This is a genomic window from Caballeronia sp. GAWG2-1 (assembly GCF_023631405.1).
In the GTDB taxonomy this organism is placed as follows: Bacteria; Pseudomonadota; Gammaproteobacteria; order Burkholderiales; family Burkholderiaceae; genus Caballeronia.
Genome location: NZ_JALQDD010000045.1, coordinates 57,672 through 111,920 on the forward strand (window position 1 = coordinate 57,672; position 54,249 = coordinate 111,920).

A 54,249-nucleotide genomic window follows, 5' to 3' on the forward strand; every position below is an offset into this window, starting at 1 on the left:
TCTTCCTTCGTTGCCCACTGCTTGAGGATCGCGACGGGATTGAAGGCCGCGACCTTGTAGAAGCCGCGAATTTTTTTGATGTACGCGCTCGCCCGCGACGTGTCGAGGAACCGGAACATCACGCAGACATCCAGCTCCGCGTCCACCTGCGAGAGCACGTCGAGCGCCGCCTCCTGAAAGCCCATCCATTCCTTGATGCCGATGATGCGCGCGTACACCTTGCCGTGCGCCGATTCGAACATCAATTCGGTCGCGCCGATCGTGACTTCCGATTCGGTCAGGTGGGTGTCGAGCATCGTGACCGGATAACGTACGCGGCGTTTTGGCGACGATGGGTTCGCGCGTTGGTGCAGGAACGACAACGCGTTCTGGAGTTGCAGCCGCTTCATCTTCAGGCGCGTGACGCCGCCGACGAATCCGTCGATCACCGACTCGAACCGCTTGATCTCGTTCTGGATCTTGGTCAGGTCGAACGCGAAGGCACTGCGTGCGAGGATCGTGTCTTTCGCCGCTTCGAACATCGCGACAGCCAAATTCTTGCCGCCGACCGTCATGTGATAGCTGATCTTGTCGAAGATCCGCGAGATGCCGGTTTCAGGCGTGAACGCCAGCGCGAGCGAGTGCGAGTTTTTGAAGTACTTGCCGCTGCCAATGATCGCTTGATTGATCGCGTCGACGCGCGCATCGGCTTCGGACGCGAACGTGCCGTCCATGCCTCCGCGCACGCGCCGGTGCGACATGCGCCACCACGCGGTCACGCGGTGATCGAAGTTGCGGCATGCGTGGTCGAGATTGTCGCGGGCGGCCGTGATGTCGCCCGGATTAGGCGAATCGGCGTCGATGCCTTCAAACTCGAACACAGTCAGCAACGACCCGTCCTTATTGAGCACCAGTTCGGGCGTGACCATCGTCGCCCACGGCGCGATTTCCTGCACCGCGCGCTTGGTGAACATCGATTTCAGCATGGCAAGTCCTGGTCAAAACCGTAGGGTCGCTTGAAGCGTGCGCTAAAACGGCTGCTCGGCCCCGGCTCATAGACGTCCGGGTAGCGGTTGTACACCAGCATCACGATTCGCCACCACGGGTCAGTCGAGCTTTTCCAGCGCAAGAACACGTGCACCACCACGCCGACAATGAGAAATCCTGGGGTCCAGCTCGTGTAGGTGAGCAGCGCCGTCATCGTCCCGTTGAAAATGGCGAGTCCCCGGTCTGCGCCGCCCATTTGGCGCGGCAACGACAGGCCTCGACTAACCTTGTGCTGGCGCATATCAGCAGGCGTTAGCCATGTGAAAGTGGCTCTGCATGATCGGCACGGCGACCGACGCAATACCGAGGCCGACCAGTACCACCGAAAACGTCTTGGCGATATTGCTTTCCGAGTTCGCGACTGCGACACCGCCGAGCGTGATCAGCACGATGCCGATGCCGTACAGGTACGGGCCGCTGATCAAGTTGCTGATCGTGCAGATGATGTCCGTCAGGCCCGTCAGGTTGGAAAAATCCCCCGCTGCCATCGCGGCGACCGACACGACGCTTAGCAGCGCGCCGACCAACATCGACTTGCCCGGGCGCAGATGCTTCGCGACCGTGGCGGCTCTATTCATTACCTTCTTGCCCTTCATTTGATGCTCCCGTTAAAAAACGCGTTGTAGGTCGTAATCGTTGTTTTTGAATCCCCGGATTTCGAGGATTTCGGAGACGTGCCGCATCTCGCCGGTGCGCTTGAAATGCACGACGTAGTTGAAACAGTCAGCGATGTTTTTGCGCATGTCTTCCAGCTCCCACCGCGATCCGGTCGGGATGCCGAGCATGGCGAGCGATTCCAGGCGGCTCAACGCAGTGCGCCCGTTGTTCGCGTGAATGGAGGCGAGACCGCCGTCGTGGCCGGTGTTGAGCGCCTGCAGCAGGTCATACGCTTCGCCACCGCGCACTTCACCAACGATGATGCGGTCGGGGCGAAAGCGCAGGCACAGCACGACGAGCAGTTGCGTCGTCACGTTGGTGTCGGCGTTTGAGAGCAGCCGCACGCGGTTGGGCACGTGCAGCTTCAGTTCCATCGTGTCCTCGATGGAGATGACCCGCTGGTCGGACGGAATCTGTTCGATCAGTGCATTGAGGAACGTCGTCTTACCCGCCGACGTGCCGCCGGCGACGAGCACGTTCTTGCGCGACTGAACGAGCGCGACGAGCGCGCGCATGAGCGCTTCATCCTCAATGCCTTCCTCGAAGTGAATGGCTTCCGCGTGTTCCGGTCGCGCGTTGGCTGCCGAGAACGCCCCCAAGTTCACGTAGTCCGACAGCGTCAGCTTCGATTCGCGGTGCTTCCGGATGCTCAGCGCGTGCCCGTCGATCGACGTCGGGCTCATGACCGCTGCGATACGCAAGTTCTGATGACCGGCATTGATGATGCCCTTGTCGCTGCCCGCTTTCGCCGACTTCTCAACGGACGATGCGAGCGAGTGGATTGCGCCCTCGAGTTGTTCGGGGCGCAGGTCGATGTTCTCGCGCGTCATCACGCCGCGACGCTCCACCCAGACGTTGCGGTAATCGTTGATCATGATTTCCGCCAGGTCGGGGGAGTCGAGCAATTCGCGCAGCGGCGAAAGCGCATGGAAGAACATGCGCACGGCTTCAGCTTCAAGGGGGCGCAGCTTTAGGATGTGATTGTCGGCAGACTCGGACATGCGATGCTTTGCGGGCGATCTAACATGTCGGCTATTGTTGGCGTTGGCAAACGTGCGCAGGCAGCGAAAGAGGCGTCAAATTGAGCAGCTTTGCGGCGACTGCGGCGATATCTCCGCGACTGTAACGGAGGAAATCGGGCGCTACTTTTCACGAGGCAGGTGACCAACGCTCTCCGGAGAGTGTCCCGTCTCGGTTGGTCTTTTTCCTAGGTTACTGAAATCAAAGGAAAAAATCTCTGTTACAAAACGTGCCGAATATGCACATCCCCCCCTATTCGGCACGCTTTTTAGATTATGAAACGCCGTGGCTGCATGGCAGTGCATGCCGACTTGCTAATATCTAAGATTCCCGCCCGGAGTTCTCGGCGATGCGCGTCGGAAAACCAGTCAAACCGCTTCCCCACCCCAATTGCGACTACTGCGGCACGCCCGCGACGCTCGTGCGCGCCGGTGACGACGCCTACCCTTACCGCGACGATCACAGCTCATTGTGGCTTTGCGCGGACTGCCAGGCGTGGGTCGGCGTGTTTCCGCGCAGCACCCGCCACGTACCGCTCGGCCGTCTCGCCGACGCCCCCCTGCGCGACCTAAAGGCGAAGCTCCACGCGGCGCTCGAGCCGCTGATTGCGGCGAAGGTCCGGCGCGATGGGTGCAACGTATTTGAGGCGCGCGCCAAAGCGATGAAATGGCTGGCGGCCGAGATCGGGGCGGATGCGGAGAAATGCTCAATCCATACGCTCGACGCGGATCAATGCGAGCGCGCGATCGCTTTTGTCGAGCGTTTCCAGCGCGCGCGCACCGTTAGCCCTTCAGAACCGGCGTGGGAAGATCGTTAATACGGGCAGTCAATCAAACGTTTGCTATGTCTCGCACCCTTCCCTTCCAACGCTCCGCTCAAGCGGCTCGTGCGCGCCTCACCAAGGCGCAACTGCTTCCGATCCCGCGTGCCGTCGCCGATGACCTTGCGCTGCGTGCCCACCTATCGTTGGAAGCGATCCGCGGCGCCTGCGACCACATTGGCCCCGCGCAGCACATCACCGAAGTCGTGTTGCTCGGCAAGTTTCTCAGCGAGGCGGGCCACGGCGAGTTTTCGCACGAATCGCTGCTGGCGGCAGACCGAGCAATGGCTGAAGTGTTTGACGGTGGCCGGCGCACAGGAACGTGGGGTGTGTCGTCCGAGTCAGCCTTCGCGCTGCTGGCTGTGATCGTCACCATGTACGACCGGCAACTGCATAGCGCGACGCTCGGCGCGCTGACCACGGCGAGCGACCGTCTAGAGCGGTTCAAGGGCGGCGAGGCGTACCAGCCGCTGCAGAAACGCCCGGCCTAAGCATGCGCGCAGTCGAAAAAAAGCCCGGCAAAATCGCCGGGCTTTTTTTCAAGGGATGTCCGGCTTAGCCGGGTTCTAGCAGATCACCTCCATCGTCTCGCCAAACGGTGCCTTGCGGGCGCGCGTCAGTGGCGTGGTCGATGCCCACAGCACCGGGTAGTGCGGCGCGACAGTCGGGAAGCGCCCAACCATATCTGTCAGATAGACCAGAAAGGCAGGGTTCATACCGTCTTCCGCGACTCGATTGAACGGGTCGACGAACGCCGTCCCGCCGCCACCACGCACGGGCTTGATCTCCGGTGAGTCGCCTCGCTCGAAGATCTGCACCTGCGTCACGCGCGTGTCGCAATCCATCACGATCAAGCGCGCGGGCTTCAACGAATGGAAGACCGCGAGGATCTCCGCGTCAAACTGCGCCTGCGTCTCGTCGAACACCGAACCGCTCGAGTCACGCACGAAGACCGCGTCGCCGACCGCCGGTGTATGCAGCGCGGGCAGATAGAACCCGAGATGCAGATACCGGCGGTTAGGCGTTGCGAAGCTGTAGTCCGACGGCGACGACTGCTGCGCGAAGCGATACAGCACCGCGCGCCAGTCAACGACAGGCCGCACTGCCTCGCCCGCCATCGCCTGCAGATCGCCGGGAAGCTTGCCGCGCATAGCGGCGGCTTTCGCGGCTTGCGTGACGGCAACCTTCCACTCCGCTTCCTTTACCGGCTTGTCCGGACCGTTGAAGGGCCGCACTTCGCCAAAGGAGCCAGGTTTCGCTGGCTGGTCGGCGGGCGACTGTCCCGGCGCGGTGCTGTTCTCGCCACCAAGCTTCGGAGCCTGTCCGCCGTTCGGCTGCTGCTGGTCTTGCGGACCCGGCTGCGGCTGCAGCGGCGGCTGTTGCTGCTTTTCTTTCGCCTCCTGCGTCAGCAAACCGTAGATCTCCTCGGCCGACTTGCCCGTATAGCGCGGATCGACGAGCGCCCCTTTCGGCAGAACCATGCCCGACGACAAGACGATCGGGTTGATCGCGTAGTCACAGGCATCGTTCCATCGGTCGGGGTCGCGCGCGCCTTGACGCCAGCAGTGGCCATTGGCCACGTGGAGCACCTCGTGCGCGACGACACCCCTGACTTCAAGGTCGCTAAGCGATTCCATGTACTTCGGGTTGTAGCCTAGCGTTTCGCCGTCCACCCAAAACGTCTTGGTCGACGGATCCTCGCGAACGCTCAATCGGAGCGCGAGCGCCCCGAAGAAGGGTTGCGAGAGGACGAGCTCGGTCCGCTGCCGGGCAATGCGCGGATGGACCGCGCTACTGCCCAGTACGACATCGGTGCGGTCCATAACGCCCCCTTACGCGACGAGGCGCAGTTGGCTTGCACCCGCCGATTCAACCTCCGTCGGCTCCGGCTGCATGCCCATGAACGCGGCCATCAGCCCTTCGATCTCCTGTGCCTTGCTGGCCACCTGAGAACGAAGCACGCGTGAGTCCTTCAGCTCCGCCCCCGTGTGCACGGCCAGATGCGTCTTGGCCTGCTCGAGGATGTGCGTGAGCTGCGGGTCGTTCGCGAAGTTGAGCTTCGGCAGCAACGCGCAGAGTTCCCGCACGTTGTTGGCGACGTCCAATCGGACGTTGCCAGTCGCATACAGCCGGTTAGCCATCTGCGACACGGCTTCGTACAGACGCCGAACCAGGTCCTCGTTCGCGGTCGTGATCGAGGCCAGAACGTGCTGGTCCAGTTCGCTCTTGAGCGTGTTGAGCACATTCGCCGGAAGCTCGACGCCGAACTGGCTCGCGTCGGGAAACGGCAGAACGGCCATCTTCACGCCGAACTTCGTGGACAGCTCAGCGAGGGTCGGATAGTCCGCCTCGTTGAAAAGTCCGTTCAGTTCTTCGCGAGCCGCCTCCTTCAAGTTCAGGTAGTCGGTCAGGAACACGGAGACCGCCAAGTCGAACTCGTCTTTCAACGAGCGCATCTTTTCGGCGAAGTTCATGTAGACCATCGTCGGCAGCAGCCGCACGCCCAACTGGTCGTACTTCAGGGTGTGGTCGTAGAAGTACGAGCGGATGCGGCCGGCGAGCGTCACGACTTCTGCGAAGCTCGGCGCGTGCTCGGGCAACAGGCGTTTGTTGAATCTGCCGATGCCCTTCGCGTGGTGCTTGCTCTCGACTTCCTGCGTCACCTTGCCGTCGAAACGGCGGGCGACCCAGGTAGAAATCGTGACGGAGCAAAGCATGACCTTCGATTGAATGGAAGTGATGTCCATGAGAAAACCTCGTAGAAATGGATTGGATGAAGCCAAGAAAAAAGGCCCTGTGCGTCCGAAGACGCGACAGGGCCAACATGGGTGATGCTGAGAAAGGGGTATTGCGTGATTACTCGCCGCGGATGATCTTGCCGATCTCTCCGCCTTGCGCGCCAATGAAGGCATACGAGTTCTGGATCTGCGGCGTGCGCTGAACTGCATCGCGCACCAGCAGCGCCGCGAACTCCCGGTGCCCTTCACCGATCAGACGCTCGGTGTAGCGCACGACGCGATCGAAGTTGTTTTCGTTCGCGCGTGCGGCAAGCGCGGCCGCGATCGCGTACAACGCCGAAGGCGTCGTCGGAATCATGGCCGTGTCGGGCGCGAGAAGAATCGCGTCCGGATTCGGCAGCTCGCGGAAGATCTGGAGGAACGCGACCAGTTCCGTCGCGGCACCCTCTCCCACCGAACCGGCGTAGGAGATGTGCTCCAGGTGCTTGGGGACTACTTCCATGGTTCTCGCCACGAACCCCCAGCTACGCGGGCTCGGTGCATTCTCGATATCGCGCGACGTCTTCTGCACGGACAGCAAGTCCGGACGGAAGCGCAGGAACGCGATGAGTGCCGGCGGGATGTTTTCGCGCACGGCCCACTGCGTCCAGTCGTCGATGGTCGGTTCCAGCTCTACCACCGTGGCGAAACGCGAGATCACCGGATCGAGAATCCCGGAGACACCGGCGTTGTCCGTGCGGCGGTTCGTGGCCGCGAGGAACGTGACCTGCGGCGGCAGAACGTGCTCGCCGACGCGCCGCGCGAGCAGCAACTGCATCTTCGCGGCTTGCACGGCGGGCGAGGCCTGCCCAAGGTCGTCCAGGAACCAGATGAGCGGTCGTCTGGCAGTCATCGCTCGTTCCAAATCCCCGAACGGCAGGAACTTGGCGGTCGCGCCATCGGGCGAGGGAAACGGCAACCCTTTCGAGTCGGTTGGATCCTCGACAACCGGGTGACTGATGAGCAGTTCGTGATCAGTCGCATGCGCGGTCTGTTCGACGATATCGCTCTTGCCGATGCCGGGGCGGCCAGTGATGAGCACCGGCAGACGCTTCGGCACGTACAGCGAGAGGAGTTCGGTGAGTTGAGCGGGCGTGACTTTCATGATGGCTTCCAAAGAGAAGCCCCATAAAGACTACGCCCGTAGGGACGTGGTCCCTGTGGGGCAAGATATGAAAAAGCCGGCTCGTGGCCGGCTGGGTCGATGCGTCAGTGACGCGGGTGATAGATGCAGTGTAGGGGTCGTGGGATCAGTCAATCCGTGGAAAGGTCACTATTTCATAGCGCCTTAAGCCGCCGTGTCTGCGCGAGCGGTGAAAAAAAACCCGGCACGATGGCCGGGTTGGTCGAAAGAGAATCAGCTTGCGCGCTGTTCAAGCGACACGCGCGCGTAGGCGAGCGTATCGTCGTTTGCGCGAAGCGATACCTGCAAATGCCGAACCGGGTCAGCGAGCGCATAACGCACGCTAGTGCCCTGCCGCACGCTCACGATCTCGGAGAAGCCTTCTGCGATCGTCCTGTCCACCCATTGCGCACCGGTCACGACTGCACCGTCTTGCATGCGGATGCGCGACATTTCGGCCGCCTCGCGAGCGCGTGCAACCTCGCGGGCGACGCGCCTTGCCTCGCGTTGCGAGACCGACAGCGCTTCCCACTCTGCCTGCTGCGTGGCGTCCATCCCCGCCAGTTGGAAGATGGCGCGACACCGAGCCGCGGCGCGAACGCCGATGAGCTTGATGCCGAACACCTCGCGGACCGCTTGCTTGGTCGCGCGGTTGGCGTCGTCTGGCCGGTCCAGAATGCTGAGCAGATAGGACATGTCGGCCGTCTGCACTGCTTTCGCAAACTCGTTGGCGAACGTGTGCGTATGCCTGCCGTGGTCGAGAAGGGCCAGTTGCGAGTCGAGCTGGAAGCGGCGTGCGCTGATACTGCCCGACTTGCGTGCTTGCTCCAGTTCCGCCAGCCGGTTGTCCCGCGCGCGGTCGGCGAGCGTACGCCGCAACACTTCCGCGAACTGGCAGGTTGGCAGGCCGACATCGACGGGCTTCAAGTACGCCTCAGGCAAAGGATGCGCTTCGAGAATGCCCTTCGCGTACAGCAAGTCGTCGACTTCGACCGTCGTTGGCGAGTTCGGCACGAGACCCATCAGCATCGCGAGCAGCGCCGCATTGTCAGAGGTGATGGCCTGCTTCGAATGACGCATCACCGTTGCCAGCGGCACGAGCTTCGCGAGCGGAAGCGCCCCACGCAACTCCGGCACCGCTAGAAGCGGCTTGGCCCATTGCAAGTCGGAATCGAACTTCGACAACGAAGCGTAGTCATCGATCACCGCCTGCGCAACGGGCTTTCCCGCGGCGAGCGCGTAGGCCACATGAACCTCGTGCCGACCGTTGCACTGTCGATTGTCCAGCACCGGGCCGGCGTAGCGAAAGCCGAACCGACGCTCGGACTCGCCCTGCAGCAGCTCGAACAGGTCCAGCCCGCGACGGCCGCTCTTAGCCGCCTCTTCGTTGGCTTGCGCCACCTGATCCGAGGAGAACAAATACAGCGGCTCGCGTGCCAGATCAAAAGCCAGATAGAGCAGTTGCCAGTGCTGGCGCCGGATTTGCCACGCTTCGAGCGCGGCGAACGACGGTCTGAAGTAGGCCGCGTCGATCTCGTCGATGAGCGACAGGAAGAGGCTTGTCGCCGTTCCAGGCCGACGAACGGTCAGCGTGCCGTTATAACGAGTGACGATACGGAGTGGCTGACGAACGTAAGCGCGATCTTCGCGGCGTCAACTGCTGCGACGCTCGCGTCGTCTCGCAGGAAACGGAGCACTTCGAGCATCGTACGGAAGGAATGGGCGGAGCGCGAGAAGGAAAGCTGATACATGGCCGATTGCCTCGGAAAAATTGCGGGCAATCGCTCCCTGTCGGGTCGATGCCCGGCAAGGGTTAAGTGCGCCAAAACGGGCGCGGATAAGAGTTGAGAAGCTATTACGCCGCGTCGATTAGACGGGCGATCAGACGCGCGAGCGACCACGCGTGGTCAGTCGAAAACACCTTCGCGCGAAGCAACGGCATGATCGCGTAGGTCCGGTCGAGCGAGTCGCTGAGCTGCGGTCGGCTGACGAAGTCCACATGAACGATCCACCCTTCCGAGTTGCCGATGCACACAGACACGGAAATCCGGTCGTGTGACGACGGCTCGGGCCACGGTCTGCTGTGGCGCGCTCCGTACATGGCTTCGTTAGGGTCGTCCTGCAGGTTCGCGGGGCAAAGCCACTCCGGTTCGAGCTCCGTTCCGCGCACGAAGCGGCACAGATCTTGGAAAACCTGATCGACCGTCTTGCCGTCGGTGTCCAGCCGGGCGACTGACTTGAGATCGACTGCACCATCGGCGGTGATACCGTTGCTAACAGCGCCCGACAGCACATCGGCGTTTGCTTGAGACATAACCAGCTCCTGAAATGAAAAACGCGCCCGAGGGCGCGTCAGAAAAAAAGAAGTCGAAAAAAAACCGCACCCCGGAAGGTGCGGCTTTGTCTTTGGACTCAGCTTGCGCTGCGTCGAATCATTTGCCCCAATCGCGTTCGCGATCGGCTTTGCGGCCGTTGTTGGACGTCCACATGAAAAAAGCTGCAATGGACACGCCAAGCACTAACGTAAAAATTGATGCACCCATTTCACTCTCCTTTCATTGCGTGATAACCCGCGTACCACAATACTACCCCAAGCGACGCGAGAATCGTTGCACCCACGACAGTCGAGAGGTTCCACGACGACGCGGAGTGGACATAGCCTACAGTGCCGCCGATAGACGCAGCCGATAGCGTATGGAGGTATCGCCCGTTTTGCTGGCGTTGATCCTTCGACGGCGTCGCGACCGCATGCAGGATTTGGCGAATTCCTGGGGGCGGGTCCGCAGGAAGAGCAACCACATATCCGCCGTTGACGACGGGCGTGACCGGCAAGACGTGCCCTCTGTACTCCAGGCTGAACGCCGGAGAACACTCAGACTCGTCCTTCTTGCTCAACAGTCCGAGCAATCGCGGAGCCAAATGAACCTGGCCTGTCGCGGGATCGAGCGTCACTCGGTCCACGATAGTGGTTCCGGAGCTGTACTCAATCTTCACTTTCGCCAGTTTCATCGACGACCTCCGCACTTCAAGTCGATGCCACCGGCCAAGCGCAGGCCGTCAAGCATCGCTCGGTAGCCCGCGGGCGTTTCAAGTTGGGTCAGCGCAACGTGGTTCTCACCACCGCCCGTCAGGTCGGAGCGGCCGCGCCGGGTTCTAAAGCTCAGCGCGACACCGGAATCGCCTCGACGCTCGAGCACGTCGACAAACAACGTCTCCGTGCGCAACGACACCCTTACCGCAGCATTGCCGCGGCGCGTATCGGTGACGATTTCGTGCGCATGCGCTGGGAGGCGCAAGTCCTGAGCAACGCGTCGCAGAACGCGCGTCGCATGACGTTGCAGAGCCGCTTTCGCGCCAGCATTGGCGCTGCTGCGGTCTGCATAAAACACTCGGGGAAACTTCATGGTTGCCTCACAGTAAAGACGAGGCAGGTCCCTTGCGGGGGCCTGCCCCGCAAGGGTTCGCGCGGCTTTCACCGCGCTATCGAGATTGATAGAACCGCACGAAGGCGGCGTTAATGGGTGATCCGGTAGCCGGACCCATTCGAGACGAGAAAAACCTGCTGTCCGGGCGCGAACTGCTGGTCATCGACCTGCGTCACGACAACGGTTTGGCCATTGGCGCGGCGAAGGAAAACTTCCACGCCGCTATGGCGAGACATTACGGAACTGACGCGCTGTGCAATCAGCCCCGAAGCGGAGCCTGACAACGCACCTGCGATGTAGCGGCCGCGACCATTGCCGATGACTTGCGAGCCCAGGAAGGCACCCGCTGCTGCACTGACGATCGACGAAATGCCTGACGAGTCGGAATTGCTTTCAATCGTGATCGGACGCACGCGCAGGATGGTCGCCTGCTCGAATTGCCCGATACGTTGAACGTCGTAGCGCTGATAAGTGTTCGGCGAACCGAAGTCTGCAGTGGCGCAGCCTGTCAGAACCGAAAGAGGCAACACGGACCAGAGAAACTTGAACATGGATCACCTGAAATGAAAGCGGGGCAATCCATTCCCAAAGGGCTGGTTTGCCCCAAAGGGAAGAGGAACGAGAAATACGTAGCGGCAAGCTGCGCGAGTCAGTGGGTGACCGAGGCGATTGCCGTCGAGACGTACACAACGACAACGAGAAACGACAGCATCTTTCAGGCTTCGGCGTCCTGCTTGGCGTACCAGGCGAGGCTGCTGAGAGCGTGTTTGAGCATCGGAAACATGGGCAACTCCTGAAAAGGTAGGAGCCGCCCTTGATGGGAGGCTCCCATCAAGGAAAGGTTTGGACCTGAAGAAACGGCGTCCAGCAAACTGCACTGGACGCGTCACTTACGAAGAGCTACGAGGCGGTATGGCTGAGGTGATGCAGTCTGACACGACCGCTTTGCACCAGATGCCGTTCGGCTTGATGGTTGAGCGAAAAGTCCCAATCCACCATCGCCGTGCCGTCGCTCCACACCGAATGAATACGACCGGCGTAAAGCTGCGGCGGACTGGCCTCGACGTCCTGACCGACCACACGCTGACCCCTTGCGGAGGTCGGCAGTGATGGAACAGCGACTACTTACGCAGCGAGCTTGGCCTTGCGGCTCTTCCTCACTTTCTTCACAGGCGGCTTCGGAACTTCGTACCCAAAACGCGCCCACGCGGCCGGGTCCAACGGAATCGGATTTGTGCGCCCCGTTGCGAGGTTCACAAACACGCCCGAGAACGGCACCGCGCCGGTTCGAAACATGGTCCAGAGCATGTTGAATGCTTGGACCGCGATGGCCTGATTGATGACCAGCGACTGCTTGCGCAGCGCCTCGGCCATCGAACAGGACGGGGTCTCGTCTTTTGCATCGAGCTTCGCGTCGATCAGTTCCGGAAACAACTCGCCCACATGCGGCAGCCGTTCAGGATGCTTCAGCGCGTAGCTCTTGCCACAGACTTGACCGATGACGACTTGGCCCCGATCCGTGTCGTTGCCGCAGTCGAGGTAATACGCCCCAGTGTGCTGGGCCGCGCCGACGATTGCAGCTCGAGCGGCACGCGTATCCACGCAGCCGATCACGAGATCGACGTTGTAAAGCGGCTCGCCCGGGCCAAAGCGCCGGGTTTCCGCCCGCCAGTTCGTGCCCATCAGTGCGTTTAGCCGATTGACGATAAGCGAGGCTTTGTACTCGCCCACGTCGTTCGGATAGAAGCCCTGCCGGCCGACGTTGGTTGGGCTGACGGTGTCGTCATCGAACACTGTGCAGTCGATGCTGCCCGGGTGGCCCAGTTCGAGCATCGCGTGGTGCAGCCGTGCCAAGCTCGGGAGCACCGCACTTCCGGTGCCGCCCGCGCCTACAACGACCACATTCCAGCTTCGCTCGAGCATCCGCGAAGGAAGTTGATGTCGGATAGTCCCGTTCATACAACCTCCTCAGCGCGAGCCGCCGCGTACCAACTGCTCGGCACGCGCTCGACGTTCTCGAAGATGCCTTTGGCGCACAGCCGCATCGCCATACTTGGCACCGACGATGCGCAGTTGCCGACGACGAAGGCGAACTTCGTCTCGTGTCGGTCATCTTCGTTGTCTGTCGGCGAGAAGTACGCGGGATGCGCGCCATGCGAGTGGCAGTCGATCACGCGTAGTTCGCTCGCCAGAAGCTCCGGCCGCTCATACTTCAGCGAACCGGTGCCCTGCGACAGCACCTTTACAGGCGCGAGGCGAAACTGCTTCGTTTCGACGTTCCAGACGATCCAAGCACCGGTTTCCAGCGGATGCGCGGCGCGCGCCATCGCGACGAACTCGCCGATCAACTCGGGCGGCACCGCACCACAACGCAACTCGGTCAATTCGGCCACTTTCCCGTACGGGATCGCGGTCGAAACCGTGTAGTGCGCAATGCGGCGAACGACCGAAAGCCACGGCAGGTCGATTTCCAGAAAGACACCGTTCTCGCCGATGAGCAGTCGCTCGCCTGCCGCCTGCATTGGCGCGACCGACTCACGCCGGGGCACCATGACGGTAGGAAACGAGCGTTGAAGCGCGGCATCTGCAGGATTTAAAGCACCAGCATTCATCATCGAACTCCTTGTTTGCCGGCGATCAGCTCAGCGAGGGTAAGGTCCATAGGGACGAGCGCATCTTTCGGGAATTGCTCGCCGTACTTGCCGTCGAGCATTTCTTTCCAGAACGCGAACTCGCCATTCGGATGTGAAACACGTCTCTTGCCGTGGTTCGGGTGTGTGAAGGCCGATTCAAAGAATCCGCCCTCCCAGCCGCTGATCGATTCGATATCGATCCGCTTAGGAACGTGCGCAGAGCCGATGCAGATTCGCCCCCAGTCCCAGGTGTTAAAGTAAGGCGGTTCGTGCAGCTTCGATTCAGGCGTTGGCCGGCTGTCTTCCTGCAGCGCGAACACGGAAAACCCGCTCGAAGCTGCACGGAACACCAACCCCGGATGCGGGACGACCGCACTGCGCCGCCCGATCTCCTGACAGTCGAAGAACACTCTTCGCATCGCCGGTCTGCACCACCACATCACCGCGTCTTGCGACACCGCGAGCACCGTCTCAGGCAAAAATTCCGCCTTCGGCGCCGCGTTCTGAGCCAGCTCACGCAGGCAATCAACAAGCGCCATGCGGTCGATCGGCCTTCCGGCTCCAATCGTCGCCCGGCCGCTCTTGCCCTGCGTCACCGGATGAACGGTTCCGTAGACTGCGCTGCGATCCTGATGACGGTCGTACAGCAAGATGGCGCTGGTCGCCGCGAGCTCGTCGACGCGGTCGGAGCCAATATCAAGCCCTTTCATATAAAACTCCTAGTTATGCCGCGAGACACGCGATGACGCGGTCGAGTTGGCCAAGAATGGATAAGCCCTGCGACCAGTCCGCGTACTGCTTACGGATGGCGTCAGGCGTAGAGGCAAGCGGCGTAAAGCCGAGGTAGGTCGTGCCGTCGCCGGCGCTGGCGAGGTACTCGTAGTGCGAATCGAGTACTTCACCCACGCGGCCGTCGTTCTGCACCGTGAGCGTGGCTGCTGCATACGCACACCGGGGTCGATACTCGCAACCAAAGAGGTCGCGATTACCCACCCGCTGCAGCATCAGCGAGAGCTTTTCAAGCTCCGCGCAGATGCGACGCGTGCGCCCGGAGGTAAAGCGCTGAAGCCGCCTAAGGGCCGCGACGCCAAGCGCCCGTTGAGGCAGATAGCGTCGGCTCTTTGCGTTCCAGCGGTAGACGTCCATGTCGTCGGGACAAAGCTGCGGACGTACAACGGAAGGGAGGTAATGCTCGATCTCCGCTTCGTCGTCGCCAAACCGGTCCGTCAGCATCTCGCGCGCTTCCTCGTCGGTTGCGTTCGAGTCGCCGTCCCAGAACCAAGAGGCGAATTCTCCAAGGAACTCGTCCGGCGTCCGGACCCACATCGTGCGTCCGGCTGCACGATTGATCAGCACCATCGCTGTCGACACTAACCGCGGATGAACGTTGCGAAGCTCGGCGGCACGCCTGCCGATCTCGAAGATGCTCTCCTCTGTTATCTCGATGCCCAGATACACGGGCGAGGTCGGATTGAAATCGCTGCTGTCCTCCTGATATTGGACGACGTCCAATACCGCCTGGACGTCGCACAGTACGAAGTCAAAGCCCAGGCAGTCCAACCGCGGCGTATGACGCTTGGCCCACGCAAAGAAGCCGTGGGCAAGCGCGTCACCCGCGCCTTTGAACCCCGGTACGTCGCGAGGCCTCAGCACACCCGAGTTGAACTGGGCGGCGATGAGGCTGGCGACATCCTTCTCGGCGTTCCAACGCATCACTGCGCGCGTTTTGACGTCCGAGCCGATGGCCGGGAGGCTTAGAAAATCATTGGGAGTTCGACGTCGGGCAGCGGGAGCGCATCGCGGTTGCCAAGGCTCTCCCGAGATAGCGACTTCTGCACCAGACGGGCGAGGATCGAAGAACATTGCTCGATCTCCTTGTCATGAAAAAAAACCGCCCTTCCGGGCGGTTGCTGATGAGAAAGGGCCAAGTCCGGGTCGGACAAGGCTTTAAGGAGGTCGCGCTTACGCATGGACGCGGCAGGCCATGACTGCACCCTTGGCACCGGCCGCGCGCACGAACGTGAAGCGCATGACATCGCCCTCGGTCGTGGGTCCGTCAATCGCCGCGGTCGTCAGCTCCGGGTACTGCGCGGAGTAGAGATCGCGGACATCGTCGGGCGAGAAGGTCGGACCCGGATCGGGGAACGTCACGCCGTTGTAGACGAACTCGCGCGTGAGCTTCGCAACTTGGATAGCCATGTCTGCTCCTTAGTCGAAAAGCGATGCGAGGTTGGTCCCGGTGTTAGCCGGTTCCGCCGATGCTTCCACTGCGGACGATGCGTTTGGGGCGGTGCTCTGCCCTTCAGCGTCGTTACCTGCGTCGTCATCATCGTTGTCCGCATCGGTGCTCGATCTGCCGGGCGCCGGCAATGCCGGCTTGCTTCCGCCCTTAGCCAGCGTCTTGGTCGCTTTGGAGACTTGCGTCGTCTTGGCGGCTTCGAGGATGGCGGTGGTCGCAGCAACCTGCTCGGCGAGCGACGCGTGCGCACCGGTATAGGCTGCGAGCGCGTCGACAAAGCCCGCGTCGAGTTCAGCCGCCATCGCGGTGAGCGCGAGCGGCTGAAGCATGGCGGCGTCTTTTGCCGTGCCTTGCGGCATGACACAGACGACCATCTCGTCGCCCTTCATCTGCAAGGACAACGTGAGCTTCGTGCAGTGACGCAGAAGCGGTTCAATAGCTGCAAACATGGAAAACTCCTGAGAAATATAAAAAGACCGCGCGGAGGCGGTCTATAAAGGGATGTAAATCACGATCGATGCACGGGCGAGCCGCGCGTTAGAACTTGAGCACCATCGGGATCTTGCCCGCGTAGTCGAAGCCTTCGGCCGCCAAAAGCGCGTCGATGACCTCGGACTTGGACTTGCCGAAGACTTTCTTGAAGTTGTCGCCGAGCGCGGCGCGAATGCCCAACTCGTCAGCGACCACCATCATTTCCGACTTCGTGATCAACTCCAGAAACTCCTTGCAGAGCTTCCAGTGCTTCGCGAGATCGAGGTGATGGTGCTTACACAGACGCGTGAGGTGCTGGACGTCGAGGCCTTGAATTGCAGCGACCGTCACGCCGGTTACGGCGTGAGCGATTTGCGCGTCGTCGGCAGCGGTCGATGCCGCAGCCGCTTTCGAGACGTCGCCAGCCGCGATCTGCTCTTGCGTGAGCTTTTCCCAGATGCCAGACAGCGTCTTCTGATCGACGCAGCGCATCTGGTCGGACAGTGCGATCGCAACGAGGTATCGCTGGGCGAGCGCGGGATCTGCACCCACCTCACGGCGCAGCGCTTTACGCCATAACGCCACGCGGTACGCTTTCATCTTGTCCGACTCGGCCACCACCGTCGCCGGCGGATTGCTTGTCGTCGATGCCGCGGACGAACCGGCCGAGCCCTTCGCTGCTGCGGGCGACGCTTTCGCGCCCCCCTTGGCTGCCTCGGGCTTCGGCTGCGTCGCCGCTTTCACCGCCTGCAATTGCGCTGCCACCTTCTTCATGTTGCAGACGGTGCCAAAGCACTGGCCGCGATAGACCTTGCCGATCGAGTCAGGCAGGCCGCTCACCGCGGCGCCGTAGTTCTGGCACGCGTGACACGCCTTCGCCTGCTCTTCACCGACGCCCTTCGGACCGTCGACAGCGAGCTGCACGCGCGTGTGGTTGTCGCCAGCACGCACGATGCGCACGACCGGATATTCGTCGCGCAGGCCGGTGGCCGTCGCTTCGAGCATCTTTTCGGTCTTCTCGTTGTAGCAGGTGCGGTTGGTGCAGTTGCCCGTACCGATGGACTCGCCGAACATCTCGCCCTGCGTGGACGAGTTGTGCGGGCATCCGGCGCAGTCGGCCTTGTCGAAGATCGCGGCCGCCAACGAACAGGCAACCTGTTCGATGGTTTTCTTGACCTCGGCGACCGCCTTGCCTTCCTTGATGATCACCGGCAGCAGCTTGTCCTGCGTCTCTTTTGGGAGCGCAGCAAGCAACTCGGCGTGACCGAGAAGGATCTGTCGCGTGCTGAGCGCATCGAGCACGGGCGTGCTGCAGTTCATCAGCGCGAGACGCTTATCCAGCGTCGCACGGGACCAACCGAAGATGCGCGCAACTTCGTCGCGATCTCCCTTGCACAGCCCAACCTGCTCGGCTGCCGCAATGGCTTCTTCGGCGGGCGACATGTCGGCGCGCTGAATGTTCTCGATGATGGCGAGTTGCTTCGCTTCGACCTCATCGATGTCTCGAACGACGACCGGGATTTCATAGTCTTCGCCGTGCGCCGCGAGTGCCGCCTTGTATCTGCGGCCGCCAGCGACGAGGCTGAAGCCGCCGTCAGCGAGCGTGCGCACGATGACGGGCTGGATGACGCCCTTTTCGCGCACAGACGCGGTCAGCTCTTCCATCTCCGCCGCATCGAAGTACTTGCGGGGATTGACGCTGACCTGAATTTGCTTGAGGGCGAGAGTAGGTTGCTGTTGCATGACAGGGCTCCAGAGAGGGAACCTGCCCCCTTTGGGAGTGGTTCCCAAAGGGTTGAACAACGTGGGCTGACGGAAGTCAGCGCGGGGTCGATGCGTCTATGACGCGGGTGATGGAGTAAAGATAGCGGTTTAAATTGCGGCCACGCAAGGCAAAAGCTCACGAATTCATGCCGTCTTTCACAACCACGCAGGTCTCGGCTCGTTCTCGTCTGCATCCAGCGGCTTGCCCCGCGCCCACGCGAGGCGATGAAGCGAGACGAGGTCCGCCGCTAGCCGTTCTGAATCGGCTGCTGACAGCGCCAGGCCGAGCGAGCAAACATCGCCGACGCCGACCGCAACTTTGACGAACAAGGTCACGTCGCGATAACCCGGCGCATCGAGCTTATTGTCGTACTGGCACGAATGCACTACGTCGTCGTCAGGCAGCGGCGTGTGCGCCGGCTCGTCAGCAAGCCCCCATCGTTTGATCATTGCCTGCAAACGGACCTCGCCATTCGGAAAGTAGCGGTGCACTTCGGTCGCGTGCCGACTGTCCAGCCGGAGAACCTGGATGCAGTGCTCCATCAGATCGTCGTCGAGTCGTCGAAAGTCCGTGAGGCTACATGGAAGTCGTCGCCGTTGTAGAGGCCTGCGAGGAACTGAGCGGCGACGCGGGCCTGCCCTGAGCTTCCCTCCGCCACCTCAACGAGATGGGCGAGTGAGTCCAGGCCCGCGTCGCGATCTTGAGCGCGTATCTCGGCCGCTCGCTGCGCGGGGGTCGTTCCGCCCGCCGCATGCGCCAGGAAGTCGTCAACGGTCTCTTGGAGCGCTTCCGCTAAATGGGCTGGGTCAGTAAAGGCGATGGACCGGGTGCTGGGTGCTTGCGAATCACTCATTGCGTTGTCGTGCGTAATTGACGCGCCAAATCGCGCCCTGTTCGCATGATGCCATGAGTAAAAAAGTGCGCCGGCAGATAGCCGGCGCCAAGACGGCCGGCGCACGAGGGAGACGCCATACCGCGAACCGGAGCGTATTGGCATTGAGGGCCAAATGATGCGGCGCAACGAACACTCGCGCTCGCGATGACGAAAACACCCCGACGCGTGGCCGAACGGTCGTCCGATTACGCGTGCAGGCGAAAAAAAACCCGGCTCGAAAGCCGGGTTGTGATTAAAGGGTATGACGAGCGGCATCCGAGGATGCCGCTAGGTCTCATGCCGCCGCGCCATTCGCGGGCGGCAGCGATCGAGACAGCAAGGTCGTGACTGCTCCTGCCAACGTCCACTCGCCAAATTGCTGCTCGTGGCTTTCATGAACGAGGCGGTCAAGGCACAGCACCTCGACGCCATCGACTTGTACTTTGCCGAGGACGTTCGCGAGCACCGCGCGATTGGAGCCTTCACGTTTAACCGTGACGACGCCCTCCCCGACCACCACATACACGTTTGAGTCTTTCGGCATTTACGCTGCCTCCTTCAAAAATTTGCGCATGTCACCGGACGTTTCCGCCGACAGCAATGCGAGGTCATCGACAAAACGATCTAGCAGGGAGTCCATATGAAGGAAGGTCTCGTCGTCCAGTTCCGGCGTCGCCCAGTCCAGCCCCGCCTGCGTCGCATCACGTTTGTGCGCGACCGTTTGGTCCTGATACTCGTCGATGCTTCCTGGTAAATGAAAATAGACGACTTTCAACACGCCCTTCCGGTTCCATCGCAGCGCGCGCCGCATCGCCTGATACTCGATGCGCCACGTCCACGACGGTCATAGAAGAGGATGTAGTCGGCGTTCGGCAGGTTATAGCCCGCGCGGCCCGATGCCTTAGTGGCCATCAGCCCGGTTGCCAGTCCGCCCAAGAATCGCTTGTCCTTATCGGCCACGCGACGCTTGATCGGGATTTCGCCATGGAACGGGACCGTCTGCACTCCATGCGCATCCAACTCGCGCGCCAGAAGATCGAGCACGCCCGGGTTTTCGGCAAACACGATTGCTTGCTTGCCTTCCGCCGCAATGGCGCGCATGCGCGCGACGATCGCGCGCTGCTTGCTCGTCAGACCGCCGATGTACTCCACGCCCTCCATCCCGAACTGCGGATAGTTGGCAGAGAAGTGAACGGCACGGATACGAGCGAGGATTGTGACCAGATTGCACGCCTTTTTGTCATCGCGCGATGAGCGATACCAGTCAGCGAACTCGTCAGCAGCGCGCAGGTACGCGGCGAGATGCCCGCGATCCCAGTCGACCGTTTCCACCTCAAACTGAGGCGGCTCGATCTGGATGTAGCGCGACACCTCGGGCTCCGCGACCAGCCGCCGCTTGATGTGCGGCGCAAGCATCGCGCGATACAAGTGCAAATTGCCAATCTTCGGCACCTCGCGCTTTGCCCCGTCTTGCAGGCTCTCGGCGAACTGCCACGTCACCCACTCCAGCACCACGAAGTCATCCCTGAATCGATCGACGCCGCGCATCGCGTACTCCACCGAATTGATCCAATTCTGCTCGAGATAACCGACGCGGTAGCCGTACGGCTGCGCTGCCGTTCCATCACCACCGGAGTACGCAATCAACCCGAACGCGTCTCTGGGGTAGTTCGGGATGGGACTTCCCGTCAAAACGAACCGTCGCCGCGCCGAAAGCTGCCAAAGCGCGCGGCTTTGATCGCTTGTCGGATTGGCGAGGCGCTCGCCTTCATCGGCCACCAGCAGGCCAATGCGACGCCGAAGCCGATGGGCATACGTCACCCGCGCGGAAGCGGCCTTATCCACCGGCATGCGCAGGCGTTCGTACGAGATCAGGTTGATTCGCCGGAGGTCAGTGAGATCCGCCGTCGAGTCGATCACCTTCACCTGATCGGTCGCGATCGGCAACTGGGCAATCTCCTTCAACATCTCCTCGATGAGCCGGGACTCCACAACGATGAGGCCGTGCTTCACACCCGAGACGAGGATCAGCGCCAATGCGAGCCGGGATTTGCCGCATCCCTGCTCCCACGCGACGACACAGCCGGTCGGCTTCAACAGCGTTTCGACCAAATCGTCGACCTGAAACTCCCAGTCGAGCCACTGATCGACGCCGAGCGCCTTCACTCGCGAGCGCAGCGCCGCTGCTTGGTCGGGGAAGCGTGCGCACAGACCTTCGTGCACGACTTCCCATCCCTCGCTGACATTATCGACCGCGAACCGCGCATTGAGCTCGTCGACAGACAGGTGATACCAAACGCCGTGCAGCGCGTATCGGTACCGCCCGTCGGCTTCACGATCAAAGTGGACCTCGTCGCCCGCCTTGATGAGCGGACTGGCCCAGCGGGTCGCGTCGACCTTGTGGGTCTCCTTCGCGATGCCAGACACCTGATCTCGCGATCCAGCGCCGGTCGTCCAGGCGACGTGCCGCAGTGGTACCGCCTGTCGCACGCTGCGTCGCATGCGTCTGTTGAAGTGTTCCATGAAGCCGGCTGCGAGTTGCGGCTCGCCACCGACGCTGCGGATTCGATCCAGCAACTGATCGAAGGCCGCGACCGGGTTGTCTTGCACCAGATCCGTTTCCATATCTAGCAACCCTTGCCCCGAGTAACGGAAGCCACGCGGCAGCCGGTGGCCATCGCGCGAGTAGATGCGCTTCACGAGAATCGCGTTAAGCACCATCGCTTCGTTGAAGCCACACGCAAAGGACAAGCGAATGCGCCGGCCATCGTGCGAGACCTTGACCGACTTGTCGCCCGTGACCGGACGCGTGATGAACGGCACGCTGTCATCGAGCTTTTGCAGCCGCAGCCTAGCTTCGCCAAAGGAACGATCCTCGAAGTGCAGCCCGATATCCGGGCCAGGCTTCGCCAGATCGTCGACGACCGCCCGCACGAAGTCAGAGGGACGATCGCGATAACGGTCAAACACCACCACGGCCGTGCGCACGTTCGCGCCTTCGAGCTTAAACGCGTCGCCTGGAAGTTCGAACAGGCCAGCCGCGCGGCGCTTCAAGCGGTCGCCCTGCTCGCCCGCGATCATCGACTCGGCGGTCGTGATCGGCAGGAGCGCGACGACGATGTTCGCCGCCTCCAGCGCCTGATGCACGGCGTAGTCGTGGCTCAACGCGCTGGTGTGCGCGCCGTACCGGCCCCACGTCGTGCATTCCATCGTCTGCAGATGCGGCGACTCGAGATGGATTGAGAACGGCGGATTGATCAGTGCGATATCGAAGCGCGCCGGATGCATGTCTTCCATACCGGCTTGCCGGAACTCGCAATGAAACCCTGCGTCCTCAAACACCTTCTGGCACTGCTGGATCACGTCAGCGTGGACGTCGACGCCGTACACGGCATGGCGTTCCGGGTCTGCGTACTGAAGCAGCCGGCCGGAACCAACCGAGTTATCCAGGATTCGGATAAGCCGATTGACCTTCCAGCCGCTCACGAAGCTCCACATAAACGCCGCAATGGCGTCCGGTGTGAAGAATTGCCCGAGGTGCTGACGCCGTGCCGCTGCCAGTTCGCCCTGATGGGCGATCGACGGCGCCTGCGATCCCAAACTTCTGATTGCGCGCAACGGCTCATACCAGTCCCGCTCGAACGAAAACAGATCTCTCTGCATGAATTGCCTCTAGAAATGAAGAGACCCGCCGAAGCGGGTCGAAAGGAGAAAGCGGTGGACGCCTTAGTACCGGTCGCGCGAGGCGAGATACTCAGCCCCAAACTCAATAATGAAGAGGGACAATGCGTCGCCCACGTCGTGAGCGAACTTGAACTGCCATTTGTCGTTGAACAGCACGATCTCCAGCCCCGTGAACGACAGCTTCTCGCGAGTGGAGAACGTCAGTCGGTGAACGCTGAAGTTGCGCAGTTGCATCGCGAGCGCGCCGAACTGATGCTTCTTCGCGAAGGTCGCCAAGCCGTCGAAGGTTGTGGCGACCGCCTGCTGAGAGGAGTAATAGACCTCGCGTTGCCCCTTCGAATGGAAGCACGACTGAGAGGTGACGCGCTTTTCGAGAATCACCGCGCTGCTGGTGCGCTTGATCTCGGTATCGGGCTTGAGCCAAAAGCCGTTGATGATGGCTTTTGCAGCCTGCTCAAATGCGACTCGCTCGCCAGCTTCGCCGCCGAACGTTCGCTCGAGGTGTTGCCAGAAGCCGTCCAAGTCAGGGACGTTGCCCTTTCTCAGATCCTCGTCGACGTCGAGGCCGCATCGGTCGAGTTCGCGACTCTGGTCGATTTCGATTCTGCCGCCGGCGGGTGCGAACTTGCGACTCGCCTCCATCACAAGCCGCGAGAGCAGCCTTCGGCAGAACGTGCTGAGCTCGCGCTCGGCTTTGTATTCGCTTCGCACTTCCATCGCCGAATACTCGGACAGTCCGGCAGCAAAGACATCGCGTTCCGCTTGAACGACAGCGCCATAGGCTGCTGCTGCCGCGGTTTGTGCCGTCTTAAATTGCTCGATTAATTGCTTGTACATGCGATTGCTCCATGGAATGAGCAGGCGCACGCCCGCGAAGGGGACATGCCCCTGCGGGTTGAAAAAGGAAATTGATTGCGCGGTGAGCTTGCTAGGCTCCGCATCGTCGATGCGCTAGAAGCGCGGGTGATAGTGCAACAGTACATGCCCGAGGTTCCGCCGCTGACACGAAAGGCGATCTTTTCATGGTGTCTTTCGTGCTAAGGCCTGAAAACCTTATCCACAGTTTCTGTGGCTAACCTTGGGGATAACCTCAGCCGCCGCCCGATGTTTGCGATACATCCGCGGTCGGCGGAAAACGCGTGAGCGCGCGCATCCTCCTCGAAAGGCGCAACGATTTCGGTCCCTTTCGCCGGTCCGCCGCTGGCCTGCTGAGATCAGAATTCCGAGGTGCACGCACGTGCGTGCAATCCCTTCGAGCACGTCCATGAAAGTAAGTCACATTGCGACCATCGCGTTCCTTAGTGCCTCAGCCATCGGCATGACCGGAGCGGTCAGCGTTGTCGCGCGCCAATTCACGATCGAACGTTCAGCCGTTCAGGTCGTTGTTGATACCAGCATCGCTGCACGACTCGAGGGCTTGTCCGACGCGATGGAACACGTCCCGGCCGCTGGCCGTCCGTCGCTGCTGTCGAAATACGGCTTCAGGGACGAGACGGCGCTTGCTGCAGCCCTAGCAGCGCAGCGACGTGGCCTGGACTCAGCAGAGAGACTGCGCGCTGCGGAACTCGCTGCCAACGAAAAACGCTTGGCCGCTTTGCTGGCGGCATGTGGCCTCAGCGCGATTGTCGCCATCATGGGAGCCGTTGCGCTCTACGACGCGCACGTGGCTCGCGGCCGAGTGACGCGCGAAGCCGACACCGTTGCCGCCTAGCGCCGTGCCATCCAACCTCGCTTTACCGATACGAGATGAATCTGATCGTTGTTAGCTTCGAGGACTTCACGAAGGACCCCGCCGGCGCGCGTGCTGACTCGGTACCGTCTCCCGGCTTCCCAGACAGCTGGATCGACGCGTTGGTCGGAACGGGCTCCGTTTTCTCGCGTGATGAAGCAGCGCCCGGCGCTGTAAAGACCATCGGCCTTCGCTTTCCCAGCGGCGAGCACGCCGAGCAGTTTTGCCTGAGCGTACGCAAAGTGGCCAATCTCCTCGGGACCCGGGCACACATCCACAAGGTTCCTGCCCATCAGGTGGACCTCACACTGAGCGAGGCCTCAGGACATCGTGCAAGTGTCATTTGACGGACTCACCGTCGCACTCGAAGACGTTCAAGACAACCCGGCGAGGTACGCACGCCAGCTCGAACGCGCAAAGAAGTCACCGGGCTACGCTGTATGCCGCTGCCAGGAGCGCGTCGCGGGCAGACTCTTGCGCCTCGTTGTGCGACGCTACGGCGCGCTTTTTCATCTCGCAAGATGGCCTGACGACGGGCCCAACTACGACGAGATCTCATGTCCGTTCTATGCCGCGGCGCCCATCAAAGATGGGAGAACGCCCGACGCCCTCAGTGCGATCCAGCAAACGCCCGCAGGGCTGAACGTCAAGCTCGACGCCTCGCTATCTGTTCGAACGCTCGAACGGTCGATACGCGCTGAAGGCGGCTCCTCGCTCACCACCACAACTCGCCGCGCCGCACCGCTCCTCGGGTTTCTGCAACGCGTTTGTCTCGAGGCCAACTTGCACGTCTGGCAAGGAGGTTCTACGCGCGGTTGGAGTCATTGCAACGCACAGCTTGTGGCCGCTCTTGGCGATGGCAAGCTTAACGGTAAGCCCATCCACGAGGTCTTGCATGTCATGCGTCGACACGACGAGAACCAAGCTCAATCCATTGTCGCCGAGTTCAATGCGTTTCTAGACGAGATCACGACCACACCTCAAGCTTCTCAACGCCGATTGGTGCTCGGCGAACTCCGCGGCGTGGTGGCCTCGAAGTACGGCTTCGTCGTCGCGCTGCGTCAAACGAAGGGCACATTCTTCGCCTCCACACCCGTTATCGAATCGGCCGCCGCGTCGTTCAGGTCCGCCTGGGCGATGACGGGTAACGCTAGCGCGCGCGTCGTGATTCTCGCCTTGATCGAGCGGACAAGGGACGGAAATCTTCGGATCATCGACCTTGCGCTGCAACTGTGCAGCAGCAGTTTCGTTCCCTGCGATTCGAGCTATGAGGTGGAGATGGCCAACCGGCTCGTTGCCGAGCGCCGACGTTTCATCAAGCCTTTGAGGCTCGAGGCCGGCGACGTCATGCTGCCCGACTTTCAACTGACCGAAACCCGACAGCCGACGGCGATCGAAATTTATGGGATGCAAGGCAATGAGCAATACCTTGCCCGCAAGAGAGAGAAACAGGTGCTGTACGCGCGCGCCGCAACGCCGTGCGTTGAGTGGATACCGCCGGCCGACCTCGCGTCAGTACGGCTTCCTAAACCGTTGACTTGACGGTCGCTCCTTATAGGGTACTTTGAGCGCATTCTTAGTGCTGCGCAAATGATATGGCCTCGAACTCGTTCTTTCTGAATCGTGCAGTCGCGCGTAACGCCGACTGGCAAGTGAACTACCCCGCGCTGGCGATGGCAAGCACCATTGACGCGGTCGACGAACGACGCAAGCAGATCGTTGTTGCTGCGACGGACCAAACGTCCCTGCGCGCGATGTTCTTCAGCTCCCTCGGTGCAATACTCGACTTTCACGCGACTTGGGACGAACTGGAGCAGTCAGGCAAGGGATGGCTCGCTTTTACCATGCGTTGGAACCGGTGGTGGTTGCCCAATGTTGCTCACGTTGCATCGTTGGAGCGGCACGCGTTCGCACCAACCGACCTCCGTTTCGCGAACCGGGACCTGGGGGTCGCGCCCGGTGATACCGCGTCCTTTCGAGAATTTCTCGATGCCGTTGAACTTCACTATCGTCGCGACGCTGCCATCTCCAGTGTGCTGTTTCCGCCCAACGCCAGCACAGCCGTCGATATCTCGCGCATCGATACGCCCGGGCGTAATTTATAACTGCGTCGATGCGCAAGGTCATTCCGTTCGAAAGGCGAGCCGTCGCCACTAACGCGCTCGCCGGTGCTGAGGCGAAGTGCGTACATCGCAACCTCCGACTTGTCGAACGCGGCGGTATCGTCATGTGCGCCGATTGTGATGCCACGCTCAGTCCTTTTTGGGCGCTGTCGATGCTGTCCGAGCAGTACGCATTAGCGATGGGGCACATCGACCGGCTCAAATCTCGCATCCAGCTCGCCGACGCACGGATCCTGGAGCTATCGCAGGAGCTCGATGCGATCTCGCCGGGCGAAAGAAGCCTGAATAAGTCGTCTACCGACACTTGACCAACCGTCGAACAATGGTGCAATAGGGTCACCAACGACTTAGGAATGCACCATGAAACGAAACTTCGAATGCGGTCACAGCGGCAAGGGAAAATACTGCCACGCGTGCGCAGCTGCTGAGAACCAGAAGGCACAGCGCCGTCTCGCGCTCGAGGAGAAGCGCACTGCGAAGCGCCTCTCGACGATCGACGATCCGATCGACCTATCCATGGTGCGGCACCTGTCGGCCGTACAACGAGAGGCAAGAGACCTGCTCGCGAAGGTCAGTAGCGGCGTGCATCCATTCTCGCTCGACGGAAAGTACATCAAGTCCTCGGCTGGCAAGCTGGTTTCCGTGCCGGTCGGCCGATCCTATCGCCTGCTCTTTGACGCCCCATCGCTCGCACCGCTACGCCTCGTCAGTCACGAAGACTACAATGGGATTGCGGCGAACCGCGTAGCGGCATGACGTTTTCCGACTGACGCCTTGCGCCGTTATCCTCTCAAGGAGGTACTCGCGATGAAGGTCCGTCCAGATTTGGCGTTGAGAACCGCGATCAACGCACTACGCGACATCGTCGAAAGTAAGCGCATGCCAAACGGCATCCCGCTAAGCGACGACGAACGCGAGTTGCATCGACAGTCTGCCGATGAACTCGAGAAGCAACTGATGGCACTGGAAAGACCTAGTTGGCCGGCTGGAAAGGTGACTTTCGGCGAGCGCGGTCAGGCGCCCTCACGCCGGTCGCTATAATTCACGGCGGCTTACAAAACTAGAACCGCCGGCGAGCCGGCGACAGGACAGCGCCATGACTGACGAACTTTTTCCCTGCGACCATTGCGGCGGAAAGTGGTCTTTCGGATTCTCCCAGCGATTAGTCGGCCGTCCGTCGGCTCCGAAGCGTGACTTCGCTGGCCTTGGCAACAGCCTGGCGCCGCCCATGCAAGACATGGAACCGCGCTCACCGTACGACGTCCCTTACGAGAAGGTCTGCTGCATTTTCTGCGAGGAATGCGGGATGCAGACGCCTTGGATACCGATCGGCAACGACCGCTACGCGGCACTGGATAAGGCCGGCGAGATTTGGAATGCACGGATGCGGCGGCCAAAAGCCACCGAGGGAGATCTGCTTCAGCTTGTCAGGAAAGAAATTAGCGCGGTCGACGCTGCTTACCTAATTGACCTTCTCTCGAGGAACGAAGACGACTGGCAGAATCGCGGGCCCATCTTTCAAATGCTCGCCAAGAAAATCGTCGACAGCAAAGTCACAATGAGCGAGTTCTGGCCAGTCGACACAGTCCTCCGCGATGCGGCGCGATATCGAAAGCTCCAGCAGCTAGCGAAGCGCATATATATTGACGGAATCGCTTCGGTCCAGTTTCCCCGGATTCCCGCGACAGGCGGTGACGAAGGCAACTTTGAGAACAGCGTCAACGAGGCGGTCGATGACCTCCCCGACCGCAACCGCTGGTGACTTGACTTCGTTTAGCGACGGTCATACTGAGTGGACCTAGCAACTACACACGACAAACAAGGACCGTATATGTCGCCCATTCAGTACATCGTCGTCGCCTACCGGCTCCGCAACAAACTCGCGCCGCAGCTTTTAACCGTGCTCGCCCTCGGCGTCATCCTGACGTATCACGCCATGACAAGTCCGCAGTTGGGCTGGCTCTTGGGCTGAAAAGCGCATAGAGACGCTCCCCGGAGAGCGTCCCGTTTTTGTAGCGCGAAAAACCAAGTCGTTGAAATTAAAGAACAAAACCACTGTTACAAAACGTGCCGAATATGCATATCCCCCTTATTCGGCACGCTTTTCGCATTGTAAAATGCGGTATAGGCCCGTTCTTGAGATGCCGAGCGCGTTCGCGGCTGCCTTTTTATTTCCATCGCTTGCAGCCAGTGCCTCCTGGACCTGTTCAATTGTCGGCTTAGGCGTCTTCAGTCGTCTCTGGACAGAATAGCTGGACAGATAAGCACCGGCCTTTTGCTCTTTGCTATGGCCGGCCGCCTCAACCACGGCTTGCATCGCTTCGCGGTGTAGCGCCGGGTCGGCCCTCTGTTCGCTGCCTTTGATCGGCGCAGGAACGCCGGTGTACTTTTCAAACATTTGCTGCAAGAACTGATGCCTTAGGCCGTGGCACGTAACGCCCAAGCCAGACTTCGTTACACCATGGCGTTTGAGAACCGTATAGAAGTGGTCCTTCCACTGAGTCTTGGTATAGCCGTCCGGGATAGTCGAGCCAGTAGACCGGTTGGTATGTTGAGCAGCTTCAAGTAGGACATCCAACTTGAACTCTATCGGCACCACACGAGCACGACCACCTTTTGTGCCGTGGACCACGCTGAGCTTTCCGTCTTTACGGACTGCGTCTTTCGGCCGCAACAGGAGACTCTCTTCGACCCGTAAACCGAAGGCCGCCTGCAGCTTCATTTGCACAGCGACCACGGGCTCCGTCTTTGCGATTTCTTGGATGATGGCTACCGCGTCGATCCCCTTGCCTTCCCATGACTTGTCCTCGGTCGCCACAGATGCGCGCCGAAAGTCGTGCTCGGCTGGATCAATGTACTCCGACATTTTTTTGACCAGGTTCCGCTTGTTGATCCAGTTCGAGAACGCGCGGAAGTACGTCAGCTTGTTCTCGATGGTCCCGGGACTCTGGCCGTCCTTGTGCCATAGGGCCACCAGCTTTTCGATGTGCTTTTCCTTGAGCGCATACGGTGTTTGTATCGCGTAGCCGATCTGGCGCAGCTCAACAAACGAACGGCAAAGCTTTTGCAGTCGGGGTTCCTGTGTCCCGACCGATATCGGCTTATTGCTAACACGGGTACGGCTGTGAACACGATTGACGTTCGGAGTGAAAATCTTTTCAAGTGCATCCCGGAACGCGGGGGGAAGCTCAGGATAGCCCGCAACGATGCCTTTCACATAGACGGTTACTGTCATTCGGATGCTCCTTCCTCGTTTGTTGATTGCCGCGTCTCGGCCACCGAGTACATTGCTCGGCCCCTCTCAAATGCCATTTCCAACTGGCATGACCGCGGAAACCCTTTCGGGACTCCGCCACCCGCGCACGTGCCAGAAATCCATCCAGCTATCGCCGCATGCCGGAGTGCTCTTCGCCTGGATCGCGTATCGTCGAAACCGTAGGTAATCGACAGCCGCCACAGAGACCACGCAACTTCAGCCTCGAAGGCGTGATCTACCGGCGTGAAAATCCGACGTCGTTGGCTTCGCTTCGGGGCAGTTGAGAAGTGCTGCGGCTGTGCTCCATTCCCATGGCCTTCGTCTTTGCAGCGCCTCGGTGCTACGGTGGCGAAGTTCGATACCTGTTCTTCCCTAGGCGTCCACGCACATAGCAATCGCGTCAATGCATCAGCGCCTGACGTGCTGATCATCTCAGCGCACATCAGCGCTCGCATTGGTGCGTTATCGGTCCAGCTCATACGACGCGATGGCCATGAAATTCGAGGCGAGTTCTGCTCCTGAAACGTCAATTTTTTGCGGCTCTAGCAAGCGCGTTCTCCTTATACGCTGACGAGTCAGCAACCCGTGCTCATCTATTGAGCGGTGTCCTTTCCTGCCACCGCGCCGCATACCTCAGGAGCCTATCCCCGGGTCTGGCCGCACAGCCGCTGCGTAGCCCCGCCGGGTCCTGCCTTCCTGTCCTTTAGCGATTCCATTCGATAGCCCCGCACGTGGAAGAAACGCGCATCGACCTCCGTACTGCTGCGTGCTGCCAGTCGTCACGCTTCGCGTGTTGACTGCCGCTGGCTTGCTGCTGGAGTACTTCCAACGCGGGCCCGCTTCGCGGAATCTCTCGTCGTTGTGTATCTCCTGCTGCTCCAGCAGTCGAACCGCGCACCGCTAAAACTGTGCGATTCGGCTATGCCGCTGCCACGGCTACCGCGCCGGCCCTAGACGCGCTGTTGCGCGCCGGTGTGCCCCGTCTTTGCGACGGCACGACCTCGGCCAAGTGCTCGGTAATCTTTTTGCGCTGCTCTTTTTCCGGGTGCGCCGCCCGTTCGTCTTTCGTACAGGGAGCAACTCGCCGTGTCGGCCTAGCTGGTCCCCCATCCCAAAGCGCGTTCACTCGGTCGCGGTGTATCGGACCTCATGCAACGTACCCAACGTCGTGTGCTGTAAGGATGCGTCCATCCTCCTTGAGCTGGAAAAAGGGCAGCCACGGACAAGTGTCCGCGCGCTCCCAATCCGTCTCATCTCGGACACTCGGGCAAAACCGCCCGCAAACCCAGTGGATATCGCGTGTCCAGCGTCCTCACTTTGGGTCGCTTTGAACTTGATTAGATTAAGAAAAAGGCCGCTTCAATTTGCGGCGGTGACAGAGGGGGTTTTCGCTAGGCAAAGCGGTCCCCTAGATGGTCCTTTTCAGGAGGGTCGATGCGCATGCGCGCGGTTGGTAATTAAAAGAATACCGGCGCGGTGGCGATGCGAAGAGTTAAAAGCTGCCTAAATGTTGCGAGCTTTTGCTTCCTTGACGTTGCGCTGCGATCTGTAGAGTTGGACAGGCGTAACTGGGACTTTTCCTACCGATTTCGTCTCGATAACTGACAGATTGAGGCGCTTCACACGGTTGATTCGCCATCTCACCGTTGATGGAGAGCTAACTGGCAGTTATCCGGACGTTTCGACAAAAGGAACCAGCGCGCACGCCCGTCTGCCACTTTTCTGTCAGATAACTAGCAGATGGGTTGAACCTATCGAATTGCTCTGGAGAGAGAATGAACACCATGAAAGTACATGCACCCGTCCTCGCTGTTGACGTCGGATATGGCAACACTAAGATCGCCTTCCGCAACGGCTCCGACGTGTCGACCTTTATGTTTCCGTCGCTGACCCCGCCGTACAAGGCGCACACGATCGCCAAAGAGAGCGCGGGTTTGATCACGACGCCCAAAACTGTCGCGGTGGACGTCGAGGGAAAGCGCTATCAGGTCGGTCCCGGCGTGCTGTTGAGCTCGCGAAACGGCGACGCGGGGGCGACACTTAACGACGACTATTGCACGACTGCCAGCTATGCCGCGCTGCTGGCCGGTGCGTTCCACTTCGCGAACATCGCATCGGTCGACCGCCTGGTTCTTGGCCTGCCGATGAGGAATTTCCACACCCACGTTGCTCATTTGCGCAGTGCATTTGCTGGTAATAATGCATACGGCGACGTGGAGTTCGATGTGGGCAGCGTCATCGTGCTTCCGCAGCCGCTCGGCGCATTGGTCAACTTCTCGCGGTACCACGAGTTCGACAAGGAAGACCCGCACCTCATTATTGATGTCGGCTACTTCACTACGGACTGGTTGGTAGCAACCGGGCTGACGATCGACGAAGAGCGCAGCGGCGGCCACCACAGCGGCGCGTCTCACTATTACGAAGCCATCGCCGCAGTCATCAAGGAAAAGCTGCATATCGACACGCAGGGGATTGAGCGGATCGACAAGGCGCTTCGCACGGGATCCACTCTCCTGCTCAACGGGAACGACTATGACTTGCAGGATTTTCTGCCGGCGGCGCAGACGGTCATCGACGCCGCGGTTAAAGCTATTCAAGCAGGCGTGAAGAACACAGTGGACATTCGCTCCATCGTTCTAACTGGTGGCGGTGCGGCTCTGTATAGGTCTGAGATACAAGCGCGGTTTCCCCATTTGAGGATCGACCATATGGCAGAGCCATGCTTCACGAATGTAAGGGGGTTCCTCGCCGCTGGTGAGGCAACGCTGCTGCGCGACAAGAAGCGCAAGGAAGGGGTGCCCGCATGACAGGCGCTTTGGAGATCAAAGTAACAATCAGCGAAATCGCGACGCCAACGTTGTTTGATGCTCTAGTTGCGGTCTCCAATCCGAGGAAACGGGCGGCGCTGCTCAAGCGCTTAGCAGATGACGCTCTGCGGGGCAGCGTCCCGGTTCTTCATGCGGGGGTGACTCCCACGCCGACATCAGCCAACACGTCAGCAACAACGGAAGCTGCAATCGGTTCTGCGCGCAGCGAGAGTCCCGTCGCTCCTAAGCAAATCGCGCCAGTGCGCGATGACCAGCCTGACTTCGACTACGCGTTCCTAGCCGAAAACTTGAACGTAGGGTGAGGCGGAGATAGGTCGAGAAGGCACGTGCCGCTTTCAGCGGCGCTTGCGCTGCCAGATGCGCAGTCGCATGTGCACTCGCCGAAAACTTGACTTCGCCTAATCGATGGCATGATAGGGACGTCTATAGTTAAATCTGCAACGCAACGGAGAAATAATGAGCTTTATCGAAAACTTGGCGCAGCTTGACTGGACACGCGGCGTGCGCATGTGGATTTTCGTGGCTGCCGCGCTGGCTGCTTGCGAGGCAGCATATTTCTGCCATCGCGCTGTGTTCCGCTCACCCGACGAGGTCGATGATGTTCGGTAAATTCTTGGCCTTGCCCTTGGTCGCTCGTCGGGCGCTGACTGCGGGAACTCTTTTCTTCGTCGCGTGCGTCGCTGCTCGCTTGCCGGATACACCGTTATGCAACTGGATCTTTGGGCTCTCGCTCGTCGGTTCTTTCTGGGCTAGCGGCGTGATGGTTCCGGCGATAAATGTCGCGCTTTATGTGTTCAAAGTTGCCCTGAAAGTTAAGGCTAGTACATGGTGAGCACTGGAAGCTATGGAAAAAAAAACCCGGCTCGTTGGCCGGGTTTTTTTTATAGCGATGGATATCAATGCAGCAGGGTCACCCCTTGTGCGTTCGCCTGTCGACGAATGCAGTAAAACCAAGCAGTGTCCAGCGTGACGCCTTGTTTCTCCAATCGCGCATGACCGCCTCGTTTCCGGTCAATCACGTCATAGGCTTCCGCCTCCGACTTCCCTACTCTGACCGAGCCGTTTTCGACGCCGGAAGTTGCCACGATCTCATACCGGCCAACAATCATGCTGAAGCTCATTTCCTCTTCTCCATTGGAAAAGCTCGGGCGGATTGCGGCCCCAGCGGGGACGAATCCCCACCGGGCAAAAAGTTACTGTTAGCAGCCAAACGGCCGCGGAATCAAACAAATCAAGCGTGCAGTGCTTCTCGTTCGTCGCGGCGCACCACCATTCCAACGGCAGGGCGATGCGCTAGTTGAGATGCCGACCACTCGTCAGCGAAGTCGGTTTCCCGCTTCTTAGGACGGTGAACCATAGCCGTGTAGCCTTCAACTCGCAGCCGCTTCGCCAGCTTCAATGCAGCATCGACGCCCGGCGACTTCCCGGTACGCGGGTCGACCGCATCAAAGTCCGCGAAGATATGGACGACGCGGATGCCAAGGCCGTCCGGCACAACGAAATCAGCGAGAAGGATTCGATTAAGGCAGTACCAAGCCGGCACACCGAACAGCATGTGCGCGGCGTACGCCGTCTCGAGACCTTCCGCGACGCCGATTTCGCCATCGACTGGATCCATCAGCCGGACTGCGCCGCCGTTCAGCTTATGAAGCGTCACGTCGTTCAGCTTGGCCGGAAGGATTTCGCCATCGTTAGTGACGATCGACGCCTTCGCCGGTTTTGTGCGTTCAAGGAACGTGCGGTGCAGGGTTCCTAGACGGCCATCCGGCAGCGTGAAGCGAGCGAGGATGCCCGGCCACTGACCGATAACTTTCTTCTCGTGGCGGTAATCGAGCATCGCCATGCGCAGTGCCGCAGACGGCGCCACTGTCAAACCGGGCACCCGTTCGCGCAGGTATCGCGGAACCAGGCCATCGGAACCGACCAGCGTCGCTCGATCCCACATTGAGTCGAGGCGCTTGCGCGCCCACTCAGGATCGACCTTTCGGCCAGGCGCCGGGGCTGCCGGTTGTGCTCGGCTCTGCCGTGCATCGGCCAGACTGCCGCCTTCAAGTTCGATCATGAGTTCGCGGAAGGTAATTCCGGCAGACTTGCAGATGAGCTCGAAGCCGTCGCCGGCTTTTCGGTCGCCGTCGTTGCACTTGCGGCAGACCCAGTCGCCGCGACCGCGGTTGTTGTCGTAGGTGAAGCGGTCGTTTCCGCCGCAGATGGGACAGGGTGCGCCCTTCCCAGTCAGTGAGCTTGCGGGCACTCCATACTTCTGGAGCAACGCAATCCACTGTTCCGGGGACAGCTTGACGTCCTTTACATTCATTGTCACTCCAGTTGTGGTGTGGTTGAGGTCGATGCCTGAACAGGCGGTGAAACCGTGCTCAAAAAAGCCGTCCGCCTCGCGCGAGGCGAGCACGGCGGGCGGCTTTTTTCAGCAGGGAAAGCGAAAGGCGGGTGTAGCGACCGAGAGGGCGCGTCGCGCAGGAAGAGCCGCTTCGCGGCTTCGCCGACCGTTTCCGGTTCGACGAAGCAACGAAGGTGAGAAGAAACAGGAAGCGAGGTGAGGTGTTACGGGATTAGATCGCAGCCCACTCGCGGCCCATCAGATGCGCCCTGAAGGGTATGTCGTCATCATCTGCGAAGCCGCCGCCGCCGCCATACGATGTCGATTGCGGCTCGCGACTCGCCGGCGCAGGGTTGCTCGATCGCGGCTGCTGCGAACGTTCTTGACGTACAGGGCGTTGGCTCTCGAACCCGTCATTGGATGAACGATCGCCCGTAGAGCGGCCGCCGAGCATTTGCATTTGGTCTGCGACGATTTCCGTCGAGTACCGCTCCTGCCCGGCTTGGTCCGTCCACTTGCGCGTGCGGATTCTGCCTTCGATGTACACCGACGAGCCCTTCTTCAGATACTCGTTGACGATCTCAGCCAGCCGACCGAAGAACGACACTCGATGCCATTCGGTCTGCTCCTTCATCTCGCCCGAGGCCTTGTCTTTGTAGCGATCGGTCGTTGCGAGTCGGATATTCGCGACCGCATCGCCGCTCGGCAGGTAGCGCGTCTCCGGATCAGCCCCGAGGTTGCCTACGAGGATGACTTTGTTTACTGATGCCATAACTAACTCCTTTAAGATTTTTTGGAAATAGACCAAAGCCACTTGTCCCACAGCACTTGCTCGCCGCGGGCATCTAGCTTGGGCCGTCCCTGTCCATCGACTGCTGGCACTTTCGTTTTGCCGATCCGCTTGACTTCAACGCGGTCCCCAATGCGGCAGGCCGACTCTGCGATCGCATCGCGCAGGCCCTCACCTTGCAGCACGTGCGTCTCGCCGCGATGCTCGAGCGTCAGGCAAAACGACTCATACGTCTTGCCAGGGCGCTTTCCATCGGGGAATCGTTTCTCCCCCCACTCTCTCAACACCCCGTACCTCGCGCGCTCAGTGCGTCGATGTGACGACTCAGCAGATCGAGGGGACGTCGATACGACGGCCTCCGCAACTTCCGGCCGCGGTCGCGCGTCGCTGGGATTGACTGTTCGAACGGGCTCCGTGTCGCGCAAACGACCAACAGGCGTGTCTTCGGCTTGAGCGCTCTTGACAGCAGCCGCGATGGCGTCGGTCAGCGTGCCCTTGTGCTCGTGCAGCACTTCCCAGTGCGGCGCGAGCGCCGGTATCAGCTTCATGCCGACAGCCGTTGGCCGCAGCTCGTAGTCGAACGCCGGACGAAACTGCACGACGACGCCACCTTCATCGCGGAACAGCATTGGTTGTCCTGCGATGGCGATGTGCCGTTCGTTGGCACCGCCCTTACCGATCTCAACCGGGGATGAATGGCTCGTGGGATAGTCGCTGCGACGCTGCGGCTGCGGCGTCACGCCGAAAAGCGTCCCGATCAGCCGGCCGAATGTTGATGTGTTCATCGTCGGCCTCCTACACCAGCGTGCCGAAGCACTCGCGACGCACCTCTTCCATGTCGCGCTTGAGCAGCGGGTTGCTCAGGATGACGTCTTGCAAGAACTCGGGATCGACGCCATTGATCTTGCAGACGAACCGATACGGCAGCGCCCCGCTCCAGAACTCCATGACCCAACCGAGCGTGGCTCGGTAGTCTTCGAGTTCCATCTTCTTTCTGTTTTTGAGTCGCTCGCTGAACAAGACAGCGCAATCCATCAACGACTCGGGCATGTTGTCGCCGCGTCTGCTGTCAGTCGCGAGACTGATCAACGCGTCGACCATTTTGTCTTTTACCGCCTCGCTCCACAGATGCGGATCGGGCAGCGGATCAGGCTTGGCTCGGGCACGCGTGATCGGCGCTGGAGGAGCGTCGAACATGTCCAGTTGCCATGCTTCTACTTCTGCTTGCATGGGAATCTCCGATAAACGGGAACCCATGCCCGCAACGGGATGGTTTCCCGTTGGGGTGAGGGGTCAAGACCGCCCGCGCGGGCAGTCTTGACATTCAGGCGTGGCGACTAGTCGTCGGTGCCTGTCTTAAGTGGAACGACCACTGCGGACTTGGCGTACTGACGTTTGATGAGCGTGACGTTGGCGTCGGCGGTAGCCGGAGCGACAACGGCGGGCGCGTGCGCCTTCAAATCCTCAGCTTTCTCTTCTTTCAACGCCGCTTTAATGGATCTCTTGGTCCAGACCGCGACGGTGAACGAGACAAACAGAAAGGCGAAGAACGAGTGCGCGGCAAACCACAGGGCAAAGCAAACAGCGACCAACCAGCCGGGCGATTTCATCGCCTTCATTACCAACTGCTTCGGCATTTTTCTCTCCAGAAAAAGACGCACTAGGGGATGTCCAGCCAGTACAGCGCTGGATGGTTTTCGATGCTCGGGTGAGCAGGAAAAACAGGCGCGCGGAGAGACGCTTTCGTCACGGCTCTATAAGGCGTGGCGGAAGCAGCTCAATGCGGAAGAAAAAGAGATCGCGAGCGCGCACTGATGCTTAGCTGCGGCTCGGGTCGATGCGTCGTTGACGCGGGGATAACAGGCAATTTACGCGCTGGCGGGGAACGCGTGCGCGCGAAAGCTCCCAATTTCACACCGCCTTTCGATTTTCGGCGCGAACGTGGCAGCGCCGCGGTGCTCCCTTGACTTCCATTTGCCCTTGGCATGCTAGTTACATGCTCAACAGGGAGGCAGCGAATGTTCTTCGAAATGCTTGTCGCAGTCGGCGGCTACCGCGTATTCAAAGCCATCAAGCAGCGGAGCCGACCTCGTTCGCGCAGCGCCCATCGCGCAAAGCGCTCGTCGGACGATATCGGTGCGGCCGGCGAAGCTCTGGCTCAAGCAAAGCTTCGAACGACCCTCGAATGGCTGTGCGGCGACAACTTCTACCTGCACGAAGGGACGTTGCTTATAGAACATGCTCCCGGGACTGCATTCCCCACCGCAGAGATTGATCACCTCGCGATCACGCCGTTCGGCGTCTTCGTTTTCGAGACGAAGAATTGGTCCGGCCGCATCGCGCCGTCAAATCGTCTCGATACCCTGACACGGACTGCGCCCAACGGCAAGGCGGAAGACCGACGCTCGCCGATCGAGCAGAACCGCAGCAAGATCCGCTTCCTCCGAGAGCAGCTTCCTGCGATGTGGCCGGTCGCTGGCGCGGGTCTCTTCGTGTCGCCAGGTGTCGTACTGCATCCAGAACTACCGACCGATCTATTGGCACTGGACGACCTCCCCCACTGGTTGCGTTCCAAGCGTGCGGAGCGCACAGGCACGTCGACGGTGGACGTCGCCAAGGCCCGCGAAGCGATACTCATGTATGCGGACACCTCGACCGAAGGTTTCATGGCGCACAAGGTTCGTGCGCAGAGCCAGTACCGATAATCACGAGAAGTTGCAAGCGCTAACTTTAGGTAATTGCTTCCACGTAAAAGCCTAAAAAACACTTAAGTGTTTCAAAAATGAACCGTTAGACGTTTGCAAAGATGGACAAAAACTCTGCCTTTCGCTCCCCAAACGCGAAAGACGGGGTAAAAACACCGTCTTTTAATATCAGACGCGCTCCGGAAGGCCGTTACGATCGCTTACATATCTTAAAAAGAACGTCCTCCGACGGAAAATGTTGCACGAGATGAGAACTGCCTGTGGCGCGCTCACTCGATGCGAGGGGTGTGTACTGACACCATTTTCTTACCCGCGAGCGAAGTCCTTGCGGGGTTTGGAACGCAGCGCGCGAGGGCGCTGCAAAATTTGGAGAGAAGTTATGTCCTCAAGTAGTGACGATTCTAAAAAGCAACTGCAACTGCGCAAAACGGAAATCTACGATCCGTTGGACGACATATTTGGCGGAGTTTCCGCAAGCGGTGCCGAACGCTCGAAGATTGACATGGTTGCCCGGCAGATTTTCGGGGACAGCGACGAGTTCGCCGATCTCATCGCCCAGCTCGTCGAAAACATGGTGACGATTGGGGAGGCGAGAGCGCGAGTCTCGACCGACCTCAAAACGATCGGCGGTCTGCTGATGAACTCGATGCACCTGATCAAGAACGTGATGGTCGCAACGTCGGGGAACAAGACAACTTCGCTGCGGCGGGCCGCGACGTTGGGATATTCGTTCTTCGAGTTGGCGCTCGGCGTCAAGATGGCGGCAGCCCGCAAGTACATGCGTTGCTACGAAGCGTTCCTTGATAACACCGAGGCTATCCGCGTATTCAACGTCGGCGAACTCGACATCCTCGCTGCGGACCACGTGACCGACGAGCAGGTTGCTGTCATTCTTGCGGCGAAGCAAGCCAACGAGCATATGACCCGCGAAGACGTTCGCAAAATGCTGGCGACGCTGCAGAAGCAGGAAGAGGCACTCGCTGACCAAAAAGCAGACCTAGACAACTACGAGGCGCTGCTCGAGGACAGCAAAACCGCTCAGCGAGTCGCGGAGGACGAAGCCAACCGCCTTCAGCAACAGCTCAATGCCACTGCGAAACTGATCGCCGAGAAAGAGGCCCAGCTTCAGCGTATGGACAGCTATTACACCGGCCGGCAGGCAGGTCTAGCCAACCTCGAAAAGGACCTCGCGGACAAGGACAAGGAAATTGCAAGGCTGAACGAGGAAAGAAACGCGCTGCTCAACCGTAAGCCGGAAGTCCAGATCAAGGAAGTTGAGACGACTCCCGCTGGATTTAAGAGCATTTCCGAATCACTGGAAAAGCGCAACGCTGAACTTAAACAGTTAGAAGACCAGTTGGTCGAGAGGCGCGCCGAGTTGGAACGACTTGAGGCCGACAGGAAGAAAGAAGCCAGCGCCATCGAAGCTGCTAACCGCGTTCAAGCAGCGATGCAAGAAGCGTTATCCTCATTCGAGCAGTTCGCGGGCAAGCTGTCGCTGGCTCAGGTTGCAGTTCAAGCTTCCGACGGGCTTGGGCAGCACGAACCGTTGATCGAAACGCTCGCCGCAATGATGCGCAAGCAACTGAGCGAAATCGAGACGGGCTTGCGGAACCTGTAAGACGTAACTGCAATAACGATGTGGCGGACGCGATGGGGTCGCTTCCGCCAGGAACAATATAAAAAAATATGTCGACCACCACGCTTGATGCCGTTGAGACCAACATTGCCCTTCGGCCGTATCTCGCTGAGAAGATACAACGGACCAACTTTTCGCTGACCGCGGTTATCCATAAGGTACTCGCGCGGTACAGCGGAGCCGAAGCATTCTTTGGCGTCTCGTTTGACAACATGGAAACGTTCAAGGCGCACGCCGTACCGATGGCCAAGCTTATGAACATGCCGTTCCTCGCGCTGTCGCCGGCGCTGCAGGATCCTCGCGATTGGGCGACGTTTGTCGACGGGATAATGTTTTCCACCGCAGTGTCAAAGCTGTCCTCAGCGATGCCTTTCGTCGACGACGTGACGGCGCGCGATATTTTCCATTTCAACTGCGCCTATGTTTCGCTGCTGAAAGACGTGCTTCACCAGAGCGTGCTCGCAGCGCCGCTCCTCGGTATCTCCTTTGAGTTAGCCGAGTACCTGATGGGCTTGCCGATCGGTCGGCTGGAAGCAGCGATCGGTGGGATTCGCTTCCCGCTGTTTAGATGGCGGTTCGACGACGAGCGCTTCTGGAGACAATACGGCGCAGATTCGCTTACCGAAGAGGCCGTCGCTCACTATGTCATGCGCACCTCGAACCTCAAGCCGAGCGGGCTGCCTTTCAAGAATTTGTGGTCCGACCTGCGGCTTGACAGGGCTAGGCGTGAGATCTATGCAAGGTTGTTGATGACCCAGGGTTGTCGCGCTTCGACCGCCACAAACTTGTTTGGCGTAACCTCGGCCATCACTCGAAACACCTATCGAGAGATCCACGGCGTTAGCTCGCCATGTGGCAACAGTGCAAGCTCGTTGACGTGGTACGTCGAGCGTCCCGTGCACCGACTCCAAACAACCATGCTGGTATGGCTTTATCGGTGCGCGCTGAACAACGGAGCGAACATCCCGGAAGCGCTGATTGCATCCAACGACGTTCTCCACAAGATGTTCGGTAGTCGGCTCGCCGTTTCTGCTGACCGCGCGAACCATCTCACCCGCTCCATGGCGATCGATTCGAGGTTGAATGTCGCACCGTGCAGAACTTGCGCGACGGAGTACATCTTGGCCAACGACGAAGGGAAGATCGAATTGGCGAAGGACTTCGTATGTCCCGGTTGCACTGGCGATCTTAAGCCGCGCCTGACCGAGCCCAAGAGCAAAGGACGCAAGACCAAAAAATAGTCACAGATAAAGGAGTTGTTGATGCCGCATGAATTCAACGTCGAAGCCGGTCTGGTGGTCTTCTCCCGCGACGGCCGCCCTCAGTTCGGCTGGCTAGACTTAGTGACCGGCGAGTACCACGCCGAGTCCGACGGACGCTGCATTCCGGACGCAATCGGTGCGATCGAATTTCACTCTGACGTGACGCATTGAGCCATGCAGGACTTCGCTTACCTGTTCTCAGACAGCGCCGCCGCGTGGCTGGAAGGCCGCGGCGACGCACGATTCCTACGGTACGAAAGGCACTACCGCGCAGCTCGCTCCGCGGCGCAGTCTCAGGAGGCATTCGACCTTGAGCAAAGCAACAATCGCTTCGCGCAAAGATTCGGCTCGGGCAGGCTGCAGTTCGCGGCCGTGTCGAAAAGCAAGGCATTCGGCGCGCTCGCGACCTTCCTCATTCTCCTTTGGGGCGGGTCCGCACTTCTCTCTTCCGTCGGCGCGACACAGCCCGTCGCCGTTGCTGCAGTCCTCGGCGTCGTCTTCATCGGCTTGCGGATGAGGCACCTTCGAGCCCGCGGACAGCAGTGATAGCAAACGGGTGCGATCAAACAACGGTGCGGAATTTCAACCCGTTACTGGGGTATTACAATGCCTGCGCCGCCATTGGCCAACGGCAATTCCCTAACGAGGAAAGCGGTTTTCGAGACGGACTTCCAAGACGCCTTGACTTCGAACACCGCTCGATAAGATGAAAGTAAGCAGATCGCGGGGGCGACTGCAACAACTAGATCGGAAACAACAAATGATGATTCAGAAAAACTTCAAACTCTCGATGGCCGCGATCGCTACATCGCTGCTTTTGGCTGCTTGCGGTGGCGGTGGCGGCAGCAGCAATGCATCGTCTGCAACCGGCGCAAGCACACCCGCGACGACAACTCCGGGAAACTTGACGACGCCCCAGTACCCGGCTGACAGCTTTCATCTCGCCGCGTTCAACCTGCTCAACCAACAGCGCCAACAATGCGGTTTCCCGGCCCTACAGGAAAACACGGCGCTCGATCAGGCGACCGCAGCACACGCGCAGTACCTTGCAACGAACAACGTCTTCACCGACACCGAAGTGGCGGGCAATCCCGGCTTCACCGGCGTGAGTTACAGTGATCGCGCAGCCCACTTCGGATATACGGCGAACAACGGTTCGGTCGGGGTGTCAGGTGGCTTCTATACGAGCGCCACGTGGAGTGAAACACAATATGGTCAGCAAGCCGTCTATGGCCTGATCTCGGGCGTGTATCACATCATGATTGCCGCCTCGCCTACGAACACGGTCGGTATCGGCAAGGTCGCCACGACCTACAACGGCTTCCCGGAGGAATACTACGCTCTAGATCTAACCAACTATCAGCAGGTCACAACAAATGCGCCGTTGACGTTTCCGTGCCAGGGGACGACTGGCGTTGCCTACTCCTCCTTTGGAGAAACGCCTACCCCACCCGCAACATCCGGCAATTGGGGTACGCCAGTCGCAGTGGCGGGCAACGCGACCGATACCATCGTCATGCAGACCGGCACGATGACTGATTCATCGTCGCACGTGATCACCTTGCAAGTGCTGGACTCGGCCAAAGACCCGAACAAGGTTCTGCCGACGTGGATGGGCGTCGCGTACCCGACCACGCCATTGTCCCCGAACTCGCAATACACGGTCTCTCTGACGGGTACGATCAACGGCGTGGTGTTCTCGCGTACGTTCAGCTTCACGACCGGAAACATCGTCGGCTAACAAAAAATCCGCGTACCAGTGCGAAAAGCCGCCAATTCTTAAGGCGGCTTTTTTGTTGGCTGCGCTTAATGACAGCCTTGGGTAACCTCGATCGCTTCGCGTTGCGTGCGCTCGACACCAAAACGCCCCGCGATGCAGCAGCGAGGCGTCGGATACTACTGCCTTGCATGGCGGGCCACAGTCTTTACCCTCCACCAGCGCCGTCATAAGGTTCGTTAATGGCGCGTACATACGGATTATTAGCTGCGGGCGTCCAATCACCCGTGGCATTGACGAAGCTACAAACGACCGTCCAGCTATTTCCAGAATACCCCCCGACCTCCCAATAAGGCCCCGTGGACAAGTCGTAGTAATACGATGTTGCGGGGCCGGCATACGAATTGAACGGGTGCCTTCGTGACACGTTCTCGGGTGAAAGCGTTATCCCGTCTTGCAGAGCGCGGGTCGCACACTGCGACTGAGGGGTGGGTGTCGGGGCAGCCGGTTGGCACACCTGTCCAACCCACGCCGCGCCGTTCCACGATGGAGCAGCCGCCTGGTAGGTCCCGCTCGGGCAGCTTGGCGGCGGCGGAGGCGGTGGCGGTGCATTACACGAATAGACCCATGTACTGCCGTTCCAAGCAGGGCCGCTTGCGAAGCCATACGCACAGGAAGGCTGCGGCGTCACACACTGATACCGCACGCCGATTTTTTGCCACGAGTAACCAGCGTTACAGCCAGGCGTATTCGGCACGCCGATCGGCTGATAAACGTCAGCGGCGTCAGCTCCGTTTCCCAAACTGACGGCGCACGCGACTGCGAGCACCGCACTTGCAATCCCGGTGTTTCTCATCTCTTCCCTTATTGATTGGGATATGAACAACCAACGTCGATCTCCGCCTGAAGTCCCAGCTGGTCGGGTACCAAGCTGTTAGCACCGTCCGCGAGCACGTTGTAGATCTGAAGCACCCACTGACTGCCGTTCCAGCCCATTGTGAAGCGCGCACCAGCAAGCGGAGGATTGTGATTTGCATAGTCGGTCGTCATGGTCTGCGGAGTGATCCGATACCAGGCCGTTCCGCTTGCCCCGCATGCGGGAGGATTGACGCCCCATCCGTTGTAGTAGCCGCTGTAGTGGGCGTCACTGCTGTGATTAGTGACCAACGTGCTGACCCCCACCCAGTTGCCCCACTTATTGCACACGTACATGAGGTTGTTGCGGATCGTGACGCCATTCCAGCCGCAATTGCCCGCGCCTGCGTTTATGTTCGCGACGTTTATGTTGGCAACGTTCGCGCCTGCCGTATTCACCGTCAAAGCGTTGCCGTTCAAAGTTCCGCTCGAGTTGACGTCCCCAACATTGAGCGGAGCAGGACCCGTCCCTTGGTAGTTCTGGATAAACAGCGTTCCCCTTGTGCGCACCGCCGCATTCGTGTCATCACCGTAGTAGATTGCACCATTGGCAATTTGCACGCTGTTGCCTGCCTGCAGTTTTAGCGTCTTGGCGCTCACGTTGCCTGCGTTCTGGATGTCCTGATTGTTGGCGTTCATCGTGCCAGTCAACGGCAGCGCACCATCACGCCGGTAATACGGCGAATTACCATCCGCGCCGAAGCCGTTAATCGCCAATACCATCCCGGCTTTACTGCCTACCGGATTAGGCAACGTCCACCCGCCGTGAATACCAGTCACCGTCGCAGGCGCTCGGTTTGTCGAGTAGCCGAACTGCGCACCTCCGGCCGCAGCGAGAACACCGGCACCGGCGACGTCGGCAGTCTTATTCTTCATGCTCACCAGCGGCAAGCTCGGATAGATCTGCGAGGCGATATGGCAATTACCTGCAGAGGTCGAACAATTGTCGGGTACGATGGATAGAGCGATCTGGTAGGTGCCACCCCAGAATGGACCGTTCTTGAAAGCAACCTTGTTATTCGACTGCGCGCTCAGTTGCGCCAGCGTCGGCGCAGCGATTGGCGTAGACGTCGTCTGCGAAAACCCCGCTGGAATAAGCGAGGCATAGTTGTTGGTGATATAGCTGCCAAGTGCCGCATTGATCGACGCAATGTTTTGCCCTTCGATCTGCAAGAGGTTCTGGCGCTTCGCAGCGATGTCTTCCTTGATTCCCTGTACTGTCAGCAAGGCCGCGCCAACCAGGACGATCAACATCTCAAGAATGCTTCCCATGTCGGCGGCCCGCGCTTAAGTACGGGTGGTCCAGAGGCCCATCGACGCCATTGAGCCGTTCGACGCGCAGGCGGTTGCGACCGTCGCTGGGTTGAACGCGACCGTCGGTGAAAAGATGGTCGTGCCATTGACCGTTACCTGCGTATAGACGGTGATCAGAGCAGCGGCGCTCAGCGAGCACACCGTCGAGGTGACCGGATACGTCAACACCAGCGCGTCGTTCAAGGTGACAAGCGTATTAACGGCTGCCGTGACAGTCCCGTTGAACATCCCCTTCACCGAAGAATTGTCCGACGCGACGCGCGAACCCGCCGAATCGAAGGCATGGTTTTGCGCCAAGACAGTCAGCGTCTCGGAGGAAAAATCGGCATCGTTCTGCGTCGCGTTCAGGATGCCAGTGTGGAACATCTGCGCCTCGCTTTTGAACTGCGACGCATGGATCAGGTCGAGGACGTACTTCCCGCCGGCATAGACCGCCAGCGCGAGCAACGCGGCACCCGCCATCACTGCACCCGCTTCGATCATCGACAGCTCCCCGGACTGCCTGGTCGCACGCGCCGCTTTCAGCATGCGTGCGCGGCGCGCCTTGATCGCGTCCATCTCATTCGCAGCGGTTGTATTCGGGTCCATCCGGACGGCTTCTCGTTTATCGTTGGTCATTTTTATTTCCTTAGTAGCTGGTAGCGGCGGGATTTCCCGATGTGAGATTGACGGCGCCGGTCACGACATACGAGCCGATGCCAAGGGTTAGGAACAATGCCGCCGCGAAGCCCAGCAGCATGTAGTGCGTCAACCGAGCATTGCGCTTGACGGCTTCAACGACGCGATCGAGCGATTCACGCCCAAGGCTTTTGATCGCGGCCTCAAACTGGTCACGGCCCGCAGCGTCCGTAATGGTGTCGACGATCGCGAGCGAAAAGATGCCCGTGTCGAGCGCCCGCATCGGCTCGTCTGAACGCGCCGTCAGGCGTCGGTCCATGATCTTCAAATGCCAGCGCAGCCACGGGTCGGCAGTCTTCAACAGCCGCTCCAGCGCTGCGCGCAGAGTCATGTTCGAATCGAACAGGCCTGCCAGAGAAACGATCAGTAGCGCCGCGCGCAGATCGCGGCGATTGCGCCACAGCAACGGCATGCGGTCGAACTTGTCGCGTAGCGGCCCTGCCCAACGTTTCAGGGTCGAGAAGTACGCAAACACCAGACCGATCATCGCTGTGAGCGTGAGCCACCAATACTCGAAGCAGAACGTATCGACGTGGTACAGGAACCGCCCAAGATCCGGCCATTGGTCGAGGGGCCGGACGTCGAGCACCTGCGGGAATATGACGCCACCAAACAGCATGCAATACGCGTACATATAGACGAGCAGCAACGCTGGATAGGCCATCTGCACCGAGGTGGTAGACGACAGGACGCGCTTGGCCTTCGCCGCCATTTCGGCCAACTCGAATCCGCGCACAACCGCGTCTTCGCGAGACGACTCGTCCGCGATGTCGAAAAGCGCGTATTCATCGCCCGGAATAAACGGCTTGATCGCCATGGCGAAGCTCTCTCCGCGCTGCATGGCCTCCCGGATGCGCGCGAACACCCGCCATTCGAGCTTTCCTCGCGAGCGGCTGCGCTTCTCGTACGTTTCGAGCCGATCAAAAAGCGTCTCGGTGTTGCGCAGCCCTTTTGCTGCGATATCAAGACGCGTCTCGCGATAGAAGTCCTCGCGGACCTTCTGGAAGCGCCAGCGCGCGGCGACCAACTGCTGCCGAGGCGGCAGCATTTTTGCGAACGTCGTGAACATAGCGGGACAAGTTAGACCATCAGACCATCGACGCCGGGCATCACGCGGTACTGCGCGAACGACTGCATCGACCGATTGATGAATTTTGGGTCAATCAAACCGCAAGAAGCCTTGAAAAGAGCGTGTTCATATAGCGTCTTTCCAACCATATCGGCGTTTTCGAAACCGGTACGGCGCTCTCCGCGCCAAACTTGGCGTGCGCCGGCCCAATCGCGTTGGGCGACACGCTCCAAAAACTCGGGAGTCGGCCGATAGAGTTCTGCGGCGAGAGATGGGCGTTTCGTGCCACCCGCTACCTTGCCGTTGCGCGTGAAAAGACCGTCCAGGCGGCAGTGCGCGCATCCATCGTAGTTCCGGCATGCCATGCTCGACGTGTCGAGGCCGAATTTGGTGCGCAGTAGCTGCAGGTCGGCCTTCGGCATGACGTCTTCGGCCGGCAGCTTGCAGTGCTCGCACAGCGTCGGGATCAGCTTCTGATTGCCGACCGCGTTGATGAAGCCTTCGGACGCAAGTTCGTCGATGGGCAGTTGCAGCCGCCCGCCCGCCATACGCATGACGGCCGCGATGATGTCGCCGGCGTGCAGAGAAAAGCGCACCGGGTGACCGGTCAGCGCCAGTTCCGCAACGAGCCCCATCACCACCCGGTCTCGCACTTCACCGATGGTCAGATCATCCGGGTCTTGCCGCATGAGCGTACGGATGACTTCCGCGTACTTGCGGTTTGCCTCATCGTCGGTCTCATCCGGACGCCGGATGATGGAGTAGTCGGAGAGCCACGGCATCGGGTACTCGGACGGCTCGTTCACCGCGAACTGCTTTTTCAGTTCGCGATCCGGCAGCATGTAGGACAGCGCGCGAAGCGTCGTCGTCTTTCCCGAGCCGGTCTCACCGGTAAGGGCTGTGATTCCGCCGCTGACGTAGTTGAGCGTGTCGATCAGCTCGAGCTGGCTCTTCTCCAAGCCCATGTCTTTCGGCAGCAGCACCGAATAGTTCTTAAAGTTGCCGTCGAGCAGACGCAGCGTGACGTCATAACCGCCAACGAGCGGCGACGACTGCCAGCGCAGGTTGACCGTGTCCGTTTTCACGACAAGCGGGATCATCGCGGACTGCGGCGCGCTCGGCTGGAAGCTGTTGCCCGAGTTGGTGTTCCTCTGCACGAGGTCGCTGTACGCCGCAAACAGCGCGCGTCGCACGATGCCCTTGGGCATCCGATTGAACGTGTACATGTCGCCGTTCACGCGGAAGCGAACTTCGACTTCGTTGTGGAATTCGCGCGGCTCGAAGTGAATATCGCTCGCGCCGAAACCGTGCGCGGCTTCGATGATGTCGCGGAAGATGCCAATCGCCCGGCTCGATTCACGAGCGGTCGAGTTCGACGATGCGGCTGCCTTCCCTGCGTAGATTGCAGCGATGACGGACTCGGTCGCGATCATCTCTTCGCGCACGAGGATGTCGTTATTCCCGAGATCCTTGATGAACGTTGCGTACTGCGCCTTCTCCGCGAATCTCGCGGTCGCCACGGTGAAGGCAACGCCCGGTTGCACCTCTACTGCGACGAATTCTTTGCGTGCGGCCGCAGGGATGCGCAGCGCAGCATCGTCGTCAGCTACCGTGAGAATCCGCTTGAAGTCCGGGAGCGAGTCAGGAGACACCAGTTCCGGTCGCCCCGATGAAAGCCCGCCGGCCGCTACCTGCGAATCGTCGTCCGATCCCGGTTCCGATTCGACGACGTCCGTCCACGAAGCCTTGGCGCGTTCCTTCGCCGCCTCTGGGTGACGCTGTTCAGCGCGAGGATCATCTTTCGCGGCTATCGACGCACGCATGACGACATGTGCGGGCGGCTCCGCTTCAGCTGGCCGTCGGACTTCGGCTTGCGGCTGTCGCTCATTGTTGCGCGACCCGTCGTCGCCACGCGCTACCGCGTCTGACGTCGCATCCAAGGTGGCTGCAACGCTATCCTCTGCAGTTCCCGACGAGATAGGTGCCGATTGAGATTGCGCGTCGACCGAAGCGGCTTGCTCGGTGTCGGTTGCCTCGACTCCCGACTGAGCACGCTCGACGTTGTCCATTGCAGCGCGCATGCTGGCGTAGGTGGGACGCTCGAACGTGGGCGGCGCGAACCGCTGGAACACCGGTTCGTCTCTGTCGGGACGCTCTGGAGCCTGCGATCCATGTTCCGCTCGTTGCTGCGGCGCGTACCGGTCATCATCAAGCTCAGTGCTATCGACGTCTTCAATGTCGCCGCCCGAGAGAGCGCGCCCGAGGAACATAACCTGGGAATTCACCGCGCGGCTTGCTGCCGACTGCCGTTCCTCATTTCCACGTGCTTTCTGGCGCACGGATTTTGGCATCTTCAACTGCGGCTCGGCACTGCTGCCCGGCTCGACGAAGCTTGAAAGTGGCGTCCGGAGGCGCTTGAGGAAGCCTCCGCGGGCTTCCGGCGTATCCTGCTCTTCTTGTGCAAACAGACCCATGTCTTATTTCCCGAACGGTACGAAAGTGGAAGCGGTCGGCGGGACCCCGCCGGGCGGAAGCGGCGACGAGAGATCGGTGATTGCCCGGACGGCCGGGCCGTCTGAAATGACAGGCACATCAGCCGGTGCCGCGATGGTCTCTGTCCAGTGGCGCTTGCCATCGACGAGGTTGACCGTAAAGCCGTCGATGGAGGCGACCGTCCAGCCGTTAAGCAAGCGGCTTCCGCGGCGTGCGGTATAGGTCGTGCCTTGATAGTCGTAGAGCACGTATGAGCCAGACATATCGGAATATGCGCCAACGAACGTGGCAGGAAACATGCGCTTGGGCGGAAGACTAGGCTTTCGCTCGATCCTGGGCGCGACGGGCGCGGGCGCGGCCGCGACTGGTGGAGGCGCAACACCGAGCGGCGAACTCAGCCCAATACTTCCGGATGCAGGCGACGCATTTGCCCCATTGCCTTCGCCACCCTGACCCTTGCGCATGGACTCGACCAGCTTCTCGCGGGCGAGCTTGTCGATGTCGTCCAGCGTGAGATGGCTTTCCTGCGAGAGAGCCGCGCCCGCGACAAACACGAGCGCGCCAAAGCATGCGGCACGAACTGGCCACTTAGTTGAGAACATAATATCTACCCTTCGCAGTGAAATGCACCCCGGTACCGTCGTCCTTCATGTCGACGTCGAGGGTGTCCAGCGCCATGTTGTCGGGAAGGCGCGAGATCAACGCGCTTTGCCATTTGTATCCGTCGATTTGCCACGTGCCGCGCTGCACGAGCGGCCCTTGCACCTCGCCGGCCATCGGTTGTCGCGGAATAAGTCGCTCGGCAGGCTTGATGTCGACCACGTAGCCGTGGCTATCCAGCGTTTCGGGCTTGCTCGAAAGCCTCTGCGGGTCGGTCTGCAAAGCCTTGATAAGCGCCTGTTGCGTAGGCCACTCTTTCGCTTGCGCCAGTGCGACACGCTCGGCCACCGAGACCTCAGGACCCCGCGTCGTCAAATGCAGGCCATCCGGATTGAAGACGATAGGACGCAGTGACTCGGGCGCGCGTGCGTCGAACTCCTTGAAGGTGCCGCCCTGCCGCTTGTAGGTCACAACACACGGGCCCGCGATCGTGCAGGACGCTTTCTGGAACTGCCATCCGGCGACGTTCGTTTCCTGGCCGCCGAAGGCTGCCAACAACTTCGGTACGAGCCGATTGGCGAGCGGCGTGGGCGCGGCGAGCGTCCGCATAACGGCCGACTGATAGTCCTGCATAAATGTGGGTGGAGGCGCGGGCGGCGGCGGCGGCGGATTAAGAACCTCGATCAGCTGCTTGCCGCCGAAGAACACAGCAGCGAGGATAACGAGCAACGGCACCGTCGTTGGCACGGTTACCGGGACCTTCTTGATCAGCCCGACCTTGCGAGCCACGAGCAGCTCGCGAAGGTCGAACGTCTCATCTACCGCGTGCAGTCGCGCGCCATAGCCGAGGGTTGCCAGTTCGAGGCCTGCCTTCGCACAGGTGTCCTCGATCGCTTCACGCTTGTCGGCAAGCGCATTAAGCGCGACTTCCTGATCGAGTGAAACAGCGCCGCGCTGCACCAGAACGAGGTGAACGCGCTCATCGTTTTGAATAAGGACGAGGACCGCTGGGCGCCGGCGTACGCGGTCAAGCTGGGCGATGCGCGCAGCGGCGGAATACAGCTTGCCGCCCTTGCGCTGCGCAGGCTCCAACTCACAGTATCCGACGATCGTCTCGTCGTTGGCTTTGAACTCCGTATAGTGCGTCGCTGCCGACTCTTGCGCGTAGTGCCGTCGCTCTGCACGCGAACCCTTTGCCGAATAGGCGCGCCATTCCAGCCCGAACGCGAGCTTCGCGCCCTTCTCTCCCGGTATCGATTCAAAGTGCATGGGTCTGCTTACCTCGCACTCACATCGAAGGGACGACAGTCGCGGTCAGCATGATCACCTGGAACGTCCTGCCCTTGTTCCAAGCGCCGGACAGACCACCGATGCCGTTGTTGTTGCTGCCGTCATAGCGATTGCTCACCGCCCCGTAGAGCACGACGGTCTGACCGTCCGACAGCGCGATAGTTTGATCGTCCTTATTGCCGAGAATGTCCGGCAACTGGATCTGCTGAAGGGTGTCGCCCGAGCCAGTGCTAATAGTCGTGAACGGGCCGTTGAGCTTCGAGCTATCGCTCCAGTACGACAGAATGATCTGGTTGTGGTCGTTCACGGACGGCAGGATATTCACAAAGTCACCGACCGTGACCGATCCCGGCTGCAAGCCCGGAACACCGGCCGTGCCGCCCGAAATCGAACCCAGGCTCGGGGTCGTTGCGGCAAGGTAGCCCTTCGTTTCGAACGAACCAATCGACACCGGCAGGCCGTTCAACGTCAGCTTCGTCTGCGTGTTGTCTTGAACCGTCTTGCCGAACGCGTTGAGGCCGCTGACGATGGCGTTCGTGCCTTCCATCGGCGAACCAGGCTTCAGGACGGAGAGACCGACGGTGCCACCAATTGCCGTCGCCAGAGATGTAGGCGAAGCGACCGTCACCGAATAACGCTTGAGGCCGTCCGAAATGCGGTTAAACACAATGTCCGCACTCACACCGGCCTGAGAGCTGTTGCTCAGATCCACTTGCAACGTGCGAACGCGAAGCGCGACCTGCCGCGTGGAAATTGCGTTCTCACGCGCGAGCAGCGCACCCATGCGATCGACCGCTTCCTTGGTATCACGTACCATCACAAGGCGGCTTTGGGGATTGACCACCACCTCGCCGAGCGGCGATTTGAGCTTCTCAAGCTCGGACTGGATGATTGCGATTTGATCGAACGTGCCGTCGCGGCCGGTAGACGTGACAGCGGAGAACGAGCCGGTATTGCCCGTTGTCCCGCCGGTCGTGCCTCCCGACGCTTGATTACCCGTCGAGGTATCCGTGCCCTTGGACATCGTCGACTTGATCGACACCTTGCCGGGGATCGCCGCGATCGTGAACGTCTTGGTGACGAAGCGGCTGATGGAAATGGTGTTGCCATCAAACGTCCAGTCGAGGCCCAGGCTTTCCGTCACGCCACGCAGATACTCGCCTACCTTGCAGTTGCAAGCTTGGGCGTAGACCGGCTCCACGTTCGACTTCGCGATGGCTTGCGGCTGCGTCGGTCCGGTTGGCGCGCCAGCGCCGCCGTTCGTCCTCGGAATGAGCGCGTCGCGCGGGATGAAGACGTCCGGGCTCAAATGGACCGGATAACCGGTCGCGGTGGAGACAAGCGTGGCGATCTTGGAGAGCGGCAGATTACCGGGGAACACCACCGTCTTCTCACGGAAGATCGCGGGCAGCGTAGCCTCGTATGCGACCGGCACAAGCCGGTCACCGAGGAACGCGGTCGGCACTTCCTCAACGAGCGACATGGACTCCGGGCCATTGCCGATCGCGCGCGTAGCTTCAGCGTTCGCCGCGTCAAAGGCATGGTTCACATCGGATTGCGACACGGCACAGCCAGTAAGCGAGGCGGCCACGAGAATGGCAACGGCAGATTTGATTTTCGTGAGGCGCATGGCGATTACTCTTGGCAGTTGGCTGCGCGTGCGACGACGCGGATAACGTTGTTGGTGTGCTTGCAGACGCGCGTGGGCGTGCGCATGTGATTGGTCGCCTGCATCACTTGCGTGAGCACCGACTTGAAGTCGCCCGAGAACGTCGCGTTGAACTCGAGCGGCAAGTCGTCGTCGATCTTCCACGCAAGTTGCCAGCCCTGCTGCTGCAGCCAGCGGTCGAGCGCGTTGCGCAGGTTGATATCCTGCGGCGTGATGGAGAACGTCAGGAGACCACCGGGCGCCGTTGCACCGCCTTGCGACGGCACAACGACCGGAGCGACGTCCAACGAGCCGATAGCTGTCGGCGCGGGAGCACCCGGAAGCGCTGAAGGCGCAGCGCCACCGACCGCTGTCTTGAGCGCGGCAGGAGAAGCGGGAGCAGCGGGAACAACAGGGGCCGCTGTTGCAAAGTGCGCAGCAGGCGCCATCATCGCGACTTGTGCCACCGGCGCCTTTGCGACCGGCGCGGAGAGCAGTTGCCAACCGTCGCCGGGCGGCGGCGCAAGGCGCGACTGATCAGCTTCCGCCGCTGCAAAGGCCGATACGGTCGTCAGTGCCAGACACGCGAACAAGTGGGCCACCATGCGCGCGGTGCGATGCGTTTGAAGAGAAAAGATAGGCGTCATGTTGGTCAGTTCGCGCGTTGCAGGCGGCGGTAAATGTTGTTGGCGTAAATGAGCTGCTTGTTCGAGGAAACGGCGTTGTAGGCACCGACCGCTTTCCACGTCGGGCCGAACTGCTTGATGTTCGAGGCCAGGATCCATGTCCCCACGTAGGCGTTCACGCAGGCGTCGAATAGGTGTTGCCGGGTAATGCCATAGCGCGCCAGTTTTGGAAGCCATGTCGAGTTGATCTGCATCAAGCCGATGTCCTCGCTTCCATCGGTATTGCGACTAGTCACATACGGGCGCATCCCCGACTCTTGCTGGGCAATGGCGCGCACGACCTGGACACTCACGCGGTGGTAACGCGCGGCATCGTCGAGACAGTCGCCACGCGCGTGCAGGGAGACGGCCGCGCAAAGCAACGTCGAAAAGCGAATGACTTGGTTCATGACGCCGGCCGGTCGAAGAACCGCACATCGTGCTTGCGCAGCACGTTGACGACGTTGCCGTCGGCGTTGACGATGAACTGGTCGGCGGTCCCATTGAACTTGTAGTAGCGGCCCTTCTGCTCGCCCGAGCCCATGTGCGCCACGTCGGCGACCGTCACCTTGCCGACCGTGTCGGCGAACTTGAAGAACGTCGAGCCGTTCTCATCAAATACGCTTTGCAGAGCAGCCTTGTTGGCGGTGTCGAACTCATAGACGGTCCCGGCGACACG

At 60.3% G+C, this 54,249-nt stretch carries 63 protein-coding genes and 1 pseudogene (2 of these 64 running past the window's edge); 21 read left to right on the forward strand and 43 right to left on the reverse strand.

All coding sequences use genetic code 11. The features are described 5' to 3' along the window. The 4 genes in view from NCR98_RS31645 to NCR98_RS31660 are tightly spaced (at most 12 nt apart) and all read right to left on the reverse strand, a layout consistent with a single transcriptional unit that may run on beyond the window. Positions 1-965 carry the 5' end (the start) of a VirB4 family type IV secretion system protein gene (locus NCR98_RS31645; RefSeq protein ID WP_250528353.1) on the reverse strand. Its footprint begins 1,498 nt before the window's first position, so only the first 965 of its 2,463 coding nucleotides appear in the window; it begins with the start codon at positions 963-965; its stop codon lies off the left edge, out of view. Next, a complete protein-coding gene (locus NCR98_RS31650) occupies positions 959-1,267 on the reverse strand; it encodes a VirB3 family type IV secretion system protein (protein ID WP_174447239.1) in 309 nt (102 codons plus the stop codon). The genes NCR98_RS31645 and NCR98_RS31650 overlap by 7 nt, the downstream gene beginning before the upstream one ends. A 1-nt stretch (position 1,268) precedes the next feature. Then, entirely contained in the window at positions 1,269-1,622 is a 354-nt protein-coding gene (locus NCR98_RS31655; RefSeq protein WP_086966748.1) for a conjugal transfer protein TrbC, read from the reverse strand. A gap of 12 nt (positions 1,623-1,634) precedes the next feature. After that, positions 1,635-2,684 (reverse strand): TadA family conjugal transfer-associated ATPase, encoded by a 1,050-nt coding sequence (locus tag NCR98_RS31660; RefSeq protein WP_250528354.1) that lies wholly within the window; start codon positions 2,682-2,684, stop codon positions 1,635-1,637. Between the two features lie 368 nt (positions 2,685-3,052). On the opposite strand from NCR98_RS31660, the gene NCR98_RS31665 reads away from it, so the two are divergent. Together NCR98_RS31665 and NCR98_RS31670 are read left to right on the forward strand one after the other, a co-directional pair. After that, complete coding sequence (locus tag NCR98_RS31665; RefSeq protein WP_250528355.1) at positions 3,053-3,520, forward strand: zinc-finger-containing protein; 468 nt, start codon at positions 3,053-3,055, stop codon at positions 3,518-3,520. Between the two features lie 26 nt (positions 3,521-3,546). Then, entirely contained in the window at positions 3,547-4,014 is a 468-nt protein-coding gene (locus NCR98_RS31670; RefSeq protein WP_250528356.1) for a hypothetical protein, read from the forward strand. Positions 4,015-4,089: 75 nt separating this feature from the next. On the opposite strand, the gene NCR98_RS31675 is transcribed toward NCR98_RS31670, so the two are convergent. The 4 genes from NCR98_RS31675 to NCR98_RS31690 all read right to left on the reverse strand — a co-directional run bounded on the left by NCR98_RS31675 (position 4,090) and on the right by NCR98_RS31690 (position 8,671). After that, positions 4,090-5,346, reverse strand: coding sequence for a vWA domain-containing protein (locus NCR98_RS31675; RefSeq protein WP_250528357.1), 1,257 nt, complete (start codon positions 5,344-5,346; stop codon positions 4,090-4,092). A 9-nt stretch (positions 5,347-5,355) separates the two neighbouring features. After that, on the reverse strand, positions 5,356-6,270 hold the full coding sequence (locus NCR98_RS31680; protein ID WP_250528358.1) for a hypothetical protein: 915 nt from the start codon (positions 6,268-6,270) through the stop codon (positions 5,356-5,358). Between the two features lie 109 nt (positions 6,271-6,379). Further along, the gene (locus NCR98_RS31685; protein WP_250528359.1) at positions 6,380-7,405 is read right to left on the reverse strand and encodes a P-loop NTPase family protein; all 1,026 of its coding nucleotides are present in this window, start codon (positions 7,403-7,405) and stop codon (positions 6,380-6,382) included. A 252-nt stretch (positions 7,406-7,657) separates the two neighbouring features. Continuing rightward, the gene (locus NCR98_RS31690) at positions 7,658-8,671 is read right to left on the reverse strand and encodes a hypothetical protein (protein WP_250528360.1); all 1,014 of its coding nucleotides are present in this window, start codon (positions 8,669-8,671) and stop codon (positions 7,658-7,660) included. Between NCR98_RS31690 and NCR98_RS31695 the strand changes: the two genes are divergently transcribed. Then, entirely contained in the window at positions 8,672-9,169 is a 498-nt protein-coding gene (locus NCR98_RS31695) for a hypothetical protein (RefSeq protein ID WP_250528361.1), read from the forward strand. 109 nt (positions 9,170-9,278) lie between these two features. Here the strand turns inward: NCR98_RS31695 and NCR98_RS31700 are convergent, their stop codons facing one another. The 18 genes and pseudogenes from NCR98_RS31700 to NCR98_RS31780 form a co-directional block, all read right to left on the reverse strand. After that, positions 9,279-9,737 carry a hypothetical protein gene (locus tag NCR98_RS31700; protein WP_250528362.1) on the reverse strand — a complete coding sequence of 153 codons (459 nt, stop codon included), beginning with the start codon at positions 9,735-9,737 and terminating at the stop codon, positions 9,279-9,281. A gap of 230 nt (positions 9,738-9,967) precedes the next feature. Next, on the reverse strand, positions 9,968-10,432 hold the full coding sequence (locus tag NCR98_RS31705) for a hypothetical protein (RefSeq protein ID WP_250528363.1): 465 nt from the start codon (positions 10,430-10,432) through the stop codon (positions 9,968-9,970). Further along, positions 10,429-10,827: a hypothetical protein gene (locus tag NCR98_RS31710; RefSeq protein ID WP_250528364.1), complete on the reverse strand. Its 399-nt coding sequence runs from the start codon at positions 10,825-10,827 to the stop codon at positions 10,429-10,431. Before NCR98_RS31710 ends, NCR98_RS31705 begins: the two co-directional genes overlap by 4 nt. A gap of 110 nt (positions 10,828-10,937) precedes the next feature. Further along, positions 10,938-11,399 carry an outer membrane lipoprotein gene (locus tag NCR98_RS31715; RefSeq protein WP_250528365.1) on the reverse strand — a complete coding sequence of 154 codons (462 nt, stop codon included), beginning with the start codon at positions 11,397-11,399 and terminating at the stop codon, positions 10,938-10,940. Positions 11,400-11,973: 574 nt separating this feature from the next. Beyond that, positions 11,974-12,807 carry a PRTRC system ThiF family protein gene (locus tag NCR98_RS31720; protein WP_250528366.1) on the reverse strand — a complete coding sequence of 278 codons (834 nt, stop codon included), beginning with the start codon at positions 12,805-12,807 and terminating at the stop codon, positions 11,974-11,976. After that, entirely contained in the window at positions 12,804-13,460 is a 657-nt protein-coding gene (locus NCR98_RS31725; RefSeq protein ID WP_250528506.1) for a PRTRC system protein A, read from the reverse strand. The genes NCR98_RS31720 and NCR98_RS31725 overlap by 4 nt, the downstream gene beginning before the upstream one ends. Further along, the gene (locus NCR98_RS31730; protein ID WP_250528367.1) at positions 13,460-14,191 is read right to left on the reverse strand and encodes a PRTRC system protein B; all 732 of its coding nucleotides are present in this window, start codon (positions 14,189-14,191) and stop codon (positions 13,460-13,462) included. Before NCR98_RS31730 ends, NCR98_RS31725 begins: the two co-directional genes overlap by 1 nt. Positions 14,192-14,204: 13 nt before the next feature. Further along, complete coding sequence (locus NCR98_RS31735) at positions 14,205-15,194, reverse strand: PRTRC system protein F (RefSeq protein WP_250528368.1); 990 nt, start codon at positions 15,192-15,194, stop codon at positions 14,205-14,207. A 41-nt stretch (positions 15,195-15,235) separates the two neighbouring features. Further along, positions 15,236-15,451 carry a hypothetical protein gene (locus NCR98_RS31740; RefSeq protein ID WP_045463750.1) on the reverse strand — a complete coding sequence of 72 codons (216 nt, stop codon included), beginning with the start codon at positions 15,449-15,451 and terminating at the stop codon, positions 15,236-15,238. Continuing rightward, entirely contained in the window at positions 15,444-15,680 is a 237-nt protein-coding gene (locus tag NCR98_RS31745; protein ID WP_045463747.1) for a PRTRC system protein C, read from the reverse strand. The genes NCR98_RS31740 and NCR98_RS31745 overlap by 8 nt, the downstream gene beginning before the upstream one ends. Before the next feature lie 9 nt (positions 15,681-15,689). Beyond that, positions 15,690-16,169 (reverse strand): PRTRC system protein E, encoded by a 480-nt coding sequence (locus NCR98_RS31750; protein WP_250528369.1) that lies wholly within the window; start codon positions 16,167-16,169, stop codon positions 15,690-15,692. An 88-nt stretch (positions 16,170-16,257) separates the two neighbouring features. Further along, a complete protein-coding gene (locus NCR98_RS31755) occupies positions 16,258-17,934 on the reverse strand; it encodes a PRTRC system ParB family protein (RefSeq protein ID WP_250528370.1) in 1,677 nt (558 codons plus the stop codon). A gap of 177 nt (positions 17,935-18,111) precedes the next feature. Continuing rightward, a complete protein-coding gene (locus NCR98_RS31760; RefSeq protein ID WP_502799831.1) occupies positions 18,112-18,405 on the reverse strand; it encodes a hypothetical protein in 294 nt (97 codons plus the stop codon). Between the two features lie 42 nt (positions 18,406-18,447). After that, positions 18,448-19,106: pseudogene (locus tag NCR98_RS33710) on the reverse strand (DUF7673 family protein); the annotation flags it as partial. Positions 19,107-19,125: 19 nt separating this feature from the next. After that, positions 19,126-19,374, reverse strand: coding sequence for a hypothetical protein (locus NCR98_RS31770; protein ID WP_008343155.1), 249 nt, complete (start codon positions 19,372-19,374; stop codon positions 19,126-19,128). Then, positions 19,375-19,605 carry a hypothetical protein gene (locus NCR98_RS33580; RefSeq protein WP_350029544.1) on the reverse strand — a complete coding sequence of 77 codons (231 nt, stop codon included), beginning with the start codon at positions 19,603-19,605 and terminating at the stop codon, positions 19,375-19,377. Further along, positions 19,602-22,430 carry an SNF2-related protein gene (locus NCR98_RS31775; protein ID WP_350029545.1) on the reverse strand — a complete coding sequence of 943 codons (2,829 nt, stop codon included), beginning with the start codon at positions 22,428-22,430 and terminating at the stop codon, positions 19,602-19,604. The genes NCR98_RS33580 and NCR98_RS31775 overlap by 4 nt, the downstream gene beginning before the upstream one ends. Before the next feature lie 126 nt (positions 22,431-22,556). After that, a complete protein-coding gene (locus NCR98_RS31780; RefSeq protein WP_250528373.1) occupies positions 22,557-23,351 on the reverse strand; it encodes a hypothetical protein in 795 nt (264 codons plus the stop codon). A 427-nt stretch (positions 23,352-23,778) separates the two neighbouring features. Between NCR98_RS31780 and NCR98_RS31785 the strand changes: the two genes are divergently transcribed. The 8 genes from NCR98_RS31785 to NCR98_RS31820 all read left to right on the forward strand — a co-directional run bounded on the left by NCR98_RS31785 (position 23,779) and on the right by NCR98_RS31820 (position 28,338). Further along, positions 23,779-24,225 (forward strand): hypothetical protein, encoded by a 447-nt coding sequence (locus NCR98_RS31785; RefSeq protein WP_250528374.1) that lies wholly within the window; start codon positions 23,779-23,781, stop codon positions 24,223-24,225. A gap of 35 nt (positions 24,226-24,260) precedes the next feature. Further along, positions 24,261-24,590, forward strand: coding sequence for a hypothetical protein (locus NCR98_RS31790; RefSeq protein ID WP_239294677.1), 330 nt, complete (start codon positions 24,261-24,263; stop codon positions 24,588-24,590). Further along, on the forward strand, positions 24,580-25,785 hold the full coding sequence (locus tag NCR98_RS31795; RefSeq protein WP_250528375.1) for a DUF1173 family protein: 1,206 nt from the start codon (positions 24,580-24,582) through the stop codon (positions 25,783-25,785). The genes NCR98_RS31790 and NCR98_RS31795 overlap by 11 nt, the downstream gene beginning before the upstream one ends. Positions 25,786-25,838: 53 nt before the next feature. After that, the gene (locus NCR98_RS31800) at positions 25,839-26,348 is read left to right on the forward strand and encodes a hypothetical protein (protein ID WP_250528376.1); all 510 of its coding nucleotides are present in this window, start codon (positions 25,839-25,841) and stop codon (positions 26,346-26,348) included. Positions 26,349-26,356: 8 nt separating this feature from the next. Beyond that, positions 26,357-26,674, forward strand: a complete 318-nt coding sequence (locus NCR98_RS31805; RefSeq protein ID WP_077161686.1) for a hypothetical protein — start codon at positions 26,357-26,359, stop codon at positions 26,672-26,674. Positions 26,675-26,726: 52 nt separating this feature from the next. Beyond that, the gene (locus NCR98_RS31810; protein ID WP_250528377.1) at positions 26,727-27,122 is read left to right on the forward strand and encodes a DUF7682 family zinc-binding protein; all 396 of its coding nucleotides are present in this window, start codon (positions 26,727-26,729) and stop codon (positions 27,120-27,122) included. A gap of 340 nt (positions 27,123-27,462) precedes the next feature. After that, positions 27,463-28,128, forward strand: a complete 666-nt coding sequence (locus tag NCR98_RS31815; protein WP_035968627.1) for a Lar family restriction alleviation protein — start codon at positions 27,463-27,465, stop codon at positions 28,126-28,128. A 69-nt stretch (positions 28,129-28,197) separates the two neighbouring features. Beyond that, a complete protein-coding gene (locus tag NCR98_RS31820) occupies positions 28,198-28,338 on the forward strand; it encodes a hypothetical protein (RefSeq protein WP_159462576.1) in 141 nt (46 codons plus the stop codon). 117 nt (positions 28,339-28,455) lie between these two features. Here NCR98_RS31820 and NCR98_RS31825 read toward each other — a convergent pair whose 3' ends face one another. Next, positions 28,456-29,601 carry an integrase domain-containing protein gene (locus NCR98_RS31825; protein ID WP_250528378.1) on the reverse strand — a complete coding sequence of 382 codons (1,146 nt, stop codon included), beginning with the start codon at positions 29,599-29,601 and terminating at the stop codon, positions 28,456-28,458. 1,796 nt (positions 29,602-31,397) lie between these two features. On the opposite strand from NCR98_RS31825, the gene NCR98_RS31830 reads away from it, so the two are divergent. The 4 genes from NCR98_RS31830 to NCR98_RS31845 all read left to right on the forward strand — a co-directional run bounded on the left by NCR98_RS31830 (position 31,398) and on the right by NCR98_RS31845 (position 33,282). Next, positions 31,398-32,429 carry a PRTRC system protein D gene (locus NCR98_RS31830; protein WP_250528379.1) on the forward strand — a complete coding sequence of 344 codons (1,032 nt, stop codon included), beginning with the start codon at positions 31,398-31,400 and terminating at the stop codon, positions 32,427-32,429. Beyond that, positions 32,426-32,752, forward strand: coding sequence for a hypothetical protein (locus NCR98_RS31835; RefSeq protein ID WP_143756413.1), 327 nt, complete (start codon positions 32,426-32,428; stop codon positions 32,750-32,752). The genes NCR98_RS31830 and NCR98_RS31835 overlap by 4 nt, the downstream gene beginning before the upstream one ends. 154 nt (positions 32,753-32,906) lie before the next feature. After that, positions 32,907-33,059, forward strand: a complete 153-nt coding sequence (locus tag NCR98_RS31840) for a hypothetical protein (protein ID WP_159462577.1) — start codon at positions 32,907-32,909, stop codon at positions 33,057-33,059. Then, a complete protein-coding gene (locus tag NCR98_RS31845; protein ID WP_250528380.1) occupies positions 33,046-33,282 on the forward strand; it encodes a hypothetical protein in 237 nt (78 codons plus the stop codon). Before NCR98_RS31840 ends, NCR98_RS31845 begins: the two co-directional genes overlap by 14 nt. A 64-nt stretch (positions 33,283-33,346) precedes the next feature. On the opposite strand, the gene NCR98_RS31850 is transcribed toward NCR98_RS31845, so the two are convergent. From NCR98_RS31850 to NCR98_RS31875, 6 genes are all read right to left on the reverse strand, one after another. Continuing rightward, on the reverse strand, positions 33,347-33,571 hold the full coding sequence (locus NCR98_RS31850) for a hypothetical protein (RefSeq protein WP_035511697.1): 225 nt from the start codon (positions 33,569-33,571) through the stop codon (positions 33,347-33,349). A gap of 110 nt (positions 33,572-33,681) precedes the next feature. Then, positions 33,682-34,764, reverse strand: coding sequence for a DUF7146 domain-containing protein (locus NCR98_RS31855; RefSeq protein ID WP_250528507.1), 1,083 nt, complete (start codon positions 34,762-34,764; stop codon positions 33,682-33,684). A 253-nt stretch (positions 34,765-35,017) separates the two neighbouring features. Further along, a complete protein-coding gene (locus NCR98_RS31860; RefSeq protein WP_250528381.1) occupies positions 35,018-35,557 on the reverse strand; it encodes a single-stranded DNA-binding protein in 540 nt (179 codons plus the stop codon). Positions 35,558-35,568: 11 nt separating this feature from the next. Further along, positions 35,569-36,360: a hypothetical protein gene (locus tag NCR98_RS31865; protein ID WP_250528382.1), complete on the reverse strand. Its 792-nt coding sequence runs from the start codon at positions 36,358-36,360 to the stop codon at positions 35,569-35,571. A 10-nt stretch (positions 36,361-36,370) separates the two neighbouring features. Continuing rightward, a complete protein-coding gene (locus NCR98_RS31870) occupies positions 36,371-36,805 on the reverse strand; it encodes a hypothetical protein (RefSeq protein WP_502799826.1) in 435 nt (144 codons plus the stop codon). A 107-nt stretch (positions 36,806-36,912) separates the two neighbouring features. After that, positions 36,913-37,212, reverse strand: coding sequence for a hypothetical protein (locus tag NCR98_RS31875; RefSeq protein ID WP_250528383.1), 300 nt, complete (start codon positions 37,210-37,212; stop codon positions 36,913-36,915). A gap of 381 nt (positions 37,213-37,593) precedes the next feature. On the opposite strand from NCR98_RS31875, the gene NCR98_RS31880 reads away from it, so the two are divergent. From NCR98_RS31880 to NCR98_RS31905, 6 genes are all read left to right on the forward strand, one after another. Further along, complete coding sequence (locus NCR98_RS31880; protein WP_250528384.1) at positions 37,594-38,280, forward strand: nuclease-related domain-containing protein; 687 nt, start codon at positions 37,594-37,596, stop codon at positions 38,278-38,280. Between the two features lie 379 nt (positions 38,281-38,659). After that, on the forward strand, positions 38,660-39,901 hold the full coding sequence (locus NCR98_RS31885) for a hypothetical protein (protein ID WP_250528385.1): 1,242 nt from the start codon (positions 38,660-38,662) through the stop codon (positions 39,899-39,901). A 68-nt stretch (positions 39,902-39,969) separates the two neighbouring features. Next, the gene (locus NCR98_RS31890; protein WP_250528386.1) at positions 39,970-41,160 is read left to right on the forward strand and encodes a FlhC family transcriptional regulator; all 1,191 of its coding nucleotides are present in this window, start codon (positions 39,970-39,972) and stop codon (positions 41,158-41,160) included. 21 nt (positions 41,161-41,181) lie between these two features. Next, on the forward strand, positions 41,182-41,352 hold the full coding sequence (locus NCR98_RS31895; protein WP_213233635.1) for a hypothetical protein: 171 nt from the start codon (positions 41,182-41,184) through the stop codon (positions 41,350-41,352). A gap of 3 nt (positions 41,353-41,355) precedes the next feature. Next, entirely contained in the window at positions 41,356-41,727 is a 372-nt protein-coding gene (locus NCR98_RS31900) for a hypothetical protein (protein WP_250528387.1), read from the forward strand. A gap of 214 nt (positions 41,728-41,941) precedes the next feature. Next, positions 41,942-42,922: a CAP domain-containing protein gene (locus NCR98_RS31905; RefSeq protein WP_250528388.1), complete on the forward strand. Its 981-nt coding sequence runs from the start codon at positions 41,942-41,944 to the stop codon at positions 42,920-42,922. An 840-nt stretch (positions 42,923-43,762) separates the two neighbouring features. Here the strand turns inward: NCR98_RS31905 and NCR98_RS31910 are convergent. The 10 genes in view from NCR98_RS31910 to NCR98_RS31955 are tightly spaced (at most 19 nt apart) and all read right to left on the reverse strand, a layout consistent with a single transcriptional unit that may run on beyond the window. Next, complete coding sequence (locus tag NCR98_RS31910; RefSeq protein WP_250528389.1) at positions 43,763-45,085, reverse strand: hypothetical protein; 1,323 nt, start codon at positions 45,083-45,085, stop codon at positions 43,763-43,765. A 15-nt stretch (positions 45,086-45,100) separates the two neighbouring features. Further along, complete coding sequence (locus tag NCR98_RS31915) at positions 45,101-45,745, reverse strand: hypothetical protein (RefSeq protein WP_250528390.1); 645 nt, start codon at positions 45,743-45,745, stop codon at positions 45,101-45,103. 10 nt (positions 45,746-45,755) lie between these two features. After that, positions 45,756-46,874, reverse strand: a complete 1,119-nt coding sequence (locus NCR98_RS31920; protein ID WP_250528391.1) for a type II secretion system F family protein — start codon at positions 46,872-46,874, stop codon at positions 45,756-45,758. Between the two features lie 11 nt (positions 46,875-46,885). Continuing rightward, positions 46,886-49,348, reverse strand: a complete 2,463-nt coding sequence (locus tag NCR98_RS31925) for an ATPase, T2SS/T4P/T4SS family (RefSeq protein ID WP_250528392.1) — start codon at positions 49,346-49,348, stop codon at positions 46,886-46,888. A gap of 3 nt (positions 49,349-49,351) precedes the next feature. After that, positions 49,352-49,969 carry a hypothetical protein gene (locus NCR98_RS31930; RefSeq protein ID WP_250528393.1) on the reverse strand — a complete coding sequence of 206 codons (618 nt, stop codon included), beginning with the start codon at positions 49,967-49,969 and terminating at the stop codon, positions 49,352-49,354. Beyond that, on the reverse strand, positions 49,956-51,236 hold the full coding sequence (locus NCR98_RS31935) for a hypothetical protein (RefSeq protein WP_250528394.1): 1,281 nt from the start codon (positions 51,234-51,236) through the stop codon (positions 49,956-49,958). The genes NCR98_RS31930 and NCR98_RS31935 overlap by 14 nt, the downstream gene beginning before the upstream one ends. A 19-nt stretch (positions 51,237-51,255) precedes the next feature. After that, positions 51,256-52,887 (reverse strand): type II secretory pathway protein, encoded by a 1,632-nt coding sequence (locus NCR98_RS31940; protein ID WP_250528395.1) that lies wholly within the window; start codon positions 52,885-52,887, stop codon positions 51,256-51,258. A gap of 5 nt (positions 52,888-52,892) precedes the next feature. Beyond that, positions 52,893-53,552 (reverse strand): toxin co-regulated pilus biosynthesis Q family protein, encoded by a 660-nt coding sequence (locus NCR98_RS31945; RefSeq protein ID WP_250528396.1) that lies wholly within the window; start codon positions 53,550-53,552, stop codon positions 52,893-52,895. A gap of 5 nt (positions 53,553-53,557) precedes the next feature. After that, positions 53,558-53,980 carry a lytic transglycosylase domain-containing protein gene (locus NCR98_RS31950; protein WP_250528397.1) on the reverse strand — a complete coding sequence of 141 codons (423 nt, stop codon included), beginning with the start codon at positions 53,978-53,980 and terminating at the stop codon, positions 53,558-53,560. Next, positions 53,977-54,249, reverse strand: partial view of a TrbG/VirB9 family P-type conjugative transfer protein gene (locus NCR98_RS31955; RefSeq protein ID WP_250528398.1) — the 3' portion only. It continues 987 nt past the right edge of the window; 273 of the gene's 1,260 nt are visible here — the last part of the coding sequence; its start codon lies beyond the right edge, outside the window; the stop codon is at positions 53,977-53,979. The genes NCR98_RS31950 and NCR98_RS31955 overlap by 4 nt, the downstream gene beginning before the upstream one ends.

What these genes read in the sequence shown, in the direction of transcription:
- NCR98_RS31740 (WP_045463750.1), bottom strand. Translation starts at nt 15,451, where the DNA reads ATGCGTAAGCGCGACCTCCTTAAAGCCTTGTCCGACCCGGACTTGGCC.
- NCR98_RS31895 (WP_213233635.1), top strand. Translation starts at nt 41,182, where the DNA reads ATGCCGCATGAATTCAACGTCGAAGCCGGTCTGGTGGTCTTCTCCCGC.
- NCR98_RS31790 (WP_239294677.1), top strand. Translation starts at nt 24,261, where the DNA reads ATGAATCTGATCGTTGTTAGCTTCGAGGACTTCACGAAGGACCCCGCC.
- NCR98_RS31750 (WP_250528369.1), bottom strand. Translation starts at nt 16,169, where the DNA reads ATGTTTGCAGCTATTGAACCGCTTCTGCGTCACTGCACGAAGCTCACG.
- NCR98_RS31865 (WP_250528382.1), bottom strand. Translation starts at nt 36,360, where the DNA reads ATGAACACATCAACATTCGGCCGGCTGATCGGGACGCTTTTCGGCGTG.
- NCR98_RS31745 (WP_045463747.1), bottom strand. Translation starts at nt 15,680, where the DNA reads ATGGCTATCCAAGTTGCGAAGCTCACGCGCGAGTTCGTCTACAACGGC.
- NCR98_RS31770 (WP_008343155.1), bottom strand. Translation starts at nt 19,374, where the DNA reads ATGCCGAAAGACTCAAACGTGTATGTGGTGGTCGGGGAGGGCGTCGTC.
- NCR98_RS31815 (WP_035968627.1), top strand. Translation starts at nt 27,463, where the DNA reads ATGACTGACGAACTTTTTCCCTGCGACCATTGCGGCGGAAAGTGGTCT.
- NCR98_RS31940 (WP_250528395.1), bottom strand. Translation starts at nt 52,887, where the DNA reads ATGCGCCTCACGAAAATCAAATCTGCCGTTGCCATTCTCGTGGCCGCC.
- NCR98_RS31735 (WP_250528368.1), bottom strand. Translation starts at nt 15,194, where the DNA reads ATGCGTTGGAACGCCGAGAAGGATGTCGCCAGCCTCATCGCCGCCCAG.
- NCR98_RS31860 (WP_250528381.1), bottom strand. Translation starts at nt 35,557, where the DNA reads ATGGCATCAGTAAACAAAGTCATCCTCGTAGGCAACCTCGGGGCTGAT.
- NCR98_RS31780 (WP_250528373.1), bottom strand. Translation starts at nt 23,351, where the DNA reads ATGTACAAGCAATTAATCGAGCAATTTAAGACGGCACAAACCGCGGCA.
- NCR98_RS31800 (WP_250528376.1), top strand. Translation starts at nt 25,839, where the DNA reads ATGGCCTCGAACTCGTTCTTTCTGAATCGTGCAGTCGCGCGTAACGCC.
- NCR98_RS31935 (WP_250528394.1), bottom strand. Translation starts at nt 51,236, where the DNA reads ATGCACTTTGAATCGATACCGGGAGAGAAGGGCGCGAAGCTCGCGTTC.
- NCR98_RS31875 (WP_250528383.1), bottom strand. Translation starts at nt 37,212, where the DNA reads ATGCCGAAGCAGTTGGTAATGAAGGCGATGAAATCGCCCGGCTGGTTG.
- NCR98_RS31700 (WP_250528362.1), bottom strand. Translation starts at nt 9,737, where the DNA reads ATGTCTCAAGCAAACGCCGATGTGCTGTCGGGCGCTGTTAGCAACGGT.
- NCR98_RS31850 (WP_035511697.1), bottom strand. Translation starts at nt 33,571, where the DNA reads ATGAGCTTCAGCATGATTGTTGGCCGGTATGAGATCGTGGCAACTTCC.
- NCR98_RS31665 (WP_250528355.1), top strand. Translation starts at nt 3,053, where the DNA reads ATGCGCGTCGGAAAACCAGTCAAACCGCTTCCCCACCCCAATTGCGAC.
- NCR98_RS31685 (WP_250528359.1), bottom strand. Translation starts at nt 7,405, where the DNA reads ATGAAAGTCACGCCCGCTCAACTCACCGAACTCCTCTCGCTGTACGTG.
- NCR98_RS31840 (WP_159462577.1), top strand. Translation starts at nt 32,907, where the DNA reads ATGAGCTTTATCGAAAACTTGGCGCAGCTTGACTGGACACGCGGCGTG.
- NCR98_RS31885 (WP_250528385.1), top strand. Translation starts at nt 38,660, where the DNA reads ATGTCCTCAAGTAGTGACGATTCTAAAAAGCAACTGCAACTGCGCAAA.
- NCR98_RS31715 (WP_250528365.1), bottom strand. Translation starts at nt 11,399, where the DNA reads ATGTTCAAGTTTCTCTGGTCCGTGTTGCCTCTTTCGGTTCTGACAGGC.
- NCR98_RS31660 (WP_250528354.1), bottom strand. Translation starts at nt 2,684, where the DNA reads ATGTCCGAGTCTGCCGACAATCACATCCTAAAGCTGCGCCCCCTTGAA.
- NCR98_RS31905 (WP_250528388.1), top strand. Translation starts at nt 41,942, where the DNA reads ATGATGATTCAGAAAAACTTCAAACTCTCGATGGCCGCGATCGCTACA.
- NCR98_RS31845 (WP_250528380.1), top strand. Translation starts at nt 33,046, where the DNA reads ATGATGTTCGGTAAATTCTTGGCCTTGCCCTTGGTCGCTCGTCGGGCG.
- NCR98_RS31835 (WP_143756413.1), top strand. Translation starts at nt 32,426, where the DNA reads ATGACAGGCGCTTTGGAGATCAAAGTAACAATCAGCGAAATCGCGACG.
- NCR98_RS31720 (WP_250528366.1), bottom strand. Translation starts at nt 12,807, where the DNA reads ATGAACGGGACTATCCGACATCAACTTCCTTCGCGGATGCTCGAGCGA.
- NCR98_RS31930 (WP_250528393.1), bottom strand. Translation starts at nt 49,969, where the DNA reads ATGTTCTCAACTAAGTGGCCAGTTCGTGCCGCATGCTTTGGCGCGCTC.
- NCR98_RS31855 (WP_250528507.1), bottom strand. Translation starts at nt 34,764, where the DNA reads ATGAATGTAAAGGACGTCAAGCTGTCCCCGGAACAGTGGATTGCGTTG.
- NCR98_RS31945 (WP_250528396.1), bottom strand. Translation starts at nt 53,552, where the DNA reads ATGACGCCTATCTTTTCTCTTCAAACGCATCGCACCGCGCGCATGGTG.
- NCR98_RS31785 (WP_250528374.1), top strand. Translation starts at nt 23,779, where the DNA reads ATGAAAGTAAGTCACATTGCGACCATCGCGTTCCTTAGTGCCTCAGCC.
- NCR98_RS31705 (WP_250528363.1), bottom strand. Translation starts at nt 10,432, where the DNA reads ATGAAACTGGCGAAAGTGAAGATTGAGTACAGCTCCGGAACCACTATC.
- NCR98_RS31825 (WP_250528378.1), bottom strand. Translation starts at nt 29,601, where the DNA reads ATGACAGTAACCGTCTATGTGAAAGGCATCGTTGCGGGCTATCCTGAG.
- NCR98_RS31710 (WP_250528364.1), bottom strand. Translation starts at nt 10,827, where the DNA reads ATGAAGTTTCCCCGAGTGTTTTATGCAGACCGCAGCAGCGCCAATGCT.
- NCR98_RS31830 (WP_250528379.1), top strand. Translation starts at nt 31,398, where the DNA reads ATGAACACCATGAAAGTACATGCACCCGTCCTCGCTGTTGACGTCGGA.
- NCR98_RS31920 (WP_250528391.1), bottom strand. Translation starts at nt 46,874, where the DNA reads ATGTTCACGACGTTCGCAAAAATGCTGCCGCCTCGGCAGCAGTTGGTC.
- NCR98_RS31650 (WP_174447239.1), bottom strand. Translation starts at nt 1,267, where the DNA reads ATGCGCCAGCACAAGGTTAGTCGAGGCCTGTCGTTGCCGCGCCAAATG.
- NCR98_RS31880 (WP_250528384.1), top strand. Translation starts at nt 37,594, where the DNA reads ATGTTCTTCGAAATGCTTGTCGCAGTCGGCGGCTACCGCGTATTCAAA.
- NCR98_RS31890 (WP_250528386.1), top strand. Translation starts at nt 39,970, where the DNA reads ATGTCGACCACCACGCTTGATGCCGTTGAGACCAACATTGCCCTTCGG.
- NCR98_RS31670 (WP_250528356.1), top strand. Translation starts at nt 3,547, where the DNA reads ATGTCTCGCACCCTTCCCTTCCAACGCTCCGCTCAAGCGGCTCGTGCG.
- NCR98_RS31755 (WP_250528370.1), bottom strand. Translation starts at nt 17,934, where the DNA reads ATGCAACAGCAACCTACTCTCGCCCTCAAGCAAATTCAGGTCAGCGTC.
- NCR98_RS31820 (WP_159462576.1), top strand. Translation starts at nt 28,198, where the DNA reads ATGTCGCCCATTCAGTACATCGTCGTCGCCTACCGGCTCCGCAACAAA.
- NCR98_RS31730 (WP_250528367.1), bottom strand. Translation starts at nt 14,191, where the DNA reads ATGAAAGGGCTTGATATTGGCTCCGACCGCGTCGACGAGCTCGCGGCG.
- NCR98_RS31925 (WP_250528392.1), bottom strand. Translation starts at nt 49,348, where the DNA reads ATGGGTCTGTTTGCACAAGAAGAGCAGGATACGCCGGAAGCCCGCGGA.
- NCR98_RS31870 (WP_502799826.1), bottom strand. Translation starts at nt 36,805, where the DNA reads ATGCAAGCAGAAGTAGAAGCATGGCAACTGGACATGTTCGACGCTCCT.
- NCR98_RS31915 (WP_250528390.1), bottom strand. Translation starts at nt 45,745, where the DNA reads ATGACCAACGATAAACGAGAAGCCGTCCGGATGGACCCGAATACAACC.
- NCR98_RS31655 (WP_086966748.1), bottom strand. Translation starts at nt 1,622, where the DNA reads ATGAAGGGCAAGAAGGTAATGAATAGAGCCGCCACGGTCGCGAAGCAT.
- NCR98_RS31760 (WP_502799831.1), bottom strand. Translation starts at nt 18,405, where the DNA reads ATGATCAAACGATGGGGGCTTGCTGACGAGCCGGCGCACACGCCGCTG.
- NCR98_RS31805 (WP_077161686.1), top strand. Translation starts at nt 26,357, where the DNA reads ATGCGCAAGGTCATTCCGTTCGAAAGGCGAGCCGTCGCCACTAACGCG.
- NCR98_RS31910 (WP_250528389.1), bottom strand. Translation starts at nt 45,085, where the DNA reads ATGGGAAGCATTCTTGAGATGTTGATCGTCCTGGTTGGCGCGGCCTTG.
- NCR98_RS31695 (WP_250528361.1), top strand. Translation starts at nt 8,672, where the DNA reads ATGAACCTCGTGCCGACCGTTGCACTGTCGATTGTCCAGCACCGGGCC.
- NCR98_RS31725 (WP_250528506.1), bottom strand. Translation starts at nt 13,460, where the DNA reads ATGAATGCTGGTGCTTTAAATCCTGCAGATGCCGCGCTTCAACGCTCG.
- NCR98_RS31810 (WP_250528377.1), top strand. Translation starts at nt 26,727, where the DNA reads ATGAAACGAAACTTCGAATGCGGTCACAGCGGCAAGGGAAAATACTGC.
- NCR98_RS31900 (WP_250528387.1), top strand. Translation starts at nt 41,356, where the DNA reads ATGCAGGACTTCGCTTACCTGTTCTCAGACAGCGCCGCCGCGTGGCTG.
- NCR98_RS31680 (WP_250528358.1), bottom strand. Translation starts at nt 6,270, where the DNA reads ATGGACATCACTTCCATTCAATCGAAGGTCATGCTTTGCTCCGTCACG.
- NCR98_RS31675 (WP_250528357.1), bottom strand. Translation starts at nt 5,346, where the DNA reads ATGGACCGCACCGATGTCGTACTGGGCAGTAGCGCGGTCCATCCGCGC.
- NCR98_RS31950 (WP_250528397.1), bottom strand. Translation starts at nt 53,980, where the DNA reads ATGAACCAAGTCATTCGCTTTTCGACGTTGCTTTGCGCGGCCGTCTCC.